Consider the following 50,647-nt stretch of genomic DNA (forward strand, 5'->3'; position numbering starts at 1 on the left):
CGTCATGATCCCCGTTATGCAAAAACGCAACGTTTCAATCGTCTTAAGAGAGCTACTCGACCGCGACCGGATCTCCCCCACGGAGCTTCACCGGCGTACCGGCGTGCCTCAATCCACACTCTCCCGGATTCTCAGCGGCAAGATCGTTGACCCTTCGGATAAACACATCTCGCGCATCGCCGAGTACTTTCGCGTGAGCACCGACCAGCTGCGCGGGCGCGTGGCGGTGGGCGCTTTGCGTGACGACGGGCGGGACCCGATGCATTCGGAACTCAAGGACATAAGCCTGTGGGATGACGACACGCCCGTTAATGATGACGAGGTGTCGATCCCCTTTCTGCGTGAGGTTGAATTGGCTGCTGGATCAGGAAGATTCGTCATCGAGGAAAGCGAGAAGGCCAGCCTGCGTTTCGGCAAGCGCAGCCTTCGGCATAACGGTGTGCAGTTCGATCAGGCCAAGTGTGTGACGGTGCGCGGCAACAGTATGTTGCCGGTGCTGCGTGATGGCGCCACGGTGGGGGTGAATGCGGGCAAGTGTGGTATCGGCGATATTGTTGACGGCGACTTGTACGCCATCAACCACAACGGCCAATTGCGCGTGAAACAGCTCTATCGCTTGCCTTCCGGTATTCGCTTGCGCAGTTTCAACCGCGATGAGCACCCGGACGAGGACTACAGCTTCCAGGATATTCAGGATGAGCAGATCAGCATCCTCGGCCATGTGTTCTGGTGGGGTATGTACGCCCGTTAACCTTCTTGCGTAAGACCAAACCCGCCATGAGCGGGTTTTTTTTCGCCTGTAAAAAACCGCCAAACCCTTTGTCCACCGGGCTTCAAATGCATTTATGCATTTTAACGGCAAAAATAAATGCACTGATGCATTGACTGTATATTTATGCAGGCATATTCTTCATCTCAAGCCAGCCAACAAGGTCTGGTGGAGGCGGCAAGGATGCTGCCAAGGAAGACAAGGAAGGCAAGCAACATCGGCAAGGACGCCATCGAAGCGATGGCAGGGAAGCCAGGTAACACCGGCAAGGATGCCGACGCTCTTTAGTTGTAACGCTTTGAAAAACAGGCAGCGATGAACCGGCCTTAACGGTTCAGAGGGTTGGCAACTGACCCGGGTGCGCAGCGTAAAGCACCAGAAGCAGTTATCCGGCAGACAGGGATCGTGGTCGGAAAAAACATGGAGACAGGTCCGTACCGCGCCAGTAGCGCCGAAGGACCAGTGCCTTGCCTCACCCTTACGGGGCCTTTTTTGACGGCGTTTTATCGCCACGCCGGGTTGCCAGGCAACCGCGGTCATTTTTCAAAAGGTGCGTACGGGTGGGGCAGGGCACAGGACATCATTACTGAAAAGCCTGGGCGACCGGGCTTTTTGGAATGCTTACCTATAAATGGATTTACCCAGAACCCGGCACTCTGCCGGTAATGCTCAGCCAGGAGGCGTGACATGACAAACGAGCAGCAAGCGTTGGCGGAAATGCCTGTCTGGCTGGTGATCGCACTGGCCGTGATCGGCGGGGTTTCCGGCGAAATGTGGCGCGCCGATAAGGAGGGCGCCCGCGGGTGGTCGCTGGTCCGGCGCCTGGCCCTGAGGTCCGGGGCGTGCATGGTGTGCGGGGTTTCAGCCCTAATGCTGTGTTACGCCGCCGGTATGTCGATTTGGACCGCCGGCGCCATCGGCTGCCTGACCGCCATGGCGGGTGCCGACGTAGCCATCGGCCTGTATGAGCGGTGGGCGGCCAAGCGCATCGGCGTGAACGAAAGCTCCCGCCCGGACCCGCAGTAACCGTTGCAAGGACGCTACCTAATGACACTTATCGAAAAACCATCCCAACTGCTACAGGCGATTGGCGAGGCGCTGCACCGTGCATTCCCGGACCTGAAGGTTGGCAGTTATCAGGACTTTCAGGGCGCCGTGGAACAAACCGCGGTGTTGATTTCGGTCGAGGGCAATGGCACGGGCATTCGCTCTTGCGAAGGGCGCAAGGCCCACGCCTTGGCGATTTCGCTCAAGGCCATTCTGGCGCCGGGTGCACTGCCATTTGACGCCTGCGACCTGGCCAGCCAACTCATGGACCTGGTGCTGGATAACCGCTGGAACTTGCCGCTGGCGCAGTGCGATTTGCCGATCAATATCGTTGCCGCGCCCTCTGTTCAGAGCACCGCAGAAAAGGACTACGACACCTGGACTGTTTCCTTCACCCAAACACTCTATTTGGGGCCGGAGTTACTCAACGATCCCACAGGCCAACCGCTGTTCGCCTGCACTTGGGAGGTGTCGAACATCGATGATCCCGGTCAATACAAACCACTGGCGGAGTAGCCCATGTTCGACGCGCTGTTACGCATGCAACTGGGGCCGATTGTCGAGCGCCTGGCAGAGATGGAAGCCCAACTCGAAGACGTGTATCGACGTGCCGAAAGTGTGTGCCGGATTGGCATTTGCCAGGAAGTCGACGCCGCCAGCAACACCTGCAAGGTCAGCCACGGTGAGTTGCTCACGCCGGCGATCCGCTTTTTCAACCCCAGCGCGGGTGCGCAAACCGAAACCCGTATCCCCACCGTGGGCGAGCAGTGCGTGTTGCTCAACTACGGCGGCGGTGAGGGCGGTTCGCAATCCGTGGCGCTGTTCGGCCTCAACAGTGATCGCTTTCCGCCGGTTTCCAGCGTGGCGACGCTCACAAGGCGGCGCCATCAGGACGGCACCCAAAGCGACTACGACGACGCCAGCCACACCTTCAACTGGGTCAACGGCACCACCACGTTCACAGGTTCGCGCGAACAGGTTGAAGCCAGGGTCGGCGCGGCCGGCCTGACGATGAACGCCCAAGGCATCACGCTGCAAGTCGGCGGCACCCTTTTAGTGTTGGATGCGGCTGGCGCGCACTTCAGCGGCCCGGTGGTGGACCACCAGGGCCGAGTCATCAGCCCCCGATAAGGACATCGCATGATCGGAATTGATCGAAACACCGGGGCAGCCGTCGATGACTGGCTGCAGTTCGTGCAGCGCGCCACCCGAGCGCTGACCACACCCGTGGGTACTCGCCAAAAACGCCCGTTGTACGGCTCGATGATCCCGCAATTGCTCGGCCAAAACCTTGGCGACGACCTGCTGATTCTCGCGCAAAGCCATGCGGCTCAAGCGTTCTATAACGCGCAGAACGGCATCGGCGACTTTCAGCCCCAGGTCATCGTCGCCACCCGCCAGGGCGCAGGCCTGTTGCTGCGGTTTGCTGGCACCTGGAAAAACCGCCAACAAACCTTCGAGGTCGTGACATGAGCATGTTGATCCCCGGCCAGAACCAACTGGCGGAACCGGCCATCATTGCGGTGGATGAGTTCGAACCGTTGCTGGCTGAATTCAAGGCGTTTGTCATCGACTACGTGGCCACGCGAGCGCCGCAAAGCGCGGCCAAGCTCAAGGTTAGCCTCGACAATGAAAGCGAGTTGCTGACCCTCGCGCTGGAAGCTTTTTGCGTGCGTTTGCAAACTCACGAACGCAAATACAACGCACGCATCAAGCAGATGCTGGCGTGGTGGGCCACCGGTAGCAACCTGGATGCACGCCTGGCCGATATGGGCCTGGAACGCCAGGTGCTTGACCCCGGCGACCCGGCGGCTTTCCCGCCCGTACCGCCGACGCTTGAAAGCGACGACGACGCCCGCTTGCGTTACTACCTGGCACCGCATGCCCCGGCGGCGGGCTCGCGGATGCAGTATCGCCGTGAGGTGTTCACCCTCGGCGAGCGGCCGTCGGTAAACGTGCAGAGCGCCACACCGGGCGTGGTCACGGTCAGTTACACCTTTGATCCGGACGGCTACGCCGCGCAGGTCAAGGATGGCAATGGGCGTCGAACGGCGCCCGGTGAAGTGATGGTCACCGTGCTCTCCCGCGACGGCGACGGTACGCCATCGGCGGATTTGCTTGACGGTGTTCGTCGCCATTTCGCACGGCCGGATGTGCGGCCCGAGACCGATTTGGTCAGCGTGCAAGCTGCGCAAATCCTGCGCTACAAAATTCGCGTGGTGGCCAAGATCAACGCAGGTCCCGATTCCGGCCTTACTCAAGTCGCCGCGCAGAAACTGCTGCAAGACTACGCAGAGTCGTGTCATCGCCTGGAAGGCCGCGTAGATCCAAGCTGGATCGATTACGCGATCCACAGCGCCGGGGCGGCGCAACTGCAAATCCTTGAACCGCTGGCGCCGATCATCGGCACTGCGTTCCAGGCCCCGTATTGCACGGGCGTCGAGGTGGAGGTGCGCACGCTATGAGTGAGAAAAACACTTTGCTGCCCGCCAACAGTTCGCCGCTAGAGAAGGCGCTGGACCTGGGATTCGGCTATTTGCTTGAGCGGGTGACGCCACCGTTTCCTGCATTGATGGACCCGGCGAACACACGTGATGCATTTTTGCCCTACCTGGCGGCGGATCGTGGCGTCAGCGAATGGAGTACCACGGCGCCTGAAACCGAAAAACGCCTGACGGTGAAACTGGCTTGGCCCACTGCACGTCAGGCCGGCACCCGCCAGGCCCTGGAAAACGCCGCCAAGGGCCTGCAACTGGTGCCCGAGGTGCGCGCCTGGTACGAGCAAGACCCGAAGGGCGTGCCCTATAGCTTTTCCATACGGGCCTACACCGAATTGCCCTACAGCGAAACCATCGACGCGCGGCTCGACCGGCGTTTGGCGGATGCCAAAAGTGAGCGCGACATCGTGTCGATCTCCGTAGGTTTGGGCGTGTCGGGCCGCCACTTCATCGGTGCGCTGACGCTCGGTGGTGAGCTCACCTCAATTTACCCACGGGTTCTGGCAGGGGCCGAGTCCTCGGGGCGTGTCGTTACGGCGATCGGGCTCTACACCGTCGAAACCACTACCCTTTATCCACAGGAGCACTAAATGGCTGATTACTACACCCTGCTCACCGACGCCGGCATCGCCTATGAAACCGCCTGCAAAGCGGCTGGCGTGTCGGTCAAGCTGACGCAGATTTCCATCGGTGACGGTAACGGCGCCGCCTACAACCCTGACGCCAGTGCCAAGGCGCTCAAACGCGAAGTCTGGCGTGGGCCTCTTAATGCGTTGTTTCAAGATGAAAAAAACCCCAGTTGGTTGATGGCCGAGGTCACGCTGCCTGCGCAGGTTGGCGGGTGGTATGTGCGCGAGGCCGGGTTGTGGACCGACACGGGCATCTTGTACGCCATCGCCAAATATCCGGAGTCTTATAAGCCTGTCTTGGCGGCGTCCGGGACAGGCAAAGAGTTTTACATTCGGGCGATTTTTGAGGCCAGTAATGCGTCGATGGTGACGTTGCTGATTGACGATACAGTGGTCAAAGCCACCCGCGCCTGGGTCATCGATTACGTTGCCAAGTCGACCTATAGAAAGTCCGAAGTCGATGCAATGACCGCGCAGGCCACCGAGTCAAATCGTGGTACGGCTAAGGTTGCAACGCAAGTTCAGACCCTTCAGGGGTTGGATGACGCCACCATCATCACGCCTAAAAAGCTGCGCTTAGGGTTTTCCATCTCCTTGGGTGTTAACAGTTACGTTGTCTTTCCAAGTTGGTTGGGTGGTTTGATCCTGCAGATGGGTTACAGCAGCGTCGTAACAACCGAGTCGGTTATTGCTTTCCCTTTGGCTTTTCCAAACCGTTGCCTGTGGGTTTCCGAGTGCGACAACACTGGCGCGAACGGCACTATGAAGACTGTCTGGCAGTTTCGCTCTATTACCGCTACCGGCTTGAATGCGCTGAACATGGGCACGCTTACCAAAGGCTCAAGCACCTTTAACACGACGACCGCGTCAGGTTGTGTCTACTTTGCAATCGGTTACTGAGGTTCAGATGAAGCGTTACTACAGTCAAGAAACGGGATGCACTTACTTGGACGGCCTTCATCAAAGGATGCCCCCGGATGCTGTTTTCCTACCCGAAGAGCTCTATGCAGCGGTTATTCGTGATGCAGGCATCAATACTGTTCGCCGCCATGATGAGCAGGGGTTGCCCTATCTGGTTGACGTCGTGCCCAGTGCTTTCGACCTCGCGCTTGAGGCGCGCAATTGGCGTGACAATCAACTGACGGCGGTCACCTGGTTGCGCGATCGGCATCGCGATCAACTGGAAATGATGGCGCCTACCACCCTGGACCATGAACAGTACCTGGCCCTGCTGACGTATATGCAGGCGCTGCGCGACTGGCCCCAATCCGCGCAGTTTCCTAACGCTGAACATCAGCCATCAGCACCGCTGTGGCTTGCCCGGACAATGCAGGCCGAATAAGCGCCCTGCATTGTTCGGGCAAGTTCTTTAGCCCACTTATGCTTTCACTCAATACCGCGCCAAGCGGTTTTTTTTCGCCTGGAGATCCACACATGTACACCCGCCAAACCTACACCGTCCTCATCCCGTTCCCCACCGGAGGTGGCCATTGGTCCACCGCCGGCCAGGAACTGGAACTGCTCGACGTCGAAGCCTCCGCGCTGCGCACCGCTGGCCGTCTGGAACTGACCAGCGTCCTCAACTCCACCCCCAAGAAGGCTGACTAATCATGGCTGAGGTTTTGAACTTCGAGCACAACGGCATCACCGTGAATGCCACCGAATCTCCCGAGGCCATGGGTGGCCTGGGCGATAACGTGATCGGGCTGGTCGGCACTGCGCCGAATGCGCATGCGTCGATCCCGAAAAACGCGCCGTTTCGCATCAACAGCTTCACCACTCAGGCGCTGCTGGACCCTACCGGCGCTGAAACCGGCACACTGTTTCAGGCTGTTTACCAGATTCTCAAAGTGGTGAAAGTGCCGGTTTACGTGGTGATCGTGGAGGAGGGCGCAACCCCGGCCGACACGCTGAACAACGTGATCGGCGGCAACGAGCCGGTCACCGGCCGCAAACTTGGCCTGGCTGCGCTGAGCAGCGTGCCGGAAGACCTGACCATTATCGGCGCGCCAGGCTTCACCGGCACCAAGGCCGTGGCCGGTGAGTTTGCCGCGTTCGGCAAGCGCATCAAGGCGCGTGTGGTGCTGGATGGCAAAGACGCTTCGGTCGCTGACCAAGTGACTTACAGCGGCGAGCTGGGCGGTGCCGACCTCGGCTTCGACCGTTGCCTGCTGGTGCACAACCTGCCGTCGGTGTACTCCAAAGCGGCGAAGAAAAACGTGTTCCTGGCGCCGTCGTCGCTGGCTATCGCTGCACTGGCGAAGGTCAAGCAGTGGGAAAGCCCGGGCAATCAGGTGACGTTCGCCGAGGACGTTTCCCGCGTGGTCGAGTACAACATCCTCGACACCTCCACCGAAGGCGACCTGCTCAACCGCTACGGCGTGAGCTACTACGCGCGCACCATCCTCGGCGGTTTTTCGCTGTTGGGTAACCGCTCGATCACCGGCAAGTTCATCAGCTACGTCGGGCTGGAAGACGCCATCAGCCGCAAGCTGGTCAAGGCTGGCCAGAAGGCCATGGCCAAGAACCTCACCAAGTCCTTCATGGACCAGGAGGTCAAGCGCATCAACGACTGGATGCAAACCCTGGTTGCCGACGAAACCATTCCCGGCGGCAGCGTGTACCTGCACCCGGAACTGAACAGCGTCGAGAAGTACAAGAACGGCACCTGGTTCATCGTCATCGACTACGGCCGCTACGCGCCGAACGAACACATGGTTTATCAACTCAACGCCCGCGATGAAATCATCGAGCAGTTCCTGGAGGACGTTCTCTAATGTTTACCAACCGAATCAGACAGGCCCTTGCGGCCACCCTTCAAGGCCTGCCGTTGTCGGCAACGGTGAATTCGTTCGCACCGCCGAAGATCGACTTCGACATGGAGTCTATGACCGGCGGACGCTTCATCGGCGAAGAAATGGCCAAGAGCGCCAAGGTGTTGAATGCCACCCTCGAGCTGCAAGGTGCAGGGCCGGAAATCATGCTGGCCCTGGGCGTGACCTTGGGTGATGACATTTTGCTGAACGTGCGCGAAGCCGGTCAGGACCAGGACGGCAAGACGTACTTCACCTACCACACCGTCGGTGGCAAGTTGAAATCCCTGACCGAAACCACGTTGAAAATGGGCGATAAACCGGCCATCACGCTGGAACTCTCCTGCCGCACCTACAGCCGCCTGGAAAACGGCATTCCGGTGATCGACATCGACGTGCGCACCCAGAAGTTCGTGCTCAACGGCGTCGACATCCTCGGTGACGCCCGCCGCGCCGTGCTGATGCCGTAAAGCGCAGTGCGCCCCCTGCGGGGGCGGGCTTGCTCGCGATAGCGCCAGGTCAGCCGACACCTGTGCTGATCGACCCACTGCCATCGCGAGCAAGCCGGCGCCCACAGTGACCGCGCGCGCAGCTTAGTGCTGCGCTGCCTTTTAAAACGCTTATCAAGGAATGACGTAATGGCCTGGATGCCACCGCTGCACCGCCTGCTGTCCCCGATCACCGCTGACACCGGCGCGACGATCGAAAAAATCCAACTCAAGCCGCTGTTCTATGCCGCGCAAAAAGACGCGCTGGCCCGCGCCGGTGACGACGAGGACGACCAGTTCTTCGAGCTGGCGAAACTCGCCACCGGCCTGTCAGAAAAAGAGCTCGACCAACTCAAGCGTCCGGACTACGTGAGCATCGCCCAATACGTCCACGAAATGTCGACGCGCCCTGCGTCGTTCTTCCTGGATGAACGCACCGTGGCGAACCACGATCAGCCGGTCCACTTGCTGTTGCCGTTGGCGGCAGCCGGTCGAACCCAGACTGAACTCGCGTTGGAAATGCCCGCCCTGCGCGTGACCAAAGTGATGAAAAAGCTCGCCACCAACAAGGAGCGCGCCGAGTTCATCACCGCGCACTGCACTGGCCTGATGATCCCTGATCTCGCCGGCCTGACCGTGCCCGACTGGACGGAACTGCAGGAGCGCATCGACGATTTTTTAAATCAACCGGCGGACTTCTTTCGGAGCGCGACATCGAAGTAATCCTCGATGTGGTACCGCTGATTTATTCGGTCAATGAGGCGGAGATCCTCGACTGGGACGCCGGAAAAGCATTGCGCCGCTACGACATTGCGATCACTCGTCTTGGCGTTAAACAGGAGTAAGCGGGATGCAAGACAAGTATTCGCTCACGTATGCCATGGCCAAGGATGGCCAGCAGGTGTTCGGCAGTGTCGGCGGTGCGATGGACGCCGCCGTCGTCAACGCAGGGGCTTTGGTACCCGAAAACAGTCGGGCGGCTGCAGCATCATCGGGCGTGGAGTTGGCGCTGGCCAATGCAGGCCTCGAGGTGAATCGCCTCAGCCTGTCCTTGAGCCAATTGCGTGACAGCGTGGATGCGCTGGAAACCTCGTTATCGCCGTTCAAGGCACTGGATATTCAGCCGCCAAAGACCGCTGAGCAAACCGAGCCCAAGGCTGGCGCTGCATTGACGTCGAGCACGTCAGAGAACCTCAGCCATACCCGCGAATCCCTAAAAGTCGTCACCGCACAGGTGCTCGACCCGGTCGCAGCGCTTCGATCTTCCAACGCCAATCTGTCGCTGGATACGACCACAACGTCGCAAAAGTCGATCAGTGTTCTTCGCGAGGAATCCACTGAAAGCGAAAGTCGCCTTTCCAAAACGCTTGAGCCCGCGCCGATGTTGTTCGAAGGCGCCTGGCTGAAGGCCAAGACCCGCGTGGTGGACGGCGCAAATGACCTCGCCGGCGATTCGCCTGTTGCGGCCAGCGCATTAAAAACGGCAGGCGTCGTGATCATGCCGATGCTTGAAAGTGTGGGCGAAACCATCAAGACCCGCGTTACCGATAAAGTGGTCGATGGAACACTCGGTAAGCTGCCGTTCATCGGCAAGCTGTTCAAGGAAGGTGATTCCGAAAAGGGCAACGATAAAGGCAGCGATAAAGGCGATGGCAAGGATTGCTGCTGTCCGCCTGCGGCCGAAGCCCCGCGAGGACGCGAGCGTTTTGGCCCAAGAAACACCGGCAGGAAGACCAACGCAGGCAAGCCGAAACCCGCCCGTTCGCAGGCAGCCGCCAGAACCCCGGCGAAAAAAACCGCTGGCTTTTCCGGGTTGGCCCGCAGTCTGTTTGATCGGGTTGCCAAGCCATTGACCAGCTCGCTGGCGGGGTTCACTGGCAACGCTCCCACTCAGGCTTTACTGCCGCCTGCGGCCGAGCCAACCCGCCGCAAAAGGAATAATGCCGCTCGCCAATCGGCGCCAGGCAGAGCGCCGGGGTTGGTCGAAGCGTCGGCGCGCAGCGTAGTACCGATGCCGTCCGAAGGTCGCGCGAATACTTCGTCCCGCGCCCAGCCAAGCCGCCGCAAGAAGGCTAATGCCGCGCGCCAATCGGTGCCTGTCAGAGCGCCGGGGTTGGTCGAAGCGTCGGCGCGGCGCGTTGTACCGATGCCGTCCGAAGGCCGCGCGAATACCTCATCGCGTATTCAGGCTGTCGGCGGCGAGCGCCTGCCTGCGGCTGTGCCCGGCTCGCCAAGAATGCCCACCTCCGGCCTGATGGGCACCTTGAGCAAATTGGAGTCATCCGCCGCGCGCCGGCTGGGCCCGTTGAAGTACGTCGACACCGCCATGGATGTCATCCAGGGCGTGCGTAATGGCGACGCAAAAGCCATCGGCACAGGCCTGAGTACCGCCGGTGGCGCGTGGGCGGGCGCTTCCGCTGGCGCAGCCATTGGCACGTTGATATTGCCCGGTGTTGGCACTGCGGTAGGCGGCGCCATCGGTGGCTTGCTCGGCAGTGAAGCGGGCACGTGGCTGGCTGAAAAAGTGATGGGCACAAGCGACCGTTTACCCTCACCCACGCAGGTCAGCCAAAACCTTAACAGCCCTCAAGCCGATAACCGCCCAATCAATTTTGCGCCGCAGATCACCATCACCGCGCCTGAGCAAGCCAGTCATCAACAATTGGCGGCGCTGGTGGTGCAACAGATCGAAGCGCAATTTACCCCACTGTCGATGGACAACCTGCTGGCGACGCGACGCGACGCAGCACTGACCGATGGAGCTGTGTGATGCGACAACAGATGGTGTTGGGCACTTTTATTTTTGGGCTCTCGCGCGGGTTTGCCTACGACACCCTTGATCGTGTGAGCAGCGGTGGCTGGGGCAGCCTGGACATTATTGTCGGCAAGCCCAAATCCACCCAAGTCGGCCAGGCGCTCGAAACGCTCACGTTTGGCGGCAAGACCACACGTGCCAAAGGCATGGCGCGTCTGGATGAGCTGCGGGCGCTGCAAGCTGTTCGGGTGCCGTTGCCTTTGGTCGATGGTATCGGGCGTAACTGGGGGTTGTGGACGATCAAGTCGATCGACGAAAAGCAGGCCGGTGTGATCGACGATGGCACCGCCATGCTGATCAATTGGACGCTGGTGCTTGAGGAGTTCGTCAATGCGTAAGGTGAGAAGTATCGCCGGTGACTCAGTCAACCTGCTGCTCTACCGCGAGCTGGGCCGCTGTGATGATGCGGCCGAAGAAGCCCTGTGGCGGCTGAACCCGGCGCTGGCCGAACAGGGCGCTGTATTACCCGCAGGCGTCACCGTGCTCGTGCCCGAATTGGACACGCAACCCCTCACGAACCGGCCGGTATCGGCCTGGGATTAAGGAGCAACCATGGCACTTGGATTCACACCCGTGGTGGAACTTTACGGCGCCAATGCCGCGCTGTTCAACCAGCGTTTATTGGAGTGGGTGCATACCGATACCACCGGCCTGGCCTCTGATCAGCTCAAGCTGACCCTCGATATCGAAGGGCTCGAAGGGTTGCCGGACCTGGGCGGGAAAGTTGGCCTGCGCGTCGGTTACCTGGAGTCCGGTGTGGTCGACAAAGGGCTGTTCAAGATCACCCAGCGCACCGCGTCACTGTTCCCCATGCGCTTGGTGCTGGTGGCCACGGCGGCGCCGTTTGACATGGAGGGGTTCAAGCAACGGCGTACCGCCAGCCACGGGCCGATCTCCCTGGGCGCGCTGTTTCGTCAACTGACCACGCGCTATGGGTTTTCACCGCGTGTGGAGCCTGAACTGGATGGCAAGCTGATCGCGCATATCGACCAGACCAATGAAAGCGACATGGCATTTTTGACGCGCCTGGCGAAGCAGTTCGATGCAGTCGCCAAACCCGTCGACGCGCTGTATGTGCTGGGGCGCAAAGGGCGGATCAGGTCATTGTCCGGCAAGGTACTGCCGGACGTGCAACTGTCGGTCACCCGCGACAATCGCCCGGGTGATCGCGCGTTTATCAGCGCACTGTTTACCGAGACCAGCCGTGCCCTCTACAACGGCGCGCAAACGGCTTGGTGGGATGCGGCGGCCGGTAAAAAGCATTGGGTGGCGGTGGGTTTCGAACCGTTCAAAGTGGTCACGCAACGTTATCAAAACGAAGACGAAGCCCGCTCTGCGGCGCAAGGCGAGATGCGTCGCGTGGGGCGTGAAGGGTTGAAGATCGATGTGGCCTGCCCCGGTAATCCGTCACTGGCCGCAGAAGGCCTGTTACTGCTGGATGAATCATGGCCAAGTTTTATGCAGGGGCGCTGGTCTATCCACACCGTCACGGCCAGCGGCAACCGCCAACAGAGCTATCGATGCGTGATCAACGCAAACGGTTTATCGCAGGCAGAATGATCGCTTAAATAAGGACATCCCTTGATAACGCTGTCTCACCTTATCCAGGTGATGCCTGGAGCCCGCCTTAGAGCGGGCATTTTTTTATCGGCGTTAAACACGGCGACCTCGAAATACGCCATCGACAACCCCAAACGCATCGCCGCCTTCCTCGCCCAAGTCGGCCACGAATCCGGCCAACTGCTGTACGTACGTGAACTGGGCAGCGAGCACTACCTGAGCAAATACGACACCGGCACATTGGCGGCTCGCCTGGGCAACACCCCCGAGGCGGATGGCGATGGCCAGAAGTATCGCGGTCGCGGGCTCATCCAGATCACCGGACGGCGCAATTACCTGGCGTGCAGCCAGGCGCTGTTCGGTGATGAGCGTTTACTGCAACAACCGCAACTGCTCGAACACCCCCAATGGGCGTGCGAATCCGCCGCCTGGTTCTGGCAAAGCAATGGCCTGAATCAACTGGCCGACAACGACCAGTTCACCACCATCACCCGGCGCATTAATGGTGGCCTGAATGGCTTGGACGACCGCTTGCAATTGTGGGCGCGGGCGAAGGCGGTGTTATGCGTTTCTTAATGTCCTGCCGGCTGTTGGGCTATTTCCTCTCGCTTGGTGTTGCCGCGAGCCTGGCCTGGCAGCTTCAGACGTGGCGGTATGAGGCGCAGCTTGTGCGCTTGGCGGCGACGCACGCAAACGTGCTCGATCAGCACACCCAGGCGGCGTTGCAACAGCAACACGCCGAACAAGACAAACGGTTGGCCCTGGAGCAACAACTCAGTGCCAGCGACCAGCACCATGCGCAGGAGTTGAACGATGCCCACCATAATCAGGCGTATCTGCGCGACCGCCTGGCCACTGCTGATGTGCGGCTGTCAGTCCTTCTCGACGCCAGCGAGCCTGCCGGTGGCTGCACAGTGCCTGCCACCGCCACCCCCGGCGGCGTGGTTCATGCAACCGCGCGAGCCCGACTTGACCCGGCGCATGCTCAACGAATTATCGGCATCACCGACGACGGTGATAACGCCTTGATCGCCTTGCGTGCCTGCCAGGCGTATGTGCGCGCCGTCGGGCGTTAGCATCTTGATCCAGTCTGTCGCTTGCGTGCGCGATTTGCTCCTGTAGGGTAGGCAAACCCCCGCCTGTTTCTGGAGACGACCGTGAAGGAAATCACTCAATTAGCCGCTGAACTGGGTCGCCGCTTGCAGGTGCTCAATGCCCACGTCACCACTGCCGAGTCTTGCACCGGCGGCGGTATCGCGGAGGCCATCACACGCATACCGGGCAGTTCGGCCTGGTTCGAGGCGGGGTATGTCACCTATTCCAATCGACAAAAGACCCGGCAACTGGGCGTAGCTGAACAACTGTTCGCCAACGTCGGTGCCGTCAGCCAGGAAGTGGTCGAGGCGATGGTGCGGGGCGCGCAGGAAAAAAGCCTGTCGCGCTTTGCCGTGGCGGTGAGTGGCGTCGCCGGCCCCGATGGCGGTTCCCGCGACAAGCCGGTGGGTACGGTATGGTTGGCGTTTGGGGTAGGCGAGGAGGTGACGGCCGAGCTTGCGCACTTCCCCGGCAACCGCGACGAGGTTCGCCGACAAACGGTAAAAGCCGCGCTGGAGGGCTTGTTGCGACGAGCTGCAGCAGAAATAGAAAATCAGGGGTAGGCGATCTTCGATGTTTGTGGAACAATACTGTCTACTTATACAGGTGTTGGCCGTCAGGCCTTATTGATTACGTGAGGACTTTAATGGACGAGAACAAGAAGAAAGCCTTGGCTGCGGCCCTGGGTCAGATCGAACGTCAATTCGGCAAGGGTGCCGTAATGCGTATGGGCGATCACGACCGTCAGGCGATCCCGGCTATTTCCACTGGCTCTCTGGGTCTGGACATCGCACTTGGCATTGGCGGCCTGCCAAAAGGCCGTATCGTTGAAATCTACGGTCCTGAATCTTCCGGTAAAACCACGCTGACGCTGTCGGTGATTGCCCAGGCGCAAAAAATGGGCGCCACCTGCGCGTTCGTCGACGCCGAGCACGCCCTCGACCCTGAGTACGCCGGCAAGCTGGGCGTCAACGTTGACGACCTGCTGGTGTCCCAGCCGGACACCGGTGAGCAAGCCCTGGAAATCACCGACATGCTGGTGCGCTCCAACGCCATCGACGTGATCGTGGTCGACTCCGTGGCAGCCCTGGTACCGAAGGCTGAAATCGAAGGCGAAATGGGTGACATGCACGTGGGCCTGCAAGCCCGTCTGATGTCTCAGGCGCTGCGTAAAATCACCGGTAACATCAAGAACGCCAACTGCCTGGTGATCTTCATCAACCAGATCCGCATGAAGATCGGCGTGATGTTCGGCAGCCCGGAAACCACCACCGGTGGTAACGCGCTGAAGTTCTACGCGTCGGTCCGTCTGGACATTCGTCGTACTGGCGCGGTGAAGGAAGGTGACGAGGTTGTCGGTAGCGAAACCCGCGTTAAAGTGGTCAAGAACAAAGTGGCCCCGCCATTCCGTCAGGCCGAGTTCCAGATTCTCTACGGCAAGGGTATTTACCTGAATGGCGAGATGATCGACCTGGGCGTGCTGCACGGTTTTGTCGAGAAGTCCGGTGCCTGGTATGCCTACAACGGCAGCAAGATCGGTCAGGGCAAGGCCAACTCGGCCAAGTTCCTGGCGGACAACCCGGACATCGCTGCCACGCTTGAGAAGCAGATTCGCGACAAGCTGCTGACTCCAGCGCCAGACGTGAAGGCTGCCGCCAACCGCGAGCCGGTTGAAGAAGTAGAAGAAGCCGACACTGATAGCTGAAGCAAACGATGACAGTTGTACTGGATACACTCGTCGCCGTTCGGCGCACTGCGATGGACCTGCTCGCTCGCCGCGAGCATGGTCGAGTCGAGCTGACGCGTAAACTGCGTCAGCGCGGCGCAGAGCCCGAAATGATCGAAACCGCCCTCGACCGTTTGACGGAAGAAGGGCTGTTATCTGAAGCCCGCTACCTCGAAAGCTTTGTGTCTTACCGAGCGCGCTCCGGCTACGGCCCTGCGCGAATTCGCGAAGAGCTGAGCCAGCGTGGCCTGCAACGTGCCGATATTGACCTCGCCCTGCGCGAATGCACTATCAGTTGGCAGTCGCAGTTGGAAGACACCTGGCGGCGCAAGTTTTCGGGGCATCTGCCGATTGATGCCAGGGAGCGCGCGAAGCAAGGTCGTTTCTTGAGTTATCGCGGGTTTTCGATGGAGATGATCAGCCGCTTATTAAGCGGCCGGCACATGGACGACTGAACCTTCAAGTTGCCACCGTCAATCTGCGGCACCTGTCAAAAAACAAAGGCCCACTATGAAAATAGTGGGCCTTTTTTTTTGCCTTTAAAAATCAAGCAGTCTCGGGCGTCACGCGCTGTTGTGCTTTGCCCTCAGCCTGCGCCCAGTTCTCCGGCAAGTTGATGTAATCCACCAACTCGCGCAGCCGGCCTTGATCACGCCCGTTGAAGTTGAACACCAGCCGCGTCAAATGGCCGAACTTTGGCTCATCGTGTTCCTCGCCCGTGTAGGCCAATTGCTGGAACTCACCCTTTAGCCGCAGGCTGGCAAACTCGTTCTGCAAATGGGCCAAGGCCCGATCACTCAGCGGGTGATTCATGCGCACCACAAACTCACGTTTTAACCAGCGTGTGGAGTGGAAGTTGGCATAGAACCGGTTGATCTCGTCCACTGCTTCTTCAGCGCTGTAGACCAGGCGGACCAGCTTGAGGTCGGTGGGCAGGATGTAACGATTGGCTTCCAGTTGGCTGCGAATAAAGTCCAGAGCGCCTTGCCAGAAACCGCCGCCTGGCGCATCCAGTAATACAACCGGCACCAGCGGGCTTTTGCCGGTCTGGATCAGGGTCAGCACTTCGAGTGCTTCGTCCAGCGTGCCGAACCCGCCTGGGCACAGCACCAGCGCATCGGCTTCCTTGACGAAGAACAGCTTGCGGGTGAAGAAAAAGTGGAATGACAGCAGGTTCTCGGTGCCATCAATGGTCGGGTTGGCGTGCTGTTCAAACGGCAGGGTGATGTTGAACCCCAGGCTGTGTTGCAGGCCCGCACCCTCATGGGCTGCCGCCATGATGCCGCCGCCGCCGCCGGTAATCACCATCAGGTCGGATTGCGCGAGCATCGCGCCGACTTCGCGAGCCAAGGCGTACAAAGGGCTTTCGACCGGCGTGCGTGCTGAACCGAACACCGTGACCTTACGGCGGTCCTTGAACTGTTCCAACACACGGAAGGCGTTGTCCAGTTCACGGATGGCCTGCAAGGTGATTTTGGCGTTCCAACGGTTGCGGTCGTCCTGGGCCATGCGCAGAACGGTGAGAATCATGTCGCGATAAAGGGGGATGTTCGGGCTGTTGGGGGCGATCAGTTGTAGCTGTGCGTCGACCTGCTGCGTGAGGTCTGCTCCGTGCTCTTCAAAATGACGGAGCAGCTGCTCGTTCGATTCATAAGGCATTCAACTTCTCCTTCTTCACAGAGCCTGGGCCAGCGGCGAGAAATTCGTCCGAGGCCACGACACTGCATGTGTCGCTGCATGCCCAAGGCATTGCACGCTGCTCGCCGGGCGGCAAGACGGGCTCTGTATGTTCCTGGTGATTTAGAAACCTTTGCACTGCCAGTCGCAGAAGGGCAACCCTCTTTTGCCCTGAAAGTGTTACAGAACGACGTAAATAACGCTCTGGATAGGCTGTCGGGATGACTTGATCATGTGCCGAAAAACCGTTGGTTGGCAACCGGTTGTTGGTCACACATCACGCAGTTCAGTGGTCTGCAGGCAATTGACGCGGGGGGATGCGCGCGCTGCTGGACAGCAGCGCGCGAAGGTCGATCGGAGGTTACTTTTTCTTTTTCGCTGCGGCAGGTGCCGGGCAATCGGCTTCCGCAAACTTGACCGACGCCACAGGGCGATTGGTTTTGTTCTCGGTGATCTCGTAGCGCATGATTGCGCCCTTGGCCATCAACTCGCGGTAACCCGGGTTGAGGCACACGCTCTGCCCGAGTTGAAAATACACAGCCTTGGGGTTGGCGCGCATTTGTTCGGCGCGATCAGGCTGCACACTGAGGTGATCGATCAGTTGCATGCCTTCAACGGTGTAGGCCACTTCCAGGGTTTTTTCATCGATTTCCCGTGGCAGGTCCTTGTTGCTTTCAGCCGCGACGCTTTGCAGCTTCCTGTTCATTTGGGCCTCCAGCAGCGAGGCCGCGTGGGCGCTCATGGGCAGGACCAACGCAAGGGCGACGGATGGGGCAACAAGGCGCAGCATGGAACGCAGCATGAAACTCTCCTGATTCGGTTACTGGTGCATAGACCAGCCACTGCGCTGTGCGTTCAGTGGCGCGCAATTATAGGGGAGCGCTGGCCACTACAGCCAGGCGTATCGCTGGGAAGTGCCTGCAGCTCTGGTAAACTGCCGCCACTTAAAGCCTGCCTCGAGTTCCCTCAGTGTCGATTTCCCCTTTCGCGGGTTGTATCCGATGAGCCACGCCGTCTCCCGCTTGCGTACCGAACGCCTGGCGCGGGCCGTCAGGCCTTTTCTCAATCGCGGTTCACGTGCCGAGCGCTGCCCCGGCTGCCGGGTGATTCCCGAATACTGCCTGTGCGCCTGGCGCCCGCAGGTGCAGGCGCGTTCCGCCATGTGCCTGCTGATGCACGACGTTGAACCGATGAAACCGAGTAACACTGGCTGGCTGATCGCCGACGTGATTGACGACACCAGCGCATTCGCCTGGGCGCGCACTGAAGTCGAGCCCGAGTTGCTGACCTTGCTCGCCGATCCGCAGTGGCAGCCCTACATCGTATTCCCCGGCGAATTCGTGGCGCCGCAGCGGGTGGTCAGTCAGGTCGACGTGGCACCCGGCAAGCGCCCATTGTTTATTTTGCTGGACGGCACCTGGAGCGAAGCGCGCAAGATGTTTCGCAAGAGCCCTTACCTTGAGCATTTGCCGGTGCTGAGCCTGGCGCCGGAACAGCTGTCGCGCTACAAACTGCGCCGCTCCAAGCGGGACGACCATTTTTGCACCGCCGAAGTTGCCGCGCTGTGCCTGGAACTGGCCGGCGATCAAGCGGCCAGTGAAGTGCTCGACGCCTACCTCGACGTGTTCAGCACGCATTATCTGGCCGCCAAGTTCCAGATGCCGCTGGACCCGGCCGACCACGTTCATACGCGTCTTGCACCGTATATCCCGGCGGTATAAGCGGACGATAACTGGATGATGGCACTGTAAACCGGTACCCCGCTAAAATGCCTGCCGGCGTAGTGCTTGACCCTCCAGGCTACGCTGGGCATGCTGGGCGCCGATTGGGGCGTAAGCGTGAATTTTCAGCGTCGTTTCAGATGTTTTTGACGCTGAGGGTGCCCTGCGGTGACAGCTGCCTGGCTGTCGCCTTGTGTACTGGCCAACCCTGAACCGATCAGGGCTGCCGTAAAAAAACAGGATCATTTAATCAATGGCCACATACGAAATCCTGATAGCCGATGACCATCCGCTGTTTCGCAGTGCGCTGCATCAGGCTGTGACCCTGGGGCTTGGCCCGGACGTGCGTTTGGTTGAGGTGGCCAGCATCGCTGAGCTGGAGGCCCGCCTGACCGAAAAGTCCGATTGGGACTTGGTGCTGCTTGACCTGAACATGCCTGGCGCCTACGGTTTCTCGGGGCTGGTGCTGTTGCGCGGGCAATACCCGCAAATTCCGGTGGTGATGGTCTCTGCGCAGGAAGACGCCGATGTGGTGGTGCGCTCCAAGGAGTTTGGCGCCAGCGGTTTTATCCCCAAGTCCAGCGCGATGGCGGATATTCAGAAGGCTGTGCGCACCGTACTCGACGGTGACGTGTCCTGGCCGCCGCAAGCGTTTGAAGAAATCAACGTGTCCGACGAAGCCAAGGCCGCCCGTGATGGTCTCGCCAGCCTGACGCCCCAGCAGTTTCGGGTGCTGACCATGGTCTGTGAAGGCTTGCTGAACAAGCAGATTGCCTACGAATTGAGCGTGTCGGAGGCCACCATCAAGGCCCACGTCACCGCGATTTTCCGCAAGCTGGGCGTACGCACGCGCACGCAGGCGGCGCTGCTTTTGCAACAACTTGAGTCAATTTCACAGCATTAAGCTGTCATCGATTCACGCTTTTTTGACCTTGCGTGAACTAGTTTCCCCACTTCTTTGGTTCAGTTGCCTACATCTATGTCGCCTTTCAAGGGTCAAACCGGTATCAAACGTATCTTCAACGCGGGGGGCTATTCCCTGGATGGCTTGCGTGCGGCTTTCACTGGCGAGGCGGCATTCCGTCAGTTGGTACTGCTCAACGTCATCCTTATTCCTGTGAGCTTCTTCTTGCATGTCAGCCGGGTCGAGCGCGCTTTGCTGATTGCGGTGTGCCTGCTGGCGTTGATTGTCGAGTTGCTCAATTCGGCAGTCGAAGCGGCTATCGACCGCATCTCGCTTGAGCGTCACCCGCTGTCGAAAAACGCCAAGGACATGGGCAGCGCCGCGCAATTCGTGGCACTGAGCATGATCGCCCTGGTCTGGGCGGTGATCCTGATCTAAGGCTCAGGCGATGCTCGGCAGCACGATCTCGTCGCTGCGCTGAACCCCGGCCGTGAAGGTGCGGCACAGCTCCAGAAACTCGCGCATCGCCGAGGTCTGGTACTTCTGTTTATGCCAGATGAAGTAGAACTGTCGGGCCAGGTCCAGGTCCGGGGTTTCTACCGGCACCAGGCTGCCACGGCGAAATGCGTCGCGCAGCGCCAGCCGCGAAATGCAGCCAATCCCCAGCCCTGACTCCACCGCACGCTTGATCGCCTCGGTGTGTTCCAGTTCGAGGCGAATATTCAATGCGCTGCGGTGATGACGCATTGCCTGGTCAAAGGTCAGGCGCGTGCCCGAGCCTTGTTCGCGCAGGATCCACGCTTCGTGGGTCAGTTGTTCCATGGTCGCCACGCCACGCTTGGCCAAATGATGTTGCGGCGCGCAAAACACCACCAGTTCGTCTTCCACCCAGGTTTGCACCTCGATGTCCGGGTGGCTGCAGTCGCCTTCAATCAGACCCAGGTCAATTTCGTAGTGCGCCACTTGGTGCACGATGTTTGCAGTGTTCTGCACATGCAGCTTCACTTGGCTCTCGGGGTGTTGCTGCATAAAGCTGCCGATCAGCAGCGTGGCCAGGTAATTACCAATGGTCAGGGTGGCGCCCACCGCCAGCGAGCCGAAGCCGGACTTGCCGTTCAGCAGGTCTTCGATCTCCTTGGCCTGGTCCAACAGCGCCACCGCCTGGGGCAATAGCTGATGGCCGAGGGCGTTAAGGCTCAGGCGTTTGCCCGCGCGGTCGAATAATTGGCAGCTGGATTGGCGCTCCAGCTCGGTGATCGAGGTGCTGGCGGCGGATTGAGATAAGGCCAGAAGGCCAGCAGCGCGTGAGACGCTTTCCTGCTGGGCGACGGCGACGAAGACTTGCAGTTGACGGAGAGTAAATCGCATATCGATATAACCGATAACCCTTATCTTAATAATCCAGTTAACAGATATTGTCGCCGCCATTAGAATGCTGTGCAATTGCGCACTTCACCTTTGGCGCAGACCCATTTCCAGGAGTTCCCCGTACATGAGCAACATGAACCACGAGCGTGTCCTCAGTGTTCATCACTGGAACGACACTCTGTTCAGCTTCAAGTGCACCCGCGACCCGGGCTTGCGCTTCGAGAACGGTCAGTTCGTGATGATCGGCCTGCAACAGCCCAATGGCCGCCCGCTCATGCGTGCTTACTCGATCGCCAGCCCGAACTGGGAAGAGCATCTGGAGTTCTTCAGCATCAAGGTGCAAGACGGCCCGCTGACTTCCCAATTGCAGCATTTGAAGGAAGGCGACGAGATCATCATCAGCAAAAAACCGACAGGCACCTTGGTGCTTGACGATTTGAAGCCGGGTAAACACCTGTACCTGCTCAGCACCGGTACTGGCTTGGCGCCGTTTATGAGCGTGATCCAGGACCCGGAAACCTATGAGCGTTTCGAAAAAGTGATCCTGTGCCACGGCGTGCGTTACGTCAACGAAGTCGCTTACCGCGAATTCATCACCGAGCACCTGCCGCAGAATGAATTCTTCGGCGAGGCGCTGCGTGACAAGTTGATCTACTACCCAACCGTGACCCGCGAGCCGTTCGAAAACGAAGGCCGCCTGACCGACCTGATGCGCAGCGGCAAGCTGTTCAGCGATATTGGCCTGCCGCCGATCAACCCCGAGGACGACCGCGCCATGCTGTGCGGCAGCCCAAGCATGTTGGATGAGACCAGCGAAGTGTTGAACAGCTTCGGCCTGAAAGTTTCGCCGCGCATGCGTGAGCCGGGCGATTACTTGATCGAGCGTGCGTTCGTCGAGAAGTAAACACGTCAGGCCATTGGCTGACCAGGCAACAAAAAAGCTCTAAATGTGGGAGGGGGCAAACCCCTCCCGCATTGGTTTTCGGTTTCAGTCAGCTGAAATCACTTCAAGCACGCAAATCACCCCGGCTTCGGGGTAGTGCCACCGCACGTCCACATCCCAGAACTGCGCGCCGTATTCGCGCGTAGACACTGGCGTTTGATACGCCGGGCGTGGGTCTTGTGCCAAACATTGCTCGATCAATGCCACCAAGGGCTCGTCAAGGCGCTGAGCATGGCTTTGTGCCTGGTGCAGGGCGGTTTTCAGCCATTGCACGGCAATCAGCGGCGGCGCGTTGCTGGCGATGTTGTTGGTCGCGGTGTCAATGATGTCCGCGTACGGCACGTACGGCTTGATATCCAGCACGGGCGTGCCATCGAGTAAATCAATCCCGGAAACCCACAGCCGGCCCGGCTCTACCTTGTCCAGCTTGACCACCGACTGGCCAATGCCATTCGGGCGATGGGTCGCGCGGGTGGCAAACACGCCCATCGACGTATTGCCGCCCAGGCGTGGCGGGCGCACCTTCAGGCGAGGTTTGTCCTCCAGCGCCTGATGGAACAGAAACAGCAACCACACATGGCTGACCTGTTCCAAACCCTGCACCGCCTCACCAGTGTCGAACGGCGCCACCAGTTCCAGCACGCCACGGGCGGCGGGCGCCAGTTGTGGCTGACGCGGGATGGCGAACTTCTCCTTGAAGCAGGAGCGCACGAAACCGACGGGCGAGACGTTGTAACTCATTTCTGAAGCCTCAAGTTACAAGCTACACGCTACAAGCGCTTAACTTGCAGCGTGAAGCTTGGGGCTGCTTTAAGCTCTGACGCGCAGGGTCAGGCCCTTGAGGAAGTTACGCAGCAACTGGTCGCCACAGGTGCGGTAGTTGGTGTGGCCGAATTTGCGAAACAGCGCGCTCAGCTCGGGTTTGGACACCGGAAACTCGGAGGCCTTGAGGATGGCGTGCATGTCGTCTTCTTTCAGCTCGAAGGCCACGCGCAGTTTCTTGAGGATGATGTTGTTGGTCACCGGGGTTTCGATCGGCTGCGGTGGACGGCTTTCGTCCTTGCCGCGCTTGAAGATCACCAGCCCATCGAGGAAATGCGCCATGACCTCGTCCGGGCAGAATACAAAACCTTCTTCCTCATCTTTCTTGAGGTAAGTCAGCAGGTCTTCCTTGGTTACGTCCATGCCGCCGAGCTTGGTGATCTCGACCATCTTGTTGTCGCTGATGTCGAGCATGTAGCGCACGCTGCGCAGTACGTCGTTGTGAATCATGGTGGGCAATCCTGGTTTTCAACAGTGGACACCGCCCAATCAGGCGATGCCGGGAAAGGGTGTGCGGCTTAGAACTTCTCTTTGCCGGACAGGTAACGCCATTGGCCTACCGGCACTTTGCCGATGGACACGCCGCCGATACGAATGCGGCGAATGGCGATGACTTTCAAGCCAACGGCTTCGCAGAACAGGGCAATCACGCCCGGTTGCGGGTTTTTCATCGCAAAACGCAGGCGGTTCTCGTTCTGCCAACTGGCCTTTACGGCTGGCAGTTCTTTGCCTTTATACGTCAGGCCGTGGTTCAGGCGATTAAGGCCATGGGCGACCATGTCGCCTTCCACCTCCACCACGTATTCCTGCTCGATCTTGGCGGCGTCGGCGGTCAGCTTGCGCAGAATCTTCCAGTCCTGAGTGAACACCAACAGGCCGCTGGCCTTGGCTTGCAGGTCGGCGCTGGCGGTCAGTCGCAGGAAGTGGCCCTTGAGCGGGCGTTTGCTGAAGCGGTGTTCTTCCGACAGGGTTTCGGCGCTGATCGAGGCCATCGCGGTTTCAGCATCCATACCCACTGGCGCGTGCAGCAGGATGGTCACCGGTTCCGGCGCAGTGGCTTTAGCCTCTGGGTCGAGTTCGACCTTTTGGGTGGTGATTTTGAACTGCGGCTCGTCGATGACTTCGCCGTCCACCGAGACCCAGCCGCCTTCGATAAACAGTTCAGCCTCCCGACGGGAGCAACCGACCAGTTCGATGAGGCGTTTGGAGAGACGTATGGGGTCAGTCATGACTAGGGCCGTAGCAAAAGGGGGCGTCTATTGTACCTGCCTGGCGCCGGTTAATCCCGGCCCCATTTCAGTGCTGTGGCATTTTGTGGCGCTGGGCCGGGGTTGGCTTTATGTGGGAGGCCCCACTGCATCTTTGATGTAGCGCTGTCGCGCAGCAAACGGGCTTGGGGTGTTATTCAGGTTGGGTACATATCCGGTATTTGGTTTGTGGCTTATATCGGTTTCGCTCTTACAGCGAGTCACTTTTGAAAGGCCTGAAAGCCGACCTGAGTGGTTGAAGCAGATCAAAGGCGGCTTTTGCATAAATAGCAGATCTGCTTTTTTTGCTTTTTGTGGGAGGGGGCTTGCTCCCGATAGCAGTTTTACAGTTGATACATGAGTTGACTGACCCACCGCCATCTGGAGCAAGCCCCCTCCCACAGTTTGACCGAGTTCGGCTTGGGGATTGGGTCTAAGCCCCGGTATCTTGCTGCCGGCGCAAGCGCATGTGCAGCAATGGATACGGCTGCCCGAGGCCATCATGCTCCGCGCGTCCGACCACCTCGAACCCCTGCTTGAGATAGAAGCCCAGCGCCTGCGGGTTTTGTTCGTTGACGTCCAGTGTATCCGCGTTCAGGTGCTCGATGGCATAGCGCAGCAGGTCTCGGCCCAGACCTTGGCCGCGGTGCTGCGGGTCAATAAACAGCATCTCGACCTTACCCGCCGCCACCCCGGCAAACCCGGTGATGCGCTGGCGGGCGTCCTTGGTGCAGATCAGCATCACAGCGTCCAAATAGCGCGTCAGCACCAAGTCTTTAAGCAGCACGATGTAGCTGTCCGGCAAAAAATCGTGGGTCGCTCGCACCGAGTCTTCCCAGAGTTGCGCCAACCGCGCGTAATCGCTGGTTTTAGCCGTGTGAATAACCGAATGCTGGCGCATGCCCGCTGCCCCTTGTCTGTCTGTGTATTGATGGGCAAAACGATAGACCTAAAAAAGCCCCGCATCTTGTCCAGAGGCAGGGCTTTTCAGTTTTTTTAAAGCGCTTGACGCTATCAGTCGCGCTTTTCAGCCCACAGGTCGTACTCGTCGGCATCGGTCACGGTGCACCAGACTTTGTCGCCCGGCTTCAAACCGCTGGCATCGTCGATAAACACGTTGCCGTCGATCTCCGGCGCGTCGAAGAAGCAGCGGCCAACGGCGCCTTGCTCGTCAACTTCGTCGATCAGCACTTCGATTTCCTTGCCGATGCGCAGTTGCAGGCGCGCCGAGCTGATGGCTTGCTGGTGCGCCATGAAACGGTCCCAACGCGCCTGCTTGACGTCGTCCGGCACCACGGCCAGGTCCAGCAGGTTGGCCGGAGCGCCTTCCACCGGCGAGTACTGGAAGCAACCGACGCGGTCCAGCTGCGCTTCGGTCAACCAGTCCAGCAGGTACTGGAAGTCTTCTTCGGTTTCGCCGGGGAAGCCGACGATGAAGGTGGAGCGGATGATCAGTTCCGGGCAGATCTCGCGCCAGTTCTTGATGCGCGCCAGGGTCTTGTCTTCGAAGGCCGGGCGTTTCATCGCCTTGAGCACTTTCGGGCTGGCGTGCTGGAACGGGATGTCGAGGTACGGCAGGATCTTGCCGGCGGCCATCAACGGGATCAGCTCGTCGACGTGCGGGTACGGGTAAACGTAGTGCAGGCGCACCCATACACCGAGGCTGCTCAAGGCTTCACAGAGTTCGGTCATGCGGGTTTTCACCGGCGCGCCGTTCCAGAAACCGGTGCGGTATTTCACGTCGACGCCGTAGGCGCTGGTGTCCTGCGAGATCACCAACAGCTCTTTCACCCCGGATTTAACCAGGCGCTGGGCTTCGTCGAGCACGTCGCCGACCGGGCGGCTGACCAGCTTGCCGCGCATCGACGGGATGATGCAGAAGCTGCAGCTGTGGTTGCAGCCTTCGGAAATCTTCAGGTAAGCGTAATGGCGCGGCGTCAGCTTGATGCCTTGCGGCGGCACCAGGTCGATCAGCGGGTTGTGGTTCTGAGGCGGCGGGACGACTTGGTGCACGGCAGTCACGACTTGCTCATACTGCTGCGGGCCGGTAACCGCCAGCACGCTCGGGTGCACGTTGCGGATGTTGCCTTCTTCGACGCCCATGCAGCCGGTCACGATGACCTTGCCGTTTTCCTTGATGGCTTCGCCGATCACTTCCAGGGACTCAGCCTTGGCCGAGTCGATGAAACCGCAGGTGTTGACCACCACCACGTCGGCGTCCTGATACGTGGACACGACGTCATAGCCTTCCATACGCAGTTGCGTAAGGATGCGCTCGGAGTCGACCAGAGCCTTCGGGCAACCCAGGGATACAAAGCCGACCTTGGGGTTGGCTTTTGCGATGGTGGTGGACATGTCTAACCTCGGTATTGAATGACGCCGCACGTCGGGCACGACAGGGCAGCGGATGGGCGCTTGGTACGCCTCTGATCAAAAAGTGCGCAATTCTAGCGACGGGCACCGCACTTGACCAGCTTTATGCAGGGAAATGCGACGAGTGCTGCGCTATGCTTCGCGCCGTTGCACGCGGGTATGAGTCCTGGGTCAATAAAACGTCTGTTACGAGAAGTAAAACAGCGCATGCTACGGTCAGCTTAGATGCGTTGTTTATAAAAGACCTCAGGTCAAAGGGCAGGAGTGGTTGATGGGTCAGGCAAAGAGTCAGGCAGCAGGTGCCGAGCATTCCAATGCAAAGCCGATTGGTATGCTGGTGGCGGCGGTCGGGGTGGTTTACGGCGATATCGGTACCAGCCCGCTTTATACCCTTAAAGAGGTATTCACCGGCGGTTACGGTGTGCAGGTCAATCATGACGGCGTGTTGGGGATCCTGGCGCTGATTTTTTGGTCGCTGATCTGGGTCGTGTCAATCAAATATATGCTGTTCGTGCTGCGCGCCGACAACCAGGGCGAGGGCGGCATCATGGCGCTGACCGCACTGGCACGGCGGGCGGCGGGGGAGCGCAAGAAGCTGCGCAGCTTCCTGGTGGTGTGTGGTCTGTGCGGTGCGGCGCTGTTCTATGGCGACAGCATGATCACCCCGGCGATTTCCGTGTTGTCGGCCGTGGAAGGCCTGGAACTGGCATTCGATGGCCTCGAAAAATGGGTAGTGCCGATCGCGCTGGTGGTGCTGGTGGCGCTGTTCCTCATCCAAAAACACGGGACTGACCGCATCGGCAAGCTGTTCGGCCCGGTGATGGTCACGTGGTTTCTGGTGCTGGGCGGCTTGGGCGTCTACGGCATCCTGCAGCAACCCGAAGTGCTGAGTGCGCTGAACCCGGTGTGGGGCGTGCGCTTTTTTATGGTTCACCCAGGCATTGGCGTGGCGATCCTCGGCGCGGTCGTGCTGGCGCTGACCGGCGCCGAGGCGCTGTATGCCGACATGGGCCACTTCGGGCGCAAACCCATCGCCCGCGCCTGGTTTATTCTGGTGCTGCCGGCGCTGGCGCTGAATTATTTTGGCCAGGGCGCGCTGCTGCTCGGTGACCCGGAGGCGGCGCGCAACCCGTTCTACCTGTTGGCGCCGAGCTGGGCACTGATCCCACTGGTGGTGTTGTCCACATTGGCCACGGTAATCGCCTCCCAGGCAGTTATTTCCGGCGCGTTTTCGTTGACGCGCCAGGCGATCCAGTTGGGTTATATCCCGCGGATGCACATTCAACACACCTCAAGCGCCGAGCAGGGCCAGATCTACATTGGCGCGGTGAATTGGTCGCTGATGGTCGGCGTGATCCTGCTGGTGCTGGGCTTTGAGTCGTCCAACGCGCTGGCGTCGGCGTACGGGGTGGCCGTGACCGGCACCATGCTGATGACCACCATTCTGGTGGCGGCGGTGATGCTGCTGCTGTGGAAATGGCCGCCGGTGTTTGCCGTGCCGGTGTTGCTCTGCTGCCTGTTGGTGGATGGGCTGTTCTTCGCCGCCAACGTGCCGAAGATCATCCAGGGCGGCGCCTTCCCGGTGCTCGCGGGGATCGTGCTGTTCGTATTGATGACCACTTGGAAACGCGGCAAGCAATTGCTCGTGGAACGCCTCGACGAGGGCGGTTTGCCGCTGCCGATTTTTATCAGCAGTATCCGCGTGCAGCCGCCGCATCGCGTGCAGGGCACGGCGGTGTTTCTCACGGCGCGGCCCGACGCGGTGCCTCACGCGTTGTTGCACAACCTGCTGCACAACCAGGTATTGCACGAGCAAGTGGTATTGCTGACGGTGGTTTACGAAGATATTCCGCGGGTGCCTGCGGCGCGGCGTTTTGAGGTGGACGCGTACGGCGAAGGCTTCTTCCGCGTCATCCTGCACTTCGGCTTTACCGATGAACCGGACGTGCCTGAAGCGCTGAAACTGTGCCATCTGGACGATCTGGATTTCAGCCCGATGCGCACCACCTACTTCCTCAGCCGCGAGACGGTGATCGCCTCACGCATCCGCGGCATGGCGCGCTGGCGTGAAGGCCTGTTTGCGTTCATGTTGAAGAACGCCAACGGCAACCTGCGCTTCTTCAAGCTCCCGGTAAACCGCGTGATCGAACTGGGCACCCAGGTCGAGATGTAAACCGCTGTAAAACGGGAGCCGGCAATCGGCTCCCGCGTTCCTTTCTGAACCCTGTGCGATCCAGCGTTGTCGACTAGGCTCAATGCACTGTTGTGTAGACGAGTGCCCACAGAACGCCCAAGAGGTGCGCCATGAGTCAGCTGCTCGAACCCTATACCCTGCGTCAATTGACCCTGCTCAACCGCATCGCCGTGTCGCCGATGTGCCAATATTCATCCGACGATGGCCTGGCCAATGACTGGCACCTGGTGCACCTCGGCAGCCGCGCCGTCGGCGGCGCCGGGCTGATTTTTACCGAAGCCACGGCGGTGACTGCCGATGGCCGCATTACCGCTCAGGACCTGGGCCTGTGGAACGACGCGCAGATCGAGCCGCTGCAACGCATCACGCGGTTTATTGCCGCCCAAGGCGCGGTGGCGGGCATCCAGTTGGCGCATGCCGGGCGCAAGGCCAGCACGCATCGGCCGTGGATTGGCAAGCACGGCAGCGTCAAGCCGGAAGACGGCGGCTGGGTGCCGGTCGGCCCGTCACCGATTGCCTTCGACCCCAATCACACGCAGCCAACGCAATTGGATGAAGCGCAAATTCAGCAAGTCATCGCCGACTTTGTAGCCGCCGCCAAGCGCGCTCTGACCGCCGGTTTTGAGGTGGTGGAAATCCATGCCGCCCACGGTTACCTGCTGCACCAATTTCTTTCACCGTTGAGCAACCAGCGTCGGGATCAATACGGCGGTTCCTTCGAAAACCGCATTCGGCTGGTGCTTGAAGTAACCAAGGCCGTGCGTGACGTCTGGCCTGAGGACCTGCCGCTGTTCGTGCGTGTGTCGGCGACGGACTGGGTGGAAGACGGCTGGAACCCGGATGAAACGGTAGCGCTGGCGCGGCACCTGAAAGACCTCGGCGTGGACCTGATCGACGTGTCCTCCGGTGGTACCGCCGCCAACGCCGAAATCCCCGTCGGCCCCGGTTACCAGACGCGTTTTGCCGAGCGTGTGCGCAAAGAGTCGGGCATCGCTACCGGCACCGTGGGCATGATCACCGAGCCGGCGCAGGCCGAGCACATCCTTCGCACTTGCCAGGCCGACATTATTTTCCTGGCGCGTGAGCTGTTGCGTGACCCGTACTGGCCGCTGCATGCCGATGATGACTTGGGCGGGCGCAAGGCCGTCTGGCCGGCGCAGTATCAGCGCGCGACGCATCGCGATCAGCCGATTCATGAGTCTGATCTAAGGGATTGATACGACGCGCGCTGCACCCAGAAACCCACCCTTGCCCGGTGGGTTTTTTATTGCCTTCAGTGTAGGAAAAGTCTGTAGGTCATTGTTACCCAAGCGATTTATTTAAGTTAATACTCTAAAAAAATCCCACGCGTGATGAGATTGTTTCTACTCTTAGGGTAAGTCTGATTGTTGGCCCAGCAAGCAAGGCTGTCGGTAACGGTCACGCGCCTCAGGGGACGCGGGCGATGGGCGCCAGGAGTCTTTTTGTTATCAGGAGAAACAGTCCATGGCCAAGTCGTATGGTGTAGCGGGTGAACTGGTGGTCTTTTTGACCCGCAGGGTGTTCGTGCGGGCTCGACGGTTAAGTTCGGACGAGGCTGAAATGCTCGCGCAGTACCGCGCCCTGAACGTGAGCGATCAGGTGGCGATGCGTTATCTGATTGGTGCGATGAAGAGCGTGTCGCGGTTCTGAACCGCGCAGTGGTGAACGGTGGGAGCGCGCATGCGCGCTCCTGCCGTGTGTATCAGGTGTACTTGCGCTTGTCCGGCGCAGGCGGGAAGTACTGGTACAGCCAGGTCTCACTCAAGGTGCGGTCCTGGGTGCGAATAAACAGGCGCAGCTCCACCGGTTCCACGCTGTCGCTGGTCGGGTACCAATCGAACAGAATGCGGTAGCCCTTGATGTTATCGAGTACCAGCACGCTGAAGTCTTTGACTTCACCGTGGGAGCAGGTCACCACCGGCTCGATCCCGGTGCCGGCCGGCAGGCGATCCAGGCCGCCGCCTTTGAAGTCCACGGCAAACCGGCGTGCCCACACCTCGGGGTAGTGTTCGCCCGGTGCCCAACCTTCGGTGAAACCGCCCATGCCGGAACGGGTCGCGTCGACCTGCGCCAGCGGCGTACTCACCGGTGGCAGCGCGCTCCAGTAGAGCTTGTAGCCATAGTTCAGCGAGTCGCCGGCGGCCACCGGTTTTTTCGGGGTCCAGAAGGCCACGATGTTGTCCAGGGTTTCGCCGGTAGTCGGGATTTCGAGCAGGTCGATCGAGCCTTCGCCCCATGCCGTCGTCGGTTCCACCCACAGGCTGGGGCGCTTGCTGTACCAGTCCACGGTGTCCTGGTAGCTGGCGAACTCATGGTCGGTCTGCACCAGGCCGAAGCCTTTCGGGTCGGTGTCGGCAAATGCGTTGAATTGCAGCTTGGCCGGGTTGTTCAGCGGGCGGCAGATCCACTCGCCATTGCCGCGCCACATCGCCAGGCGGTCCGAATCGTGGATTTGCGGGTGAATGGTGTCGCACATGCGCCGCTCAGCGGTGCCGCAGCTGAACATGCTGGTCATGGCGGCGATGCCCAATTGCTCGATGGCGGTACGCGCATTGATATGCGCGTCGATGGCCATCACTACCTGGCTGGCCTGGCAGTCGATGTCGAAGCGGTAGGCGCCGGTGGCACTCGGCGAGTCGAGCAACGCGTAGACCACAAAACGCGTGGCGTCCTTGGCCGGGGTTTCGAACCAGAACTGCGTGAAGTCGGGGAATTCTTCGCGTTTTTTCGCGTAGGTGTCAATCGCCAGGCCGCGTGCGGAGAGGCCGTACTGGCCGCTGGCATCCACCGCGCGAAAGTAGCTGGCGCCAAGGAAGGACAGCACGTCATGGCGATCCAGTTCCGGTGCCTTGAACAGCTTGAAGCCTGCAAAACCCAAGTCGCCGGTCAGCTGCTTGGTGTCCACCGTGGTTTTTGCGTAGTTGAACAGCGACGGGCGGAAATGCACTTCGCGCGCCTCACGCGTCTTGGGGTCGACACTGTGCATGCGCACCGGCGTCTTGAAGCCCATGCCCACGTGGAAGAATTGCACGTCGAGCTGGCCGTTCAATTCCCTCCACAGTGAATGGTTGCCGTCGTAGCCGATGGCGTTGAAGTTCTGCGGCGTCATGCTCGCCAGTGTCGGCGGCAGCACCTGTTTAGTGTCTTTATAAGCCGTTCCGGCGAGTTGCTTGGCCTGGGCTTTGAGCGATTCGAAATCGAAGGCCACGGCCTTGCCATCGGCGGCGCGGTTCCCCGCCCAAGCCTGCGCAGCCAGCAGCCCGCTGGCCGACAAACCGGTGTAAGCCGCAATGGCCATGGACGCTTTGAGCAAATTCCTGCGGTGCATAGAGACAACCTGTCGTGAGCAAATCCCGCGCCGTTCCTAGCACGTAATGGATCAGAAATTACGGTTCGGACATGCCTTCGGCCAAACGCAACGGACTATAAACAGACGCCAGATAGCTTAAGCGGTTCGATGCTGTAGGAAAATTGCTTGATAGCAGTGTGTGGCCGATGCATATGAAACAAGATTTTTCCGGCTCGCCTTTACAGCGGCGCACGCTTCAGACGATCTAGCAAGCCCAATGCAGTCAACTGTGGGAGCGGGCTTGCTCGCGATGCAGGCACCTCGCTGCATCAGGCATACCGAGTTGATGCTATCGCGAGCAAGCCCGCTCCCACAGAAAGCCAATCTGCTTGGCGGGTTACATCTGGAAGCACTCTAGATCTCGGCTTTTTGGCACTTAGTTTTACGCTGGGGGCCTATTGGTCCTACGAACCCAAGTGTCTGGAGGCTGTGAATGAATACCCGTGGATTGCTTGATCAGTTGCTCAAATCTGGCCAGGACATGCTGCAAAACAAAGCCGGCGGCCAGCGAAAGTCCGATGATAAAGGTGCCCTTGGCGGATTGCTCGGCGGTGGCGGGCTAGGCAGTTTGCTGGGCGGCGCGGGCGGTGGCGCGCTGGCGAGTGGGGCCATGGGGCTTTTGCTGGGCAGCAAAAAAGCGCGCAAATTCGGCGGCAAGGCCCTGACGTATGGCGGGTTGGCAGCGTTGGGGGTGATCGCCTATAAAGCCTATGGCAACTGGCAGGCGCAGCAGGCCAATGCTCCCCAAGGCGAGCCGCAAACCATCGACCGCTTGCCGCCGGCGCAGGTTGAGCAACACAGCCAGGCCATTCTTAAAGCCCTGGTCGCAGCGGCCAAGGCTGACGGGCATGTGGACGCGCGTGAGCGGGCGCTGATCGAAGGTGAATTGACCAAGCTCGACAGCGATAGCGAGCTGCAAAGCTGGCTGCATGCGGAGTTGAACAAGCCTTTGGACCCGGCCGATGTGGCACGCGCGGCGGCCACCCCGGAAATTGCCGCCGAGATGTACATCGCCAGCGTGATGCTGGTGGACGAAGAAAACTTCATGGAAAAAGCCTACCTCGACGAACTGGCGCGGCAACTGAAACTTGACCCCGGATTGAAGGCTGAGCTGGAAAAACAGGTGCGTCTGAACTAATAACTATCTGCCGTGCCACATCTATATGTGAGAGGGGAGCTTGCTCCCCTCTCACATTTTGCATTCTGTGAACGCTGCAGCAAAAGCTGTTGATTAATGAAGGCTTCTGCTCAGCTATACTCCCCCTCATTTGAATGGCACTTCGAGGAATTACTGTGAAGAACTGGACCTTGCGCCAACGGATTTTGGCGAGCTTTGCGGTCATCATCGCGATCATGCTGCTGATGGTTGTGGTGTCCTACTCACGGTTACTGAAGATCGAAACCAGTCAGGTGGCCGTCCGTGACGATGCGGTGCCAGGGGTTTACCTAAGCTCGATCATCCGCAGCGCTTGGGTCGACAGCTACTTGCTGACTATCGATGTCATCGGCTTGCGCGACGACAAAACCCTCACCAATGCCGACAAGGCGGACTACAAGTCCTTCGAAGCGCGCATTCAACAACAAATGGCCAGCTACGAAAAAACCGTCTATGTACAGGCGGATCGGGCGGAATTCGATAGTTTCAAGGCCGCGCACGTCGCTTACAACAAAGTCCTTGCGGATGTAGTCGAGCGCATCGAGGCGAAAGACTTGCCCGGCGCCCGCAAGTTGTTGACGGAAAAACTGACGCCGATCTGGACCGAAGGCCGGATGAAACTCAACGACATCATCGCCGAAAACAAGGGCGTCGCCGACAATGCGACCGCCGCCATTGATGACGCCGTTGCCTCCGCCAAAATCAGCATGTTCGTGTCCCTGGCGTTCGCCATCTTCGCCGCCGCGCTCTGCGGCTTGCTGCTGATGCGCGCGATCACATCGCCCATGCAGCGCATCGTCGCAATCCTCAGCACCATGCGCGACGGCGACCTCAGCAAGCGCCTGAATCTTGAGCGCAAGGACGAATTCAACGCGGTCGAAACCGGCTTTAACGACATGATGACCGAGCTGACGGCCCTGGTGTCCCAGGCCCAGCGCTCTTCGGTACAGGTGACCACCTCGGTGACCGAGATTGCCGCCACGTCCAAGCAACAACAGGCCACCGCCACCGAAACGGCAGCCACCACCACCGAGATTGGCGCGACGTCGCGGGAAATCGCGGCAACCTCCAAGGACCTCGTGCGCACCATGACCGAAGTGTCCAGCGCCGCCGACCAGGCCTCGGTTGCCGCAGGTTCCGGCCAGCAGGGCCTGGCGCGCATGGAAGAAACCATGCATTCGGTGATGGGCGCCGCCGACCTGGTGAACGCCAAGCTGGCGATCCTTAACGAGAAAGCCGGCAACATCAACCAGGTCGTGGTCACCATCGTCAAGGTGGCCGACCAGACCAACTTGTTGTCGCTCAATGCCGCCATCGAGGCCGAGAAGGCCGGTGAGTACGGTCGCGGTTTTGCGGTGGTCGCCACCGAAGTGCGGCGACTCGCCGACCAGACCGCCGTGGCCACTTACGACATCGAGCAGATGGTGCGTGAGATCCAGTCGGCGGTGTCGGCGGGCGTGATGGGCATGGACAAGTTCTCCGAAGAGGTGCGCCGGGGCATGTTCGAAGTGCAGCAAGTGGGTGAGCAACTCTCGCAGATCATCCACCAGGTACAGGCCTTGGCGCCGCGGGTGTTGATGGTTAACGAAGGCATGCAGGCCCAGGCCACCGGCGCCGAGCAGATCAACCACGCGCTGGTGCAACTGGGCGATGCCAGCAGCCAGACCGTGGACTCACTGCGCCAGGCCAGCTTTGCGATTGATGAACTGAGCCAGGTTGCGGTCGGTTTGCGCAGCGGCGTGTCGCGTTTCAAAGTCTGATGAGCGAATTCGTGGCTAAACGCGTCGGCGCACCCGCAGCCAAACAGGTGTTGTTCCTGACGTTCCACATCGGTGGCGAACGCTACGCCCTCAAGGCCACGGACGTCGCCGAGGTGCTGCCACGCTTGCCGCTAAAACCCATCGCCCATGCGCCGGCATGGGTAGCCGGGATCTTCGCCCATCGCGGCGCGCTGGTGCCGGTTATCGATCTGTGTGCGCTGACCTTTGGTCAACCTGCCCAGGCGCGCACCAGCACGCGGCTGGTGCTGGTCAATTATCAGCCGCAACCCTGGGTTGAAGCGCGCTGGCTGGGGCTGATTCTGGAACAAGCGACGGACACCCTGCGTTGCGAACCCGGCGAGTTCAAGCCGTATGGCCTGGACAACCGCGAGGCGCCGTATTTGGGGTTGGTGCGTGAAGATGCACTGGGTTTGACGCAATGGATTGGTGTGAATGAACTGCTCACGGAGCCCGTTCGCGCCTTGCTGTTCTCCGCCGAGTTGAGCCTATGAGCAACGACGCGCGCTTGTTCGCCTTCCTCAAAGAACGTATCGGGCTGGATGTCGCGTCGGTCGGTGAGGCGATTATCGAGCGCGCGGTGCGCCAGCGTATTCAGGCCATCAACGCGCAGACCGAGGATGATTACTGGCAGCGGCTGCAATGCTCGCATGACGAGCAGCAGGCGCTGATCGAAGCGGTGATCGTCCCCGAAACCTGGTTTTTTCGTTACCCCGAATCGTTTGCGACGCTGGCACGGCTGGCGGTGGCGCGTCTGGCCGAGATCAAGCAGATGCGTGCGCTGCGCATTCTCAGCCTGCCGTGTTCCACCGGCGAAGAGCCGTACTCGATCGCCATGGCCTTGCTGGATGCAGGGCTGGCGCCGCACCAGTTCAAGGTGCTGGGGCTGGATGTCAGCCCGCTGTCGGTGGAACGCGCCAAGCGCGGGGTGTATGGCAAGAATTCTTTTCGCGGCAGCTACCTCGAGTTTCGCGAGCACCACTTCACCGAAGAGGCTGACGGTTATCGCATCAACGACCGGGTGCGCGAACAAGTGCGTCTGCAGGTCGGTAACCTGCTTGATCCTGCGTTGCTGGTCAATGAGCCTGCCTATGATTTTGTGTTCTGCCGCAACCTGCTGATCTACTTTGACCAGCCAACCCAAAAGCAAGTGTTTGACGTGCTCAAGGGCCTGACCCACGTGGACGGCGTACTGTTTATCGGCCCCGCCGAAGGTAGCTTGCTGGGGCGCCATGGCATGCGCTCGATTGGCATACCGCAATCTTTTGCCTTCAGCCGGCATGTCGAGCCGGTCAAGCCTGAGCCTGCACCGGTATTCCCGTCGGTGCCGATGCCTGCGCCACGCAACACGGCGCCGCTGCCCAAGCCGCGCCCGTTCAGCACCGTCACCGCCCACGTGGCGCCGATCAAGGCGCCGCAAACCGAGGCGGGTGACCTGCTCACGCGTATTGCCACGCTGGCCAACGAAGGCAAAAGCGCCGAAGCCCGTGCTGCCTGTGAGCATTATTTAACCAGCCACCCGCCGGTCGCCCAAGTGTTTTACTGGCTGGGGCTGCTCAGCGATGTGGCGGGCAATGCTCTGGAAGCTCAGGGCTATTATCGAAAAGCCTTGTACCTGGAACCCCAGCATCCGCAGGCCTTGATGCACCTGGCCGCGTTGCTTGAGTCTCAGGGCGACAGTGCGGGGGCGCGCCGTTTGCAGGCGCGGGCCGCGCGTAGCGAGCGAGCCGACAGTGAGTCCAAACCATGAGTAGCCCAGACGCGCTCGATACCGCAGGCCTTAACCTGACCCTGGCCGACACGCACGCCATCGACGATTGCTGGAACCGCATCGGCATCCATGGCGACAAGTCCTGCCCGCTGCTGGCAGAGCATATTCATTGCCGCAACTGCTCGGTGTATTCCGCCGCCGCCACGCGCTTGCTCGACCGGTATGCCTTGCAGCAGGATGACCGCCGCCCGCAGGCGGCTGCCGAGCTCGGCACCGATGTGCTCACCCGCTCTCTATTGATGTTTCGCCTCGGCGAAGAATGGCTGGGTATCGCCACGCGTTGTTTGGTCGAAGTGGCGCCGTTGCAGCCGATTCACTCGCTGCCGCATCAACGTTCGCGGGCGCTGCTGGGCGTGGCCAATGTGCGTGGCGCGCTGGTGGCGTGCCTGTCGCTGGTGGAATTGCTCGGCCTGGACGCAACCAGTAACGGCGCCACTGGCGGACGGATCATGCCGCGCATGTTGATCATCGCCGCGCTGGATGGTCCGGTGGTGGTGCCGGTAGATGAAGTCGACGGCATTCATGCCATCGATGAGCGCACCTTGAACGCTGCGTCCGCCTCCGGCGCCCAAGCCAGCGCGCGCTATACCCAAGGTGTGCTGCAATGGAAAGGCCGCAGCCTGCGCTGGCTGGACGAAGCGCAATTGTTGTCCGCCGTGACCCGGAGCCTCACATGACCCCCGACCAGATGCGCGATGCCTCGCTGCTGGAGCTGTTCAGCCTGGAAGCCGACGCGCAAACCCAGGTATTGAGCGCGGGCCTGCTGGCACTGGAGCGCAACCCGACACAGGCCGACCATTTGGAAGCCTGCATGCGCGCCGCGCACTCGCTGAAGGGCGCAGCGCGGATCGTCGGGGTGGACGCCGGGGTCAGCGTGGCCCACGTGATGGAGGACTGCCTGGTCAGTGCGCAAGAAAGCCGCCTGTACCTGCAACCCGAACACATCGACGCGTTGCTGCAAGGCACCGACCTGTTGATGCGCATCGCGACCCCCGGCAACGACGTGGGGCCTGCGGACATTGAAGCTTATGTGGCGCTGATGGAGCGCTTGCTCGACCCGTCGCAGCCGACCGCTAAAATCGCGCCACCGCCAGCGCCCGCAGTTGAGCCGACTGCGGCGCCGCTTTTAGAAACGCCGCCGCCTGTGCCCCAGTCCCAGCCCGAGCCCGAGCCCGAGCCCGAGCCCGAGCCTGCGCCGCCCGTCAGCCCCTCGCCGCCGCGCCAGAAAAAACGCATCACCGAAGGCGGCGAACGCGTCCTGCGCGTGACCGCCGAGCGTTTGAACAGCCTGTTGGACTTGTCGAGTAAATCCCTGGTCGAAACGCAGCGGCTCAAGCCTTACCTGGCGAGCATGCAGCGCCTCAAACGAATTCAAAGCCACAGTGTTCGCGCTTTGGACACGCTGGACGGCCAACTCAAGGCCCTGGACCTGAACCTCGAAGCGCAGGAGGCGCTGGCCGATACCCGTCGGCTGTTGAGTGAGGCTCAGGCGCTGCTGGCGGAAAAAACCGCCGAGCTGGATGAGTTTGGCTGGCAGGCCGGGCAGCGCGCCCAAGTGCTGTATGACACTGCACTGGCATGCCGTATGCGGCCTTTTGCCGATGTGCTGGTGGGGCAAGCGCGCATGGTCCGCGACCTCGGCCGCAGCCTCGGTAAAAAGGTACGCCTGGAAATCGAAGGCGAAAAGACCCAGGTTGACCGCGACGTGCTGGAAAAACTCGAAGCGCCGCTCACGCACTTGCTGCGCAACGCGGTCGACCACGGCATCGAGATGCCCGACCAGCGCCTGCTGGCCGGTAAACCCGCGGAAGGGCTGATCCGCCTGCGCGCCTCCCATCAAGCCGGTTTGCTGGTACTGGAACTGAGCGACGACGGTAACGGCGTCGACCTGGAGCGCCTGCGCGGCACCATCGTCGACCGGCACCTGTCGCCGCTGGAAACGGCGTTGCGCCTGAGTGAAGAGGAGCTGCTGACGTTTCTGTTCCTGCCGGGTTTCAGCCTGCGCGACACGGTCACCGAAGTGTCCGGGCGCGGCGTCGGCCTGGACGCGGTGCAGCACATGGTTCGCCAACTGCGTGGCGCGGTGGTGCTGGAGCAGACGGCGGGGCGCGGCAGTCGCTTCCACCTGGAGGTGCCATTGACCCTGTCGGTGGTGCGCAGCCTGGTGGTGGAAGTTGGCGAAGAAGCCTACGCGTTCCCCCTCGCGCACATCGAGCGCATGCGCGACTTGGCGCCCGACGACATTGTGCAGTTGGAAGGCCGTCAGCATTTTTGGCACGAAGGCCGCCACGTCGGTCTGGTTGCCGCCAGCCAGTTGTTGCAGCGCCCGCCGGGGCATAACGTTCAAGAGACGCTTAAGGTGGTGGTGATCCGCGAGCGCGATGCGGTGTACGGCATTGCGGTGGAACGCTTTATCGGGGAACGCACGCTGGTGGTGTTGCCGCTGGATGACCGGCTGGGCAAGGTTCAGGATATTTCCGCAGGCGCCTTGCTCGACGACGGTTCGGTGGTGTTGATTGTCGACGTTGAAGACATGCTGCGTTCGGTCGATAAGCTGCTCAACACCGGCCGCCTGGAGCGCATCGCCCGACGCAGCCAACAGGCTACCGAAGCACCGCGCAAACGCGTGCTGGTGGTGGACGACTCGCTTACCGTGCGTGAGTTGCAACGCAAACTGTTACTTAATCGTGGTTATGAAGTGGCTGTTGCTGTGGATGGCATGGACGGCTGGAACGCATTGCGCTCCGAAGACTTCGACCTGCTGATTACTGACATTGATATGCCTCGTATGGACGGTATTGAATTGGTCACACTCTTGCGCCGTGATAGTCGCCTGCAATCGTTGCCGGTGATGGTGGTGTCGTATAAAGATCGCGAAGAAGACCGGCGCCGTGGACTTGACGCCGGCGCCGACTATTATCTGGCTAAAGCCAGTTTCCACGATGACGCCTTGCTGGATGCTGTGATGGAGCTGATTGGAGGCGCCCGGGCATGAGGATCGCGATCGTCAATGACATGCCCATGGCGGTAGAAGCCCTGCGCCGTGCGCTGAGTTTTGAGCCTGCGCATCAGTTGGTGTGGGTCGCCGCCAATGGCCTGGAAGCGGTGCAGCGCTGCGCGGAAGTGACCCCGGATTTGATCCTGATGGACCTGATCATGCCAGTGATGGATGGCGTAGAAGCGACCCGGCGGATCATGGCTGAAACGCCGTGCGCGATCGTGATCGTCACCGTAGACCGCCAGGCTAACGTCAGCCGCGTGTTCGAAGCCATGGGCCATGGCGCGCTGGACGTGGTTGATACACCGGCGTTGGGCGTGGGCAACCCCAGGGACGCGGCGGCGCCGTTGCTGCGCAAAATTCTCAATATCGGCTGGCTGATCGGCCAGCGCGGCAGCCGCGTACGCGCCGAAACCGCGCCCCAGCGCAGCGCGGGCACACGCCAGAGCCTGGTGGCGATTGGTTCGTCGGCGGGCGGCCCGGCTGCTCTGGAAGTGCTGCTCAAGGGTTTACCGCGCGACTTTCCCGCGGCCATTGTGCTGGTGCAGCATGTGGACCAGGTGTTCGCAGCCGGAATGGCCGAATGGCTGAGCAGCGCGTCCGGCCTGCCGGTGCGCCTGGCGCGCGAGGGCGAGCCACCACAAACCGGGGTGGTGCTGCTGGCCGGCACCAACCATCACATTCGCTTGTTGAAAAATGGCACGCTAGCCTATACGGCAGAGCCTGTGAACGAAATTTACCGGCCTTCGATTGACGTGTTTTTTGAAAGTGTCGCCAGCTACTGGAACGGCGACGCTGTCGGTGTATTGCTGACCGGCATGGGGCGCGACGGCGCCCAAGGGCTCAAATTGCTGCGTGAACAAGGATGTTTGACCATCGCCCAGGATCAGCAGAGCTCGGCGGTGTATGGCATGCCCAAAGCGGCGGCGGCAATTGATGCCGCTGTTGAAATTCGCCCATTGGACAGAATTGCGCCCCGATTGCTGGAGGTCTTTGCAAAATGATCAATAACTTCCGCAGTGCCGGCTTGCAGGTAGTAATTCAGGTGACTGCAAATGAATGATTTACAGCTCGACGATTTCAAGAACGACGAAAATGCCGCCATGGTGTTGCTGGTCGACGACCAGGCCATGATCGGTGAAGCCGTGCGGCGCGGCTTGTCCCACGAAGAAAACATCGATTTTCACTTTTGTGCCGACCCGCATCAAGCGATTGCCCAAGCCATTCGCATCAAGCCCACGGTGATCCTGCAAGACTTGGTGATGCCCGGTCTGGACGGCCTGACCCTGGTGCGCGAGTACCGCAACCACCCGGCCACGGCGAATATCCCGATCATCGTGCTGTCCACCAAGGAAGACCCGCTGATCAAAAGCGCAGCGTTCTCCGCTGGCGCCAACGATTACCTGGTCAAGCTACCGGACAACATCGAACTGGTGGCGCGCATTCGCTATCACTCGCGGTCCTACATGACCCTGTTGCAGCGGGATGCCGCGTATCGTGCGCTGCGCGTCAGTCAGCAACAGTTGCTCGACACCAATTTGGTGCTGCAACGCCTGATGAACTCCGACGGCCTTACCGGGCTGTCCAACCGCCGTCACTTCGACGAATACCTGGAACTGGAATGGCGCCGCGCCATGCGTGACCAGAACCAGCTGTCGTTGCTGATGATCGACGTGGACTTCTTCAAGACCTACAACGACAGCTTCGGCCATGTGGAAGGCGATGAAGCCTTGCGCAAAGTTGCTGCCACCATCCGCGAAGCCAGCAGCCGCCCCTCGGACCTGCCGGCGCGTTACGGCGGCGAAGAGTTTGCCCTGGTGCTGCCGAACACTTCGCCGGGCGGCGCACGCCTGGTGGCGGAAAAGCTGCGCATGGCGGTTGCCGCGCTCAAGATCCCGCACATCGCCCCGGCTGAGGGCGCAAGCCTGACGATCAGCATTGGCTTGTCGACCATCACGCCACAACAGGGCAGCGATTGTCGGCAACTGATCATGGCGGCGGACAAGGGCTTGTACACGGCCAAGCATAACGGGCGTAATCAAGTCGGCATCGAATAACCCAACGCCGCACCCACTTCAACGGTGGGAGCGGGCTTGCTCGCGATGGTCTTTCATTCAACCCGTGCGTTGACTGACACACCGCTATCGCGAGCAAGCCGCCACATTGGATCTTCAGGATGGTTGCGAGCTAAGTAAAAATGCTGTGTTATTGAACGAAGAAGTCCGCCAGCAGTATTGAATTGATGACGGAGGTTTATTGAGTACGTTATTCTGCTTTAAAACCCGGCTTGGCATTCGCACTTAGCCACTCTTTGACAAATCTTAAAATTCCTTCAGTGCCTTCGTATCCAGTCTCTGGATAAAAAACTATATCGCTCTTTTTTGGATGGTCTACTAGTATTTCAAACTGTTTTAGCCAGTTATCCAGATATTCTTCAAGCTTGTCTCCCTCGGCTCCTGAGTTATTTTCAAAAAAAGAATTAAGGAACTCGAGGAACTCTCTTTCTGTGTAATCTTCCAGTTTTTCTTTATGTTTCATGATGGGTCCTCCCTTTTTTCAAGTCGAAGTGCGCGGTGTAGCTCCGCGTGTCTTCTGGGCGTGACGATTATAAGGTTGTCGATGTTGTATAGCTCGCCGCCGTACTCCAGGGGTATAACATGATGGATTTCAAATTTTTTGTTTTCACCCAAATGCTCTTCAAGTGGAGCATAGGGGGATAGCCCTTGACTTGCAATGTACTTGTTGTGCGGCAGGAAATCGCTCATTAATAGTAGGTCAGCACTTACAGTTTTCCAAAGCGCTTCTCGAAACTCCCTCCAGTTTTTGAATGTTCTGCCTCTCAATTGGTCAGCCACTTGCATTGGGATAGAAGCTCCTTCATTCCCAGGAGCGGTTCCCAACCAAATACCTGTCACGAGTTGTCCATCACCCGTTGCCACCCCCGGATCCTCACGCCTATCCCTGAACATCACATAGATAGGAGGCAATCCTGAATCGGTGGGGAATATCGTTATGAAGTCATCAAAGCTTGCCGCGCTGATTCCCGGAAACCAATCAATTCTGCCCTCAACCGGAGTGACCGTAGCACCCGCGTAAACGTGCGGCTCCGGCTTATCAACGGGCAGTGTTGTTGAGCTGTCCCCAGGATCAACGATAGGTGTCCACGTTAACGTTCTGGGTGGAACATCATTTGTAGTGACGGTGTACTTCTTCTGTGCTGAATCATAGGTTGCAGCAACCACCCTGACCTTAGAGGGCACGCTTATGCCGTCGGTATGGACCACAAAGACTTCAGACCGCCCATCTGCAGCCGTCTTCGAACTCATTCGAACCGCAAGGTCGACAGTGCCCTTGACTGCGGCGGTTATCGTTGACTCGTTGAGGTCTGTCACAAAGTTTGAAACTGGAATGCCCAGTGCATATCGCTCAGGAAGTTCGCCGTTGGCCAGTTTGGGTGAATAGATCAGAGCAGAGACCCCGATAAACAAGCCGCTTGCGCTACTGGCTGCGAATTCTGCCAATGCGACTACTGCCGCGCGAATTGCGGCTTGGAGAGTGACTGTAATTCCTTCTGTTGTAGCAATGGTTCCTACTGAGGTCATGACCACCGCTTGAGTCGCGGCGGTTGAGACCGACGTGCGGAATGTATTTTCCTCTCGTCCCGAATCAATACGCGCTAACGCTGCTGCTATCTCTTGCGCGCGTTCTGTAAGATCGCCGAGCGCATTCGAAGCGTTGATCAGATACCTGACGGACTCTGACTTCAGCACAAAGTCGTGATGGCTGAGCCATCTCACCCCAAGCGCGGTATTCTGCTGCAGATAAATGAGCTGTTTGAGCCCCTCAAGCTCGGGTTTGCTCAGGGGCGGTGTAACCAGTGGATTGGTTGCGGGATAGTAAATGATGAGCCCATTGCGGTTACGGGCGAGTGGGGGGTCAACAGGCCTGATAGCAGCCATCGTGTCTTCGATCATTTTGTCCAGCGTATTTTTGTAAAGTATTAACGCTTGATCGGGGGGCAATCCGGTTACAGGACCCGAAAGAGAGGCCAATTCGACCTGCAAAAACTCGGGCAGTAATTGAACGTAAATGTCCAACTCAACTGCCAGGGTTTTAAGGTGTTCATTTTGTAGGTTTGACCAAGCAGGCTCCGTCTCGGTAATGGATGCCTCCAACTGCTTCCGGGTATCCGCCAGCATTGAAAGTTTTTCTGCCACTATTTCTATAGAAAGTGAAAGTGCCTTCAGCTCTTGTGCGGCCGTCCAGACGGCGTCGTAAAGCGTGTAAGTATCGGCCAGTTTTGTTATCGGGTCAGCACCCGCAAGCGTTTCGCGTAGCTTTGTAGTTGTTAAATTCTCCATTAGGTAAAATGGGTTCTGGTCATAGAGGCCATACATCACCGGAGCGGTGTTGTTGTAGGTGGTTTTTTTGGCATGGATGAATGTTAATGCGATTTTTTGATCTAGAACTGCTGACTCTCTTTCGGTGAGTGGTTGCTCAGCCTTCCCGGCGTGCTGCTGCTCTTCGAGTTCGCGCTCGGTCTGAATATTGAGCGTTGCAAATCGCTTGCTGTATGCTGCATCAATCAAGGATTGGTTGTATTTTTGCTCTCCAATGAAATCCGCTGTGGTGCTGGGGAAGTCGAACTGCTTGAATCTGGTCGGGTCGCCCTCGCCTCGACGCGGTCCTTCCTGAAGGCCCCAACCATCGCCGTTCCCACTGTAACCACCGCCTTCGCCGCCCCAATAAGTGTTTCGCCTTCCGGCCGTTATTATCGTTGGTTTTATTTCTAAAGGCTGCCCGGGTTGCCACCCTTGTTGTGCCATGTTGTCTCTCCCTTTTGGAGTGATCTAATGTGTAGGCGTGCGTGCGCTGACGAACACGTAATACGTACGACGCTATGGCTTAACTTAATTAAGTTCAATAAGAGCGCAAGTGGCTGGCTTTTTGATATGCTTTGAAGTGGGTGGGAAGCTTTGTAAGACGGGTCTGATGCTTGAGTGTTAATGTTCTTGCTTGTTTGTAAGTAACGTCCTAAGACGTTTTTGTGTGATGTTTAACTGACTGTTTTTATTAAAGTCGGGTTTGGCTGTATTTTTTTATAAGTGCTCTATGCGTTGGTTTTTATTGATCTTGATTTTTTTGCTAAACAGATGAACGGTATGTTTTTTGGCAGGCGTTAGAGGTTGAGTCAGCTATCTGAAGCACTGCCCGTCGCTGGCAAGCTCAGCTCTCGCTGACCGCTCTGCTTCAAAGAGGGCTGCGCCGTCTTGGCGTATTTGACCAAGCGGGCTGCCGCTGCCGCCCGTTTATCGTTATACTCGCAGGCTTTCAAAAGTTCGCCAACGAGTGCTGCCCGCCATGGAAATCAACCCGATCCTTAACACCATCAAGGACCTGTCCGAGCGCTCCGAAACTATTCGGGGGTATCTTTGACTACGATCAAAAGCATGAGCGTCTGACCGAAGTCAATCGCGAGCTTGAAGATCCGGCTGTCTGGAACAAACCTGAATACGCCCAGGAACTGGGCCGCGAGCGCGCTGCGCTGGCGCTGATCGTCGATACGCTCGACGAATTGAACACCGGTCTGGGCGATTGCCGCGACCTGCTGGACATGGCCGTTGAAGAAAACGACGAAGGCGCAGTGGGCGATGTCGTCGCCGAGCTGGCCCGTCTCGAGGAAAACCTCGCCAAGCTTGAATTTCGCCGCATGTTCAGCCACGAAATGGACCCGAACAACGCCTACCTGGACATCCAGGCCGGCTCCGGCGGCACCGAAGCCCAGGACTGGGCCAACATCTTGTTGCGCATGTACCTGCGCTGGGCCGACAAACGCGGCTTCGACGCGACCATCATGGAACTGTCGGCCGGTGAAGTCGCCGGTATCAAGGGCGCGACCGTGCATATCAAGGGCGAATACGCCTTTGGCTGGTTGCGCACCGAGATCGGCGTGCACCGCTTGGTGCGCAAGAGCCCGTTCGACTCCGGCAACCGTCGCCACACCTCGTTCTCTGCGGTGTTCGTCTCGCCAGAGATCGATGACAAGGTCGAGATCGAGATCAACCCGGCCGACCTGCGCATCGACACCTACCGCTCCTCCGGTGCCGGTGGTCAGCACGTAAACACCACCGACTCGGCGGTACGTATTACTCACGTGCCGACCAACACCGTGGTCAGTTGCCAGAACGAACGTTCCCAGCACGCGAACAAGGACACCGCCATGAAAATGCTGCGGGCCAAGTTGTACGAGCAGGAAATGCAGAAGCGCAATGCCGCTTCCCAGGCGCTGGAAGACACCAAGTCGGATATTGGCTGGGGTCACCAGATCCGTTCGTATGTGCTTGATGCGTCGCGGATCAAGGATCTGCGCACTAACATCGAACGCAGCGATTGCGACAAGGTGCTCGACGGTGATATCGACGAATACCTGGAAGCCAGCCTGAAATCGGGCCTGTAAAAAAGACTGCAAGCGCCGGGGGGACGCCTAGTCCTCGCCGGACGATCCCCGGCCGCAGGCCGGGGACAACGAACCTGATGGAAAATTTAAAGACATGAGCGACCAACAACTCGACCAGGCCCTGCAACAGGAAGAAAACTCCCTGATCGCCCTGCGCAAGGAAAAGCTTGCTGCCGAGCGCGCCAAGGGCAATGCCTTCCCCAACGACTTCCGCCGCGACGCTTACTGCGCAGACTTGCAGAAAACCTACGCGGACAAGACCAAGGAAGAGCTGGCAGAGGCTGCGATCCCGGTCAAGGTGGCAGGTCGCATCATGCTCAACCGTGGCTCGTTCATGGTGATCCAGGACATGTCCGGGCGCATCCAGGTCTACGTAAACCGCAAAACGTTGCCGGAAGAAACCCTGGCCTCGGTGAAAACCTGGGACATGGGCGACATCATTGCAGCAGAAGGCACCCTGGCGCGCTCCGGCAAGGGCGACCTGTACGTTGAAATGACCAGCGTGCGCCTGCTGACCAAATCCCTGCGCCCGTTGCCCGACAAGCACCACGGCCTGACCGACACCGAGCAGCGTTACCGCCAGCGCTACGTTGACCTGATCGTCAACGAAGACGTACGCCAGACGTTCCGCGTGCGTTCGCAAGTCATCGCCCACATCCGCAGCTTCCTGATGCAGCGAGATTTTCTCGAAGTCGAAACGCCGATGCTGCAGACCATCCCCGGTGGTGCCGCAGCCAAGCCTTTCGAGACCCACCACAACGCGCTGGACCTGGAAATGTTCTTGCGCATTGCGCCGGAGCTGTACCTCAAGCGCCTGGTGGTTGGCGGTTTCGAAAAAGTCTTCGAGATCAACCGTAACTTCCGTAACGAAGGCGTTTCGACGCGTCACAACCCTGAATTCACCATGTTGGAGTTCTACCAGGCTTACGCCGACTATGAAGACAACATGGACCTGACCGAAGAACTGTTCCGCGAACTCGCGCAGCTTGTACTCGGTACTACCGACGTGCCGTACGGCGACAAGGTGTTCCATTTCGGCGAGCCGTTCGTGCGCCTGTCGGTGTTCGATTCGATCCTCAAGTACAACCCCGAGCTGAGCGCTGACGACCTGACCGACATCGACAAGGCTCGCGCTATCGCTAAAAAAGCTGGCGCCAAGGTGTTGGGTTTCGAAGGCCTGGGTAAATTGCAGGTGATGATTTTCGAAGAACTGGTGGAGCACAAGCTGGAACAGCCGCACTTCATTACCCAGTACCCGTTCGAAGTGTCGCCGCTGGCCCGTCGCAACGATGACAACCCGAACGTCACCGACCGTTTCGAGCTGTTCATCGGCGGCCGCGAAATCGCCAACGCCTACTCCGAGCTTAACGACGCCGAAGACCAGGCCGAGCGCTTCATGGCGCAGGTGGCCGACAAGGACGCCGGCGACGATGAAGCCATGCACTACGACGCCGACTTTGTGCGCGCCCTGGAATACGGCATGCCGCCGACGGCCGGTGAAGGTATCGGCATCGACCGCCTGGTGATGTTGCTGACCAACTCGCCGTCGATCCGCGACGTGATCTTGTTCCCGCACATGCGGCCACAAGCGTAACCGTAGCGAAATCCGAAGCCGCCTTTTATAAGGCGGCTTTTTTATGTGGCGTCTTTAAGCGTCAAGCAAACAGCGCCAGGTTTTGATCTTTTCAAGGATGGGTGTCGTGAACCGCGTAATGGCTCAAGAAGGCGCCGCCGGCATTGCCGCGGCCGTGGCTGAAAGCGTCCAGTACCAGGGCCGCAAGGCCAGCCGCCGGGGCAGCGAGCAGCGCAGGCAAGAGATTCTCGATGCGGCCATGCGCATTGTGGTGCGTGATGGCGTGCGCGCCGTACGCCATCGCGCGGTGGCGGCGGAGGCGGGTGTGCCGTTGTCGGCCACCACCTACTACTTCAAAGACATCGACGACTTGCTCACCGACACCTTCGCCCAATATGTAGAGCGCAGCGCCGCCTTCATGGGCAAGCTGTGGGTGCGCAACGAAGGCCTGCTGCGCGAGATGGTCGCCTATGGCGACGGCGGCCCGCAGTCGCGCGCGCAGTTGGCCGATGACATTGCGCGGCTCACGGCCGACTATGTGCTGCGCCAACTGACCAACCGGCGTGAACACCTGATGGCTGAGCAGGCTTTTCGCCAGGAAGCCTTGTTGAACCCGCGCCTGGCCGAACTGGTGCGCTCCCATCAACAGATTCTGTTGCAAGGCACCGAGCAGTTTTTCAAGGTATTGGGTTCGCGCGAGCCGCAACAGGATGCCAAAGTGTTGACGGCGATAATCGGTCGGATGGAATATCAGTGCCTGCTGGGTGGCCAGGAGCCTTTGACCGGTGAGGAGATGCTTGAGATTCTCAAGCGTTACATGCATTTGGTGCTGGCCTCGGTATAGGGGTATGTGATGAAAGCCTGGCGTGTTGCGGTAATCGCGTTGTCGTTCGTGTGGCTCAGCGGTTGCCTGGTGACGTTCAAGCACCCGCTGCCGGCCCATGAGGCCGCGCCGGATGAACTGCTCGGCCATTGGGCGAGCAAAAATGCCTGGGGCGAGCCGCTCAACCTGCAAATCTCGCGTGCCGGTGATCACCGTTACAAAGCCGTGAGCTACCCTGAAGCCAAGCCGGGCCAGCGTGATGAATACCTGTTCAGCGTCTCGCGGCATGGTAGCCGCTGGTACCTGTCGGCACCGTTGCCGGCCAGGTTCGGTGGGCATTACCTTGTGGCGGGCTTCGAGTTCGACGAAAAGCACGAATTGGTGGTCTATAACCTCGATCTGGAGCAGATACACCAAGCCATAGGCCAGCGGGCGCTGCAGGGCAGCACTGTGGAAACCGTTGAGGGCGCCGGCGTAGTGGTCGACAGCCCCATGGCCCAGGTATTTGCCTACCTGGATGACCCGGCCAATGCCGATGTGTTCGTTGAAGCCGTGCGCTACCAGCGTGCGGGCAAATAACGTTTAAAGAGGAAGCACCGGGTGGACGATTACCAGCAGACGATACGCGCCTTGTCCGATCGCATTGTGCTGGCGCAAACACCGATTCGCGTGCTCGACGCCGTCAAATGGGACGAAAGCATTCGCCAGGGGTTTCTCAAGGGCAAGGGCAAAGTGATGCCCGCCGTGGACCGTGACTACTACCTCAACCGGCCGTTGTCGTTTGACTCCAGCGCGGTCAAGCTGGAATTCCAGAACATTGAGCGCGACATCACCCGCCGCCTCGGCCAGTTCAGCCCGGTGGGGCAGATCATGCGCCGCATGTGCCGCGAATATCGCATGGTGGTGCGCATGCTCGAAGCGCGCGGCACCGAAGACTTTGGCCTGATCTCCCAGGAACTCTACGGCGCCGCCTCGGATGCGTTCCACGCCGGCGACCCGACCCTGGCCGACTTGGGCATGATGATGTCCGACTACCTGAACCAGATCGACGGCCGTGGCGACCTCAAGGACGAAGCCAAAACCCTGACCGCCAAGGACGCGGTGGCTTTATTGCAAGCCCGCTTGAACAAGGTATTTGGCGAGGCCGAAGAAACCATTCGTGTGTTTGAGTCCGACGGTATTGTTGCCGACGCCGCGGCGGGTGCCGACTACATCAAGATTCGCGCCGACGCGATGTTCAACGACCGCGACGTGCGCGCCCTGGAAGTACACGAGGGCCTGGTGCACGTCGGCACAACCCTCAACGGCCAGAACCAGCCGATCTGTACCTTCCTTTCCAAAGGCCCGCCGTCGTCCACCGTGACCCAGGAAGGCCTGGCGATTTTGATGGAGATCATCACCTTCGCCTCGTACCCCAGCCGCCTGCGCAAACTGACCAACCGCACCCGCGCGATCCACATGGTCGAGGAGGGCGCCGACTTCCTGCAGGTGTTCGATTTCTTCCGCGAGCAAGGCTTTGAAATGGCCGAAAGCTACGGCAATGCCAGCCGCGTGTTCCGTGGCTCGACGCCGACGGGGCTGCCGTTTACCAAGGATTTGTCCTACCTCAAGGGCTTTATCATGGTCTACAACTACATTCAGTTGGCCGTGCGCAAAGGCAAGCTGGAACAAGTGCCGTTGCTGTTCTGCGGCAAGACCACCCTGGAAGACATGCGCACCCTGCGCCAACTGGTCGATGAAGGCCTGGTGGTGACGCCCAAGTACCTGCCGGAACAGTTTCGCGACATGAACGCATTGGCGGCCTGGATGTGCTTCTCCAACTTCCTCAACCACTTGAGCCTGGACCGGATCGAGGCGGATTACTCGAATATCCTTTAAACGATATTCCCGAACAAACCGAATCAAAACTGTGGGAGATTCTATGGTTTTGGGGAAGCCTCCAAAACCGCTTTCGACTGGTATTCGCTCAGGTTTTTCATGAGAGAAAACGCGATGCGAGCCAGCTTGCGGGCGATGATGACCAGGGCCTGAG

The 50,647-nt window shown here is 59.5% G+C and carries 54 protein-coding genes and 1 pseudogene; 44 read left to right on the forward strand and 11 right to left on the reverse strand.

Going from position 1 to position 50,647, the window contains the following annotated elements; genetic code table 11:
* Window positions 1–16 precede the first annotated feature (16 nt).
* From ACOZK9_RS11180 to recX, 24 genes and pseudogenes are all read left to right on the forward strand, one after another.
* Window positions 17–751, forward strand: a complete 735-nt coding sequence (locus ACOZK9_RS11180) for a LexA family transcriptional regulator (protein ID WP_421555850.1) — start codon at window positions 17–19, stop codon at window positions 749–751.
* Between the two features lie 144 nt (window positions 752–895).
* The gene (locus ACOZK9_RS11185) at window positions 896–1,057 is read left to right on the forward strand and encodes a hypothetical protein (protein WP_421555870.1); all 162 of its coding nucleotides are present in this window, start codon (window positions 896–898) and stop codon (window positions 1,055–1,057) included.
* A gap of 399 nt (window positions 1,058–1,456) precedes the next feature.
* Window positions 1,457–1,795, forward strand: a complete 339-nt coding sequence (locus ACOZK9_RS11190; RefSeq protein WP_058412684.1) for a phage holin family protein — start codon at window positions 1,457–1,459, stop codon at window positions 1,793–1,795.
* A gap of 21 nt (window positions 1,796–1,816) precedes the next feature.
* Window positions 1,817–2,332 (forward strand): hypothetical protein, encoded by a 516-nt coding sequence (locus tag ACOZK9_RS11195; protein ID WP_058412683.1) that lies wholly within the window; start codon window positions 1,817–1,819, stop codon window positions 2,330–2,332.
* Window positions 2,333–2,335: 3 nt separating this feature from the next.
* Entirely contained in the window at window positions 2,336–2,947 is a 612-nt protein-coding gene (locus ACOZK9_RS11200; RefSeq protein ID WP_421555851.1) for a phage baseplate assembly protein V, read from the forward strand.
* A 9-nt stretch (window positions 2,948–2,956) separates the two neighbouring features.
* Window positions 2,957–3,289 carry a phage baseplate protein gene (locus ACOZK9_RS11205; protein ID WP_099236069.1) on the forward strand — a complete coding sequence of 111 codons (333 nt, stop codon included), beginning with the start codon at window positions 2,957–2,959 and terminating at the stop codon, window positions 3,287–3,289.
* Entirely contained in the window at window positions 3,286–4,281 is a 996-nt protein-coding gene (locus ACOZK9_RS11210) for a baseplate J/gp47 family protein (RefSeq protein WP_122249870.1), read from the forward strand. The genes ACOZK9_RS11205 and ACOZK9_RS11210 overlap by 4 nt, the downstream gene beginning before the upstream one ends.
* Entirely contained in the window at window positions 4,278–4,904 is a 627-nt protein-coding gene (locus ACOZK9_RS11215; protein ID WP_122249869.1) for a phage tail protein I, read from the forward strand. The genes ACOZK9_RS11210 and ACOZK9_RS11215 overlap by 4 nt, the downstream gene beginning before the upstream one ends.
* Window positions 4,905–5,426, forward strand: a pseudogene (locus ACOZK9_RS11220) (phage tail protein); the annotation flags it as partial. It lies immediately after the preceding gene.
* Window positions 5,409–5,843, forward strand: a complete 435-nt coding sequence (locus tag ACOZK9_RS11225) for a gp53-like domain-containing protein (protein WP_421555869.1) — start codon at window positions 5,409–5,411, stop codon at window positions 5,841–5,843. The pseudogene ACOZK9_RS11220 and the gene ACOZK9_RS11225, both read left to right, overlap by 18 nt.
* A gap of 7 nt (window positions 5,844–5,850) precedes the next feature.
* Entirely contained in the window at window positions 5,851–6,285 is a 435-nt protein-coding gene (locus ACOZK9_RS11230; protein WP_421555852.1) for a phage tail assembly chaperone, read from the forward strand.
* 92 nt (window positions 6,286–6,377) lie between these two features.
* Entirely contained in the window at window positions 6,378–6,551 is a 174-nt protein-coding gene (locus ACOZK9_RS11235; protein ID WP_162839872.1) for a hypothetical protein, read from the forward strand.
* Window positions 6,552–6,553: 2 nt separating this feature from the next.
* Window positions 6,554–7,720, forward strand: a complete 1,167-nt coding sequence (locus ACOZK9_RS11240; protein ID WP_058412677.1) for a phage tail sheath protein — start codon at window positions 6,554–6,556, stop codon at window positions 7,718–7,720.
* Window positions 7,720–8,226, forward strand: coding sequence for a phage major tail tube protein (locus ACOZK9_RS11245; protein WP_152750302.1), 507 nt, complete (start codon window positions 7,720–7,722; stop codon window positions 8,224–8,226). Before ACOZK9_RS11240 ends, ACOZK9_RS11245 begins: the two co-directional genes overlap by 1 nt.
* A gap of 168 nt (window positions 8,227–8,394) precedes the next feature.
* Window positions 8,395–8,967, forward strand: a complete 573-nt coding sequence (locus tag ACOZK9_RS11250) for a phage tail assembly protein (protein ID WP_421555853.1) — start codon at window positions 8,395–8,397, stop codon at window positions 8,965–8,967.
* A 127-nt stretch (window positions 8,968–9,094) separates the two neighbouring features.
* Entirely contained in the window at window positions 9,095–11,014 is a 1,920-nt protein-coding gene (locus ACOZK9_RS11255) for a phage tail tape measure protein (RefSeq protein WP_421555854.1), read from the forward strand.
* Window positions 11,014–11,397, forward strand: coding sequence for a phage tail protein (locus tag ACOZK9_RS11260; RefSeq protein WP_058412674.1), 384 nt, complete (start codon window positions 11,014–11,016; stop codon window positions 11,395–11,397). The genes ACOZK9_RS11255 and ACOZK9_RS11260 overlap by 1 nt, the downstream gene beginning before the upstream one ends.
* Window positions 11,390–11,602, forward strand: coding sequence for a tail protein X (locus ACOZK9_RS11265; RefSeq protein WP_058412673.1), 213 nt, complete (start codon window positions 11,390–11,392; stop codon window positions 11,600–11,602). The genes ACOZK9_RS11260 and ACOZK9_RS11265 overlap by 8 nt, the downstream gene beginning before the upstream one ends.
* A 9-nt stretch (window positions 11,603–11,611) precedes the next feature.
* Window positions 11,612–12,619 (forward strand): phage late control D family protein, encoded by a 1,008-nt coding sequence (locus ACOZK9_RS11270; RefSeq protein ID WP_421555855.1) that lies wholly within the window; start codon window positions 11,612–11,614, stop codon window positions 12,617–12,619.
* Between the two features lie 51 nt (window positions 12,620–12,670).
* The gene (locus ACOZK9_RS11275) at window positions 12,671–13,195 is read left to right on the forward strand and encodes a glycoside hydrolase family 19 protein (RefSeq protein WP_058412671.1); all 525 of its coding nucleotides are present in this window, start codon (window positions 12,671–12,673) and stop codon (window positions 13,193–13,195) included.
* Window positions 13,183–13,695, forward strand: coding sequence for a lysis system i-spanin subunit Rz (locus tag ACOZK9_RS11280; protein WP_421555856.1), 513 nt, complete (start codon window positions 13,183–13,185; stop codon window positions 13,693–13,695). The genes ACOZK9_RS11275 and ACOZK9_RS11280 overlap by 13 nt, the downstream gene beginning before the upstream one ends.
* Before the next feature lie 81 nt (window positions 13,696–13,776).
* Window positions 13,777–14,277: a CinA family protein gene (locus ACOZK9_RS11285; RefSeq protein WP_058412669.1), complete on the forward strand. Its 501-nt coding sequence runs from the start codon at window positions 13,777–13,779 to the stop codon at window positions 14,275–14,277.
* An 83-nt stretch (window positions 14,278–14,360) separates the two neighbouring features.
* Window positions 14,361–15,419 carry a recombinase RecA gene (gene recA / locus ACOZK9_RS11290; protein ID WP_058412668.1) on the forward strand — a complete coding sequence of 353 codons (1,059 nt, stop codon included), beginning with the start codon at window positions 14,361–14,363 and terminating at the stop codon, window positions 15,417–15,419.
* Window positions 15,420–15,427: 8 nt separating this feature from the next.
* Window positions 15,428–15,895, forward strand: a complete 468-nt coding sequence (gene recX, locus ACOZK9_RS11295; protein WP_099236082.1) for a recombination regulator RecX — start codon at window positions 15,428–15,430, stop codon at window positions 15,893–15,895.
* A 91-nt stretch (window positions 15,896–15,986) separates the two neighbouring features.
* On the opposite strand, the gene ACOZK9_RS11300 is transcribed toward recX, so the two are convergent.
* Together ACOZK9_RS11300 and ACOZK9_RS11305 are read right to left on the reverse strand one after the other, a co-directional pair.
* Window positions 15,987–17,099, reverse strand: a complete 1,113-nt coding sequence (locus tag ACOZK9_RS11300) for an LOG family protein (RefSeq protein WP_058412666.1) — start codon at window positions 17,097–17,099, stop codon at window positions 15,987–15,989.
* A gap of 379 nt (window positions 17,100–17,478) precedes the next feature.
* Window positions 17,479–17,919 (reverse strand): PA3611 family quorum-sensing-regulated virulence factor, encoded by a 441-nt coding sequence (locus ACOZK9_RS11305; RefSeq protein ID WP_058412665.1) that lies wholly within the window; start codon window positions 17,917–17,919, stop codon window positions 17,479–17,481.
* A gap of 199 nt (window positions 17,920–18,118) precedes the next feature.
* On the opposite strand from ACOZK9_RS11305, the gene ACOZK9_RS11310 reads away from it, so the two are divergent.
* The 3 genes from ACOZK9_RS11310 (at window position 18,119) to ACOZK9_RS11320 (ending at window position 20,180) form a co-directional block, all read left to right on the forward strand.
* Window positions 18,119–18,838 (forward strand): tRNA-uridine aminocarboxypropyltransferase, encoded by a 720-nt coding sequence (locus tag ACOZK9_RS11310; RefSeq protein WP_421555857.1) that lies wholly within the window; start codon window positions 18,119–18,121, stop codon window positions 18,836–18,838.
* 253 nt (window positions 18,839–19,091) lie between these two features.
* Window positions 19,092–19,742 (forward strand): response regulator transcription factor ErdR, encoded by a 651-nt coding sequence (gene erdR / locus ACOZK9_RS11315; protein WP_058412663.1) that lies wholly within the window; start codon window positions 19,092–19,094, stop codon window positions 19,740–19,742.
* A gap of 75 nt (window positions 19,743–19,817) precedes the next feature.
* Window positions 19,818–20,180 carry a diacylglycerol kinase gene (locus tag ACOZK9_RS11320; RefSeq protein WP_058412662.1) on the forward strand — a complete coding sequence of 121 codons (363 nt, stop codon included), beginning with the start codon at window positions 19,818–19,820 and terminating at the stop codon, window positions 20,178–20,180.
* Window positions 20,181–20,183: 3 nt separating this feature from the next.
* On the opposite strand, the gene ACOZK9_RS11325 is transcribed toward ACOZK9_RS11320, so the two are convergent.
* Complete coding sequence (locus ACOZK9_RS11325; RefSeq protein WP_058412661.1) at window positions 20,184–21,110, reverse strand: LysR family transcriptional regulator; 927 nt, start codon at window positions 21,108–21,110, stop codon at window positions 20,184–20,186.
* A gap of 124 nt (window positions 21,111–21,234) precedes the next feature.
* On the opposite strand from ACOZK9_RS11325, the gene ACOZK9_RS11330 reads away from it, so the two are divergent.
* On the forward strand, window positions 21,235–22,014 hold the full coding sequence (locus ACOZK9_RS11330; RefSeq protein ID WP_058412660.1) for a ferredoxin--NADP reductase: 780 nt from the start codon (window positions 21,235–21,237) through the stop codon (window positions 22,012–22,014).
* A gap of 84 nt (window positions 22,015–22,098) precedes the next feature.
* On the opposite strand, the gene tsaA is transcribed toward ACOZK9_RS11330, so the two are convergent.
* The 5 genes from tsaA to rimO all read right to left on the reverse strand — a co-directional run bounded on the left by tsaA (window position 22,099) and on the right by rimO (window position 26,477).
* Entirely contained in the window at window positions 22,099–22,794 is a 696-nt protein-coding gene (gene tsaA / locus ACOZK9_RS11335) for a tRNA (N6-threonylcarbamoyladenosine(37)-N6)-methyltransferase TrmO (RefSeq protein ID WP_058412659.1), read from the reverse strand.
* Between the two features lie 69 nt (window positions 22,795–22,863).
* Window positions 22,864–23,325: a YehS family protein gene (locus ACOZK9_RS11340; RefSeq protein WP_058412658.1), complete on the reverse strand. Its 462-nt coding sequence runs from the start codon at window positions 23,323–23,325 to the stop codon at window positions 22,864–22,866.
* Between the two features lie 68 nt (window positions 23,326–23,393).
* Window positions 23,394–24,104, reverse strand: a complete 711-nt coding sequence (locus ACOZK9_RS11345) for an rRNA pseudouridine synthase (RefSeq protein ID WP_058412657.1) — start codon at window positions 24,102–24,104, stop codon at window positions 23,394–23,396.
* 451 nt (window positions 24,105–24,555) lie between these two features.
* Window positions 24,556–25,023, reverse strand: a complete 468-nt coding sequence (locus ACOZK9_RS11350) for a GNAT family N-acetyltransferase (RefSeq protein WP_421555858.1) — start codon at window positions 25,021–25,023, stop codon at window positions 24,556–24,558.
* A 113-nt stretch (window positions 25,024–25,136) separates the two neighbouring features.
* Entirely contained in the window at window positions 25,137–26,477 is a 1,341-nt protein-coding gene (rimO, locus tag ACOZK9_RS11355; RefSeq protein WP_058413660.1) for a 30S ribosomal protein S12 methylthiotransferase RimO, read from the reverse strand.
* Window positions 26,478–26,766: 289 nt separating this feature from the next.
* Between rimO and ACOZK9_RS11360 the strand changes: the two genes are divergently transcribed.
* The 3 genes from ACOZK9_RS11360 to ACOZK9_RS11370 all read left to right on the forward strand — a co-directional run bounded on the left by ACOZK9_RS11360 (window position 26,767) and on the right by ACOZK9_RS11370 (window position 30,360).
* Complete coding sequence (locus tag ACOZK9_RS11360; protein WP_122252113.1) at window positions 26,767–28,668, forward strand: potassium transporter Kup; 1,902 nt, start codon at window positions 26,767–26,769, stop codon at window positions 28,666–28,668.
* A gap of 131 nt (window positions 28,669–28,799) precedes the next feature.
* Window positions 28,800–29,906: an NADH:flavin oxidoreductase/NADH oxidase gene (locus ACOZK9_RS11365; protein WP_421555859.1), complete on the forward strand. Its 1,107-nt coding sequence runs from the start codon at window positions 28,800–28,802 to the stop codon at window positions 29,904–29,906.
* A gap of 268 nt (window positions 29,907–30,174) precedes the next feature.
* Window positions 30,175–30,360, forward strand: coding sequence for a hypothetical protein (locus ACOZK9_RS11370; RefSeq protein WP_058413657.1), 186 nt, complete (start codon window positions 30,175–30,177; stop codon window positions 30,358–30,360).
* Between the two features lie 52 nt (window positions 30,361–30,412).
* Here ACOZK9_RS11370 and ACOZK9_RS11375 read toward each other — a convergent pair whose 3' ends face one another.
* A complete protein-coding gene (locus tag ACOZK9_RS11375) occupies window positions 30,413–32,038 on the reverse strand; it encodes a glucan biosynthesis protein D (RefSeq protein ID WP_421555860.1) in 1,626 nt (541 codons plus the stop codon).
* Between the two features lie 454 nt (window positions 32,039–32,492).
* On the opposite strand from ACOZK9_RS11375, the gene ACOZK9_RS11380 reads away from it, so the two are divergent.
* The 8 genes from ACOZK9_RS11380 (at window position 32,493) to ACOZK9_RS11415 (ending at window position 41,819) form a co-directional block, all read left to right on the forward strand.
* Window positions 32,493–33,197: a tellurite resistance TerB family protein gene (locus tag ACOZK9_RS11380; protein WP_058413655.1), complete on the forward strand. Its 705-nt coding sequence runs from the start codon at window positions 32,493–32,495 to the stop codon at window positions 33,195–33,197.
* Between the two features lie 215 nt (window positions 33,198–33,412).
* Window positions 33,413–34,975, forward strand: a complete 1,563-nt coding sequence (locus ACOZK9_RS11385) for a methyl-accepting chemotaxis protein (RefSeq protein ID WP_241679125.1) — start codon at window positions 33,413–33,415, stop codon at window positions 34,973–34,975.
* Window positions 34,975–35,487 carry a chemotaxis protein CheW gene (locus tag ACOZK9_RS11390; RefSeq protein WP_122252108.1) on the forward strand — a complete coding sequence of 171 codons (513 nt, stop codon included), beginning with the start codon at window positions 34,975–34,977 and terminating at the stop codon, window positions 35,485–35,487. The genes ACOZK9_RS11385 and ACOZK9_RS11390 overlap by 1 nt, the downstream gene beginning before the upstream one ends.
* Complete coding sequence (locus ACOZK9_RS11395; protein WP_421555861.1) at window positions 35,484–36,743, forward strand: CheR family methyltransferase; 1,260 nt, start codon at window positions 35,484–35,486, stop codon at window positions 36,741–36,743. The genes ACOZK9_RS11390 and ACOZK9_RS11395 overlap by 4 nt, the downstream gene beginning before the upstream one ends.
* Window positions 36,740–37,441, forward strand: a complete 702-nt coding sequence (locus ACOZK9_RS11400) for a chemotaxis protein CheW (protein WP_122252106.1) — start codon at window positions 36,740–36,742, stop codon at window positions 37,439–37,441. The genes ACOZK9_RS11395 and ACOZK9_RS11400 overlap by 4 nt, the downstream gene beginning before the upstream one ends.
* Entirely contained in the window at window positions 37,438–39,759 is a 2,322-nt protein-coding gene (locus ACOZK9_RS11405; RefSeq protein WP_421555862.1) for a hybrid sensor histidine kinase/response regulator, read from the forward strand. Before ACOZK9_RS11400 ends, ACOZK9_RS11405 begins: the two co-directional genes overlap by 4 nt.
* Window positions 39,756–40,766 carry a chemotaxis response regulator protein-glutamate methylesterase gene (gene cheB, locus ACOZK9_RS11410; RefSeq protein ID WP_058413649.1) on the forward strand — a complete coding sequence of 337 codons (1,011 nt, stop codon included), beginning with the start codon at window positions 39,756–39,758 and terminating at the stop codon, window positions 40,764–40,766. Before ACOZK9_RS11405 ends, cheB begins: the two co-directional genes overlap by 4 nt.
* A 51-nt stretch (window positions 40,767–40,817) precedes the next feature.
* Window positions 40,818–41,819 carry a response regulator gene (locus ACOZK9_RS11415; RefSeq protein WP_058413648.1) on the forward strand — a complete coding sequence of 334 codons (1,002 nt, stop codon included), beginning with the start codon at window positions 40,818–40,820 and terminating at the stop codon, window positions 41,817–41,819.
* A 208-nt stretch (window positions 41,820–42,027) separates the two neighbouring features.
* On the opposite strand, the gene ACOZK9_RS11420 is transcribed toward ACOZK9_RS11415, so the two are convergent.
* Together ACOZK9_RS11420 and ACOZK9_RS11425 are read right to left on the reverse strand one after the other, a co-directional pair.
* Complete coding sequence (locus tag ACOZK9_RS11420; RefSeq protein WP_152746884.1) at window positions 42,028–42,300, reverse strand: bacteriocin immunity protein; 273 nt, start codon at window positions 42,298–42,300, stop codon at window positions 42,028–42,030.
* The gene (locus ACOZK9_RS11425) at window positions 42,297–44,588 is read right to left on the reverse strand and encodes an S-type pyocin domain-containing protein (protein ID WP_421555863.1); all 2,292 of its coding nucleotides are present in this window, start codon (window positions 44,586–44,588) and stop codon (window positions 42,297–42,299) included. Before ACOZK9_RS11425 ends, ACOZK9_RS11420 begins: the two co-directional genes overlap by 4 nt.
* 535 nt (window positions 44,589–45,123) lie before the next feature.
* On the opposite strand from ACOZK9_RS11425, the gene prfB reads away from it, so the two are divergent.
* The 5 genes from prfB to ACOZK9_RS11450 all read left to right on the forward strand — a co-directional run bounded on the left by prfB (window position 45,124) and on the right by ACOZK9_RS11450 (window position 50,493).
* A protein-coding gene (prfB, locus tag ACOZK9_RS11430; RefSeq protein WP_099236123.1) for a peptide chain release factor 2 occupies window positions 45,124–46,219 on the forward strand; the annotation gives its coding sequence in 2 pieces (ribosomal slippage) (window positions 45,124–45,195 and window positions 45,197–46,219; 1,095 coding nt in all).
* Between the two features lie 94 nt (window positions 46,220–46,313).
* On the forward strand, window positions 46,314–47,813 hold the full coding sequence (gene lysS / locus ACOZK9_RS11435) for a lysine--tRNA ligase (protein WP_058413645.1): 1,500 nt from the start codon (window positions 46,314–46,316) through the stop codon (window positions 47,811–47,813).
* A gap of 106 nt (window positions 47,814–47,919) precedes the next feature.
* On the forward strand, window positions 47,920–48,636 hold the full coding sequence (locus ACOZK9_RS11440; protein ID WP_099236125.1) for a TetR/AcrR family transcriptional regulator: 717 nt from the start codon (window positions 47,920–47,922) through the stop codon (window positions 48,634–48,636).
* A gap of 9 nt (window positions 48,637–48,645) precedes the next feature.
* Window positions 48,646–49,194, forward strand: a complete 549-nt coding sequence (locus ACOZK9_RS11445; protein WP_058413644.1) for a hypothetical protein — start codon at window positions 48,646–48,648, stop codon at window positions 49,192–49,194.
* Window positions 49,195–49,215: 21 nt separating this feature from the next.
* The gene (locus ACOZK9_RS11450) at window positions 49,216–50,493 is read left to right on the forward strand and encodes a flavohemoglobin expression-modulating QEGLA motif protein (RefSeq protein WP_122252101.1); all 1,278 of its coding nucleotides are present in this window, start codon (window positions 49,216–49,218) and stop codon (window positions 50,491–50,493) included.
* The last annotated feature ends 154 nt before the right edge of the window (window positions 50,494–50,647 follow it).

This window comes from Pseudomonas kitaguniensis (genome assembly GCF_049199985.1).
Lineage (GTDB): Bacteria > Pseudomonadota > Gammaproteobacteria > Pseudomonadales > Pseudomonadaceae > Aquipseudomonas > Aquipseudomonas kitaguniensis.

What these genes read in the sequence shown, in the direction of transcription:
- ACOZK9_RS11180 (WP_421555850.1), top strand. Translation starts at nt 17, where the DNA reads ATGCAAAAACGCAACGTTTCAATCGTCTTAAGAGAGCTACTCGACCGC.
- ACOZK9_RS11185 (WP_421555870.1), top strand. Translation starts at nt 896, where the DNA reads ATGCAGGCATATTCTTCATCTCAAGCCAGCCAACAAGGTCTGGTGGAG.
- ACOZK9_RS11190 (WP_058412684.1), top strand. Translation starts at nt 1,457, where the DNA reads ATGACAAACGAGCAGCAAGCGTTGGCGGAAATGCCTGTCTGGCTGGTG.
- ACOZK9_RS11195 (WP_058412683.1), top strand. Translation starts at nt 1,817, where the DNA reads ATGACACTTATCGAAAAACCATCCCAACTGCTACAGGCGATTGGCGAG.
- ACOZK9_RS11200 (WP_421555851.1), top strand. Translation starts at nt 2,336, where the DNA reads ATGTTCGACGCGCTGTTACGCATGCAACTGGGGCCGATTGTCGAGCGC.
- ACOZK9_RS11205 (WP_099236069.1), top strand. Translation starts at nt 2,957, where the DNA reads ATGATCGGAATTGATCGAAACACCGGGGCAGCCGTCGATGACTGGCTG.
- ACOZK9_RS11210 (WP_122249870.1), top strand. Translation starts at nt 3,286, where the DNA reads ATGAGCATGTTGATCCCCGGCCAGAACCAACTGGCGGAACCGGCCATC.
- ACOZK9_RS11215 (WP_122249869.1), top strand. Translation starts at nt 4,278, where the DNA reads ATGAGTGAGAAAAACACTTTGCTGCCCGCCAACAGTTCGCCGCTAGAG.
- ACOZK9_RS11225 (WP_421555869.1), top strand. Translation starts at nt 5,409, where the DNA reads ATGACCGCGCAGGCCACCGAGTCAAATCGTGGTACGGCTAAGGTTGCA.
- ACOZK9_RS11230 (WP_421555852.1), top strand. Translation starts at nt 5,851, where the DNA reads ATGAAGCGTTACTACAGTCAAGAAACGGGATGCACTTACTTGGACGGC.
- ACOZK9_RS11235 (WP_162839872.1), top strand. Translation starts at nt 6,378, where the DNA reads ATGTACACCCGCCAAACCTACACCGTCCTCATCCCGTTCCCCACCGGA.
- ACOZK9_RS11240 (WP_058412677.1), top strand. Translation starts at nt 6,554, where the DNA reads ATGGCTGAGGTTTTGAACTTCGAGCACAACGGCATCACCGTGAATGCC.
- ACOZK9_RS11245 (WP_152750302.1), top strand. Translation starts at nt 7,720, where the DNA reads ATGTTTACCAACCGAATCAGACAGGCCCTTGCGGCCACCCTTCAAGGC.
- ACOZK9_RS11250 (WP_421555853.1), top strand. Translation starts at nt 8,395, where the DNA reads ATGGCCTGGATGCCACCGCTGCACCGCCTGCTGTCCCCGATCACCGCT.
- ACOZK9_RS11255 (WP_421555854.1), top strand. Translation starts at nt 9,095, where the DNA reads ATGCAAGACAAGTATTCGCTCACGTATGCCATGGCCAAGGATGGCCAG.
- ACOZK9_RS11260 (WP_058412674.1), top strand. Translation starts at nt 11,014, where the DNA reads ATGCGACAACAGATGGTGTTGGGCACTTTTATTTTTGGGCTCTCGCGC.
- ACOZK9_RS11265 (WP_058412673.1), top strand. Translation starts at nt 11,390, where the DNA reads ATGCGTAAGGTGAGAAGTATCGCCGGTGACTCAGTCAACCTGCTGCTC.
- ACOZK9_RS11270 (WP_421555855.1), top strand. Translation starts at nt 11,612, where the DNA reads ATGGCACTTGGATTCACACCCGTGGTGGAACTTTACGGCGCCAATGCC.
- ACOZK9_RS11275 (WP_058412671.1), top strand. Translation starts at nt 12,671, where the DNA reads ATGCCTGGAGCCCGCCTTAGAGCGGGCATTTTTTTATCGGCGTTAAAC.
- ACOZK9_RS11280 (WP_421555856.1), top strand. Translation starts at nt 13,183, where the DNA reads ATGCGTTTCTTAATGTCCTGCCGGCTGTTGGGCTATTTCCTCTCGCTT.
- recA (WP_058412668.1), top strand. Translation starts at nt 14,361, where the DNA reads ATGGACGAGAACAAGAAGAAAGCCTTGGCTGCGGCCCTGGGTCAGATC.
- recX (WP_099236082.1), top strand. Translation starts at nt 15,428, where the DNA reads ATGACAGTTGTACTGGATACACTCGTCGCCGTTCGGCGCACTGCGATG.
- ACOZK9_RS11300 (WP_058412666.1), bottom strand. Translation starts at nt 17,099, where the DNA reads ATGCCTTATGAATCGAACGAGCAGCTGCTCCGTCATTTTGAAGAGCAC.
- ACOZK9_RS11305 (WP_058412665.1), bottom strand. Translation starts at nt 17,919, where the DNA reads ATGCTGCGTTCCATGCTGCGCCTTGTTGCCCCATCCGTCGCCCTTGCG.
- ACOZK9_RS11310 (WP_421555857.1), top strand. Translation starts at nt 18,119, where the DNA reads ATGAGCCACGCCGTCTCCCGCTTGCGTACCGAACGCCTGGCGCGGGCC.
- erdR (WP_058412663.1), top strand. Translation starts at nt 19,092, where the DNA reads ATGGCCACATACGAAATCCTGATAGCCGATGACCATCCGCTGTTTCGC.
- ACOZK9_RS11320 (WP_058412662.1), top strand. Translation starts at nt 19,818, where the DNA reads ATGTCGCCTTTCAAGGGTCAAACCGGTATCAAACGTATCTTCAACGCG.
- ACOZK9_RS11325 (WP_058412661.1), bottom strand. Translation starts at nt 21,110, where the DNA reads ATGCGATTTACTCTCCGTCAACTGCAAGTCTTCGTCGCCGTCGCCCAG.
- ACOZK9_RS11330 (WP_058412660.1), top strand. Translation starts at nt 21,235, where the DNA reads ATGAGCAACATGAACCACGAGCGTGTCCTCAGTGTTCATCACTGGAAC.
- tsaA (WP_058412659.1), bottom strand. Translation starts at nt 22,794, where the DNA reads ATGAGTTACAACGTCTCGCCCGTCGGTTTCGTGCGCTCCTGCTTCAAG.
- ACOZK9_RS11340 (WP_058412658.1), bottom strand. Translation starts at nt 23,325, where the DNA reads ATGATTCACAACGACGTACTGCGCAGCGTGCGCTACATGCTCGACATC.
- ACOZK9_RS11345 (WP_058412657.1), bottom strand. Translation starts at nt 24,104, where the DNA reads ATGACTGACCCCATACGTCTCTCCAAACGCCTCATCGAACTGGTCGGT.
- ACOZK9_RS11350 (WP_421555858.1), bottom strand. Translation starts at nt 25,023, where the DNA reads ATGCGCCAGCATTCGGTTATTCACACGGCTAAAACCAGCGATTACGCG.
- rimO (WP_058413660.1), bottom strand. Translation starts at nt 26,477, where the DNA reads ATGTCCACCACCATCGCAAAAGCCAACCCCAAGGTCGGCTTTGTATCC.
- ACOZK9_RS11360 (WP_122252113.1), top strand. Translation starts at nt 26,767, where the DNA reads ATGGGTCAGGCAAAGAGTCAGGCAGCAGGTGCCGAGCATTCCAATGCA.
- ACOZK9_RS11365 (WP_421555859.1), top strand. Translation starts at nt 28,800, where the DNA reads ATGAGTCAGCTGCTCGAACCCTATACCCTGCGTCAATTGACCCTGCTC.
- ACOZK9_RS11370 (WP_058413657.1), top strand. Translation starts at nt 30,175, where the DNA reads ATGGCCAAGTCGTATGGTGTAGCGGGTGAACTGGTGGTCTTTTTGACC.
- ACOZK9_RS11375 (WP_421555860.1), bottom strand. Translation starts at nt 32,038, where the DNA reads ATGCACCGCAGGAATTTGCTCAAAGCGTCCATGGCCATTGCGGCTTAC.
- ACOZK9_RS11380 (WP_058413655.1), top strand. Translation starts at nt 32,493, where the DNA reads ATGAATACCCGTGGATTGCTTGATCAGTTGCTCAAATCTGGCCAGGAC.
- ACOZK9_RS11385 (WP_241679125.1), top strand. Translation starts at nt 33,413, where the DNA reads ATGCTGCTGATGGTTGTGGTGTCCTACTCACGGTTACTGAAGATCGAA.
- ACOZK9_RS11390 (WP_122252108.1), top strand. Translation starts at nt 34,975, where the DNA reads ATGAGCGAATTCGTGGCTAAACGCGTCGGCGCACCCGCAGCCAAACAG.
- ACOZK9_RS11395 (WP_421555861.1), top strand. Translation starts at nt 35,484, where the DNA reads ATGAGCAACGACGCGCGCTTGTTCGCCTTCCTCAAAGAACGTATCGGG.
- ACOZK9_RS11400 (WP_122252106.1), top strand. Translation starts at nt 36,740, where the DNA reads ATGAGTAGCCCAGACGCGCTCGATACCGCAGGCCTTAACCTGACCCTG.
- ACOZK9_RS11405 (WP_421555862.1), top strand. Translation starts at nt 37,438, where the DNA reads ATGACCCCCGACCAGATGCGCGATGCCTCGCTGCTGGAGCTGTTCAGC.
- cheB (WP_058413649.1), top strand. Translation starts at nt 39,756, where the DNA reads ATGAGGATCGCGATCGTCAATGACATGCCCATGGCGGTAGAAGCCCTG.
- ACOZK9_RS11415 (WP_058413648.1), top strand. Translation starts at nt 40,818, where the DNA reads ATGAATGATTTACAGCTCGACGATTTCAAGAACGACGAAAATGCCGCC.
- ACOZK9_RS11420 (WP_152746884.1), bottom strand. Translation starts at nt 42,300, where the DNA reads ATGAAACATAAAGAAAAACTGGAAGATTACACAGAAAGAGAGTTCCTC.
- ACOZK9_RS11425 (WP_421555863.1), bottom strand. Translation starts at nt 44,588, where the DNA reads ATGGCACAACAAGGGTGGCAACCCGGGCAGCCTTTAGAAATAAAACCA.
- lysS (WP_058413645.1), top strand. Translation starts at nt 46,314, where the DNA reads ATGAGCGACCAACAACTCGACCAGGCCCTGCAACAGGAAGAAAACTCC.
- ACOZK9_RS11445 (WP_058413644.1), top strand. Translation starts at nt 48,646, where the DNA reads ATGAAAGCCTGGCGTGTTGCGGTAATCGCGTTGTCGTTCGTGTGGCTC.